At 65.3% G+C, this 57382-nt stretch carries 47 protein-coding genes and 4 pseudogenes (2 of these 51 cut by a window edge); 16 read left to right on the top strand and 35 right to left on the bottom strand.

The window, feature by feature from the left end; all coding sequences use genetic code 11:
* Positions 1 to 398: the beginning of an exonuclease SbcCD subunit D gene (locus AB3X89_RS14005; RefSeq protein WP_368583811.1), read on the bottom strand. It extends 805 nt beyond the left edge of the window; only the first 398 of its 1203 coding nucleotides appear in the window; its start codon is at positions 396 to 398; its stop codon lies off the left edge, out of view.
* Positions 399 to 607: 209 nt separating this feature from the next.
* Between AB3X89_RS14005 and AB3X89_RS14000 the strand changes: the two genes are divergently transcribed.
* Together AB3X89_RS14000 and AB3X89_RS13995 are read left to right on the top strand one after the other, a co-directional pair.
* On the top strand, positions 608 to 1888 hold the full coding sequence (locus AB3X89_RS14000; RefSeq protein WP_368583810.1) for a DUF445 domain-containing protein: 1281 nt from the start codon (positions 608 to 610) through the stop codon (positions 1886 to 1888).
* Positions 1889 to 2031: 143 nt separating this feature from the next.
* Positions 2032 to 4008 (top strand): AI-2E family transporter, encoded by a 1977-nt coding sequence (locus AB3X89_RS13995; RefSeq protein ID WP_368583809.1) that lies wholly within the window; start codon positions 2032 to 2034, stop codon positions 4006 to 4008.
* 12 nt (positions 4009 to 4020) lie between these two features.
* Here AB3X89_RS13995 and AB3X89_RS13990 read toward each other — a convergent pair whose 3' ends face one another.
* Genes AB3X89_RS13990 through AB3X89_RS13975 form a run of 4 tightly spaced genes read right to left on the bottom strand, consistent with a single transcriptional unit; the run spans position 4021 to position 8280 of the window.
* A complete protein-coding gene (locus AB3X89_RS13990) occupies positions 4021 to 4773 on the bottom strand; it encodes an aspartate/glutamate racemase family protein (RefSeq protein ID WP_368583808.1) in 753 nt (250 codons plus the stop codon).
* A gap of 13 nt (positions 4774 to 4786) precedes the next feature.
* On the bottom strand, positions 4787 to 6202 hold the full coding sequence (gene hydA / locus AB3X89_RS13985; protein ID WP_368583807.1) for a dihydropyrimidinase: 1416 nt from the start codon (positions 6200 to 6202) through the stop codon (positions 4787 to 4789).
* A 10-nt stretch (positions 6203 to 6212) separates the two neighbouring features.
* The gene (locus AB3X89_RS13980) at positions 6213 to 6941 is read right to left on the bottom strand and encodes an aspartate/glutamate racemase family protein (protein ID WP_368583806.1); all 729 of its coding nucleotides are present in this window, start codon (positions 6939 to 6941) and stop codon (positions 6213 to 6215) included.
* A gap of 43 nt (positions 6942 to 6984) precedes the next feature.
* Entirely contained in the window at positions 6985 to 8280 is a 1296-nt protein-coding gene (locus AB3X89_RS13975) for an MFS transporter (protein WP_368583805.1), read from the bottom strand.
* A 290-nt stretch (positions 8281 to 8570) separates the two neighbouring features.
* Between AB3X89_RS13975 and AB3X89_RS13970 the strand changes: the two genes are divergently transcribed.
* On the top strand, positions 8571 to 9212 hold the full coding sequence (locus tag AB3X89_RS13970) for a GntR family transcriptional regulator (protein WP_368583819.1): 642 nt from the start codon (positions 8571 to 8573) through the stop codon (positions 9210 to 9212).
* A gap of 85 nt (positions 9213 to 9297) precedes the next feature.
* Here the strand turns inward: AB3X89_RS13970 and AB3X89_RS13965 are convergent.
* Positions 9298 to 9655: pseudogene (locus AB3X89_RS13965) on the bottom strand (SDR family NAD(P)-dependent oxidoreductase); the annotation flags it as partial.
* 21 nt (positions 9656 to 9676) lie between these two features.
* Complete coding sequence (locus AB3X89_RS13960) at positions 9677 to 10429, bottom strand: SDR family oxidoreductase (RefSeq protein WP_368583804.1); 753 nt, start codon at positions 10427 to 10429, stop codon at positions 9677 to 9679.
* A 190-nt stretch (positions 10430 to 10619) separates the two neighbouring features.
* Here AB3X89_RS13960 and AB3X89_RS13955 point away from each other — a divergent pair, with 190 nt between their 5' ends.
* The 3 genes from AB3X89_RS13955 to AB3X89_RS13945 all read left to right on the top strand — a co-directional run bounded on the left by AB3X89_RS13955 (position 10620) and on the right by AB3X89_RS13945 (position 14215).
* Positions 10620 to 12146: a PLP-dependent aminotransferase family protein gene (locus tag AB3X89_RS13955; RefSeq protein WP_368583803.1), complete on the top strand. Its 1527-nt coding sequence runs from the start codon at positions 10620 to 10622 to the stop codon at positions 12144 to 12146.
* A gap of 125 nt (positions 12147 to 12271) precedes the next feature.
* Complete coding sequence (locus AB3X89_RS13950; protein ID WP_368583802.1) at positions 12272 to 14008, top strand: FAD-dependent oxidoreductase; 1737 nt, start codon at positions 12272 to 12274, stop codon at positions 14006 to 14008.
* 21 nt (positions 14009 to 14029) lie between these two features.
* Entirely contained in the window at positions 14030 to 14215 is a 186-nt protein-coding gene (locus AB3X89_RS13945) for a hypothetical protein (protein ID WP_368583801.1), read from the top strand.
* Positions 14216 to 14259: 44 nt separating this feature from the next.
* Here AB3X89_RS13945 and AB3X89_RS13940 read toward each other — a convergent pair whose 3' ends face one another.
* From AB3X89_RS13940 to AB3X89_RS13920, 5 genes are all read right to left on the bottom strand, one after another.
* A complete protein-coding gene (locus AB3X89_RS13940) occupies positions 14260 to 14559 on the bottom strand; it encodes a hypothetical protein (protein ID WP_368583800.1) in 300 nt (99 codons plus the stop codon).
* The gene (locus AB3X89_RS13935) at positions 14541 to 14822 is read right to left on the bottom strand and encodes a hypothetical protein (protein ID WP_368583799.1); all 282 of its coding nucleotides are present in this window, start codon (positions 14820 to 14822) and stop codon (positions 14541 to 14543) included. The genes AB3X89_RS13940 and AB3X89_RS13935 overlap by 19 nt, the downstream gene beginning before the upstream one ends.
* A 200-nt stretch (positions 14823 to 15022) precedes the next feature.
* Complete coding sequence (locus AB3X89_RS13930) at positions 15023 to 16006, bottom strand: 2-dehydropantoate 2-reductase (RefSeq protein ID WP_368583798.1); 984 nt, start codon at positions 16004 to 16006, stop codon at positions 15023 to 15025.
* Between the two features lie 71 nt (positions 16007 to 16077).
* Positions 16078 to 16872, bottom strand: a complete 795-nt coding sequence (locus AB3X89_RS13925; RefSeq protein WP_368583797.1) for a class II aldolase/adducin family protein — start codon at positions 16870 to 16872, stop codon at positions 16078 to 16080.
* A gap of 96 nt (positions 16873 to 16968) precedes the next feature.
* A complete protein-coding gene (locus AB3X89_RS13920) occupies positions 16969 to 18168 on the bottom strand; it encodes an aromatic amino acid transaminase (RefSeq protein WP_368583796.1) in 1200 nt (399 codons plus the stop codon).
* A 192-nt stretch (positions 18169 to 18360) separates the two neighbouring features.
* Here AB3X89_RS13920 and AB3X89_RS13915 point away from each other — a divergent pair, with 192 nt between their 5' ends.
* Positions 18361 to 19302, top strand: coding sequence for a LysR family transcriptional regulator (locus AB3X89_RS13915; protein WP_368583795.1), 942 nt, complete (start codon positions 18361 to 18363; stop codon positions 19300 to 19302).
* A 24-nt stretch (positions 19303 to 19326) separates the two neighbouring features.
* Here AB3X89_RS13915 and AB3X89_RS13910 read toward each other — a convergent pair whose 3' ends face one another.
* From AB3X89_RS13910 to AB3X89_RS13870, 9 genes and pseudogenes are all read right to left on the bottom strand, one after another.
* Entirely contained in the window at positions 19327 to 20151 is an 825-nt protein-coding gene (locus AB3X89_RS13910; RefSeq protein ID WP_368583794.1) for a helix-turn-helix transcriptional regulator, read from the bottom strand.
* A gap of 103 nt (positions 20152 to 20254) precedes the next feature.
* Positions 20255 to 21382, bottom strand: a complete 1128-nt coding sequence (locus AB3X89_RS13905) for a response regulator (RefSeq protein ID WP_368583793.1) — start codon at positions 21380 to 21382, stop codon at positions 20255 to 20257.
* A 9-nt stretch (positions 21383 to 21391) separates the two neighbouring features.
* Positions 21392 to 22009 (bottom strand): chemotaxis protein CheB, encoded by a 618-nt coding sequence (locus AB3X89_RS13900; RefSeq protein WP_368583792.1) that lies wholly within the window; start codon positions 22007 to 22009, stop codon positions 21392 to 21394.
* Between the two features lie 37 nt (positions 22010 to 22046).
* Positions 22047 to 22892: a protein-glutamate O-methyltransferase CheR gene (locus AB3X89_RS13895; RefSeq protein ID WP_368583791.1), complete on the bottom strand. Its 846-nt coding sequence runs from the start codon at positions 22890 to 22892 to the stop codon at positions 22047 to 22049.
* A 34-nt stretch (positions 22893 to 22926) separates the two neighbouring features.
* Complete coding sequence (locus tag AB3X89_RS13890; protein ID WP_368583790.1) at positions 22927 to 26484, bottom strand: response regulator; 3558 nt, start codon at positions 26482 to 26484, stop codon at positions 22927 to 22929.
* 321 nt (positions 26485 to 26805) lie between these two features.
* Positions 26806 to 28941: pseudogene (katE, locus tag AB3X89_RS13885) on the bottom strand (catalase HPII); the annotation flags it as partial.
* Positions 28942 to 29045: 104 nt separating this feature from the next.
* Positions 29046 to 29945, bottom strand: coding sequence for a MipA/OmpV family protein (locus AB3X89_RS13880; protein WP_368583789.1), 900 nt, complete (start codon positions 29943 to 29945; stop codon positions 29046 to 29048).
* Positions 29946 to 30252: 307 nt separating this feature from the next.
* A complete protein-coding gene (msrA, locus tag AB3X89_RS13875; RefSeq protein WP_368583788.1) occupies positions 30253 to 31011 on the bottom strand; it encodes a peptide-methionine (S)-S-oxide reductase MsrA in 759 nt (252 codons plus the stop codon).
* 154 nt (positions 31012 to 31165) lie between these two features.
* The gene (locus AB3X89_RS13870; protein ID WP_368583787.1) at positions 31166 to 31678 is read right to left on the bottom strand and encodes an Lrp/AsnC family transcriptional regulator; all 513 of its coding nucleotides are present in this window, start codon (positions 31676 to 31678) and stop codon (positions 31166 to 31168) included.
* Positions 31679 to 31811: 133 nt separating this feature from the next.
* On the opposite strand from AB3X89_RS13870, the gene AB3X89_RS13865 reads away from it, so the two are divergent.
* Positions 31812 to 32828, top strand: a complete 1017-nt coding sequence (locus AB3X89_RS13865; protein ID WP_368583786.1) for a 1-aminocyclopropane-1-carboxylate deaminase — start codon at positions 31812 to 31814, stop codon at positions 32826 to 32828.
* 15 nt (positions 32829 to 32843) lie between these two features.
* On the opposite strand, the gene AB3X89_RS13860 is transcribed toward AB3X89_RS13865, so the two are convergent.
* On the bottom strand, positions 32844 to 33755 hold the full coding sequence (locus tag AB3X89_RS13860) for a LysR family transcriptional regulator (protein ID WP_368583785.1): 912 nt from the start codon (positions 33753 to 33755) through the stop codon (positions 32844 to 32846).
* A 138-nt stretch (positions 33756 to 33893) separates the two neighbouring features.
* Between AB3X89_RS13860 and AB3X89_RS13855 the strand changes: the two genes are divergently transcribed.
* Together AB3X89_RS13855 and AB3X89_RS13850 are read left to right on the top strand one after the other, a co-directional pair.
* Positions 33894 to 34619 (top strand): pirin family protein, encoded by a 726-nt coding sequence (locus tag AB3X89_RS13855; protein WP_368583784.1) that lies wholly within the window; start codon positions 33894 to 33896, stop codon positions 34617 to 34619.
* Positions 34620 to 34715: 96 nt separating this feature from the next.
* A complete protein-coding gene (locus tag AB3X89_RS13850; RefSeq protein WP_176123767.1) occupies positions 34716 to 35129 on the top strand; it encodes a DoxX family protein in 414 nt (137 codons plus the stop codon).
* A gap of 110 nt (positions 35130 to 35239) precedes the next feature.
* Here AB3X89_RS13850 and ahpF read toward each other — a convergent pair whose 3' ends face one another.
* The 3 genes from ahpF to prpR form a co-directional block, all read right to left on the bottom strand.
* Complete coding sequence (gene ahpF / locus AB3X89_RS13845) at positions 35240 to 36832, bottom strand: alkyl hydroperoxide reductase subunit F (RefSeq protein WP_368583783.1); 1593 nt, start codon at positions 36830 to 36832, stop codon at positions 35240 to 35242.
* 173 nt (positions 36833 to 37005) lie between these two features.
* Positions 37006 to 37569 (bottom strand): alkyl hydroperoxide reductase subunit C, encoded by a 564-nt coding sequence (gene ahpC / locus AB3X89_RS13840; protein WP_368583782.1) that lies wholly within the window; start codon positions 37567 to 37569, stop codon positions 37006 to 37008.
* A gap of 148 nt (positions 37570 to 37717) precedes the next feature.
* Positions 37718 to 39739: a propionate catabolism operon regulatory protein PrpR gene (prpR, locus tag AB3X89_RS13835; protein ID WP_368583781.1), complete on the bottom strand. Its 2022-nt coding sequence runs from the start codon at positions 39737 to 39739 to the stop codon at positions 37718 to 37720.
* A gap of 199 nt (positions 39740 to 39938) precedes the next feature.
* Between prpR and AB3X89_RS13830 the strand changes: the two genes are divergently transcribed.
* The 3 genes from AB3X89_RS13830 to AB3X89_RS13820 all read left to right on the top strand — a co-directional run bounded on the left by AB3X89_RS13830 (position 39939) and on the right by AB3X89_RS13820 (position 42983).
* Positions 39939 to 40823, top strand: a complete 885-nt coding sequence (locus AB3X89_RS13830; protein WP_368583780.1) for an oxaloacetate decarboxylase — start codon at positions 39939 to 39941, stop codon at positions 40821 to 40823.
* Between the two features lie 244 nt (positions 40824 to 41067).
* Positions 41068 to 42507, top strand: coding sequence for an MFS transporter (locus AB3X89_RS13825; protein WP_368583779.1), 1440 nt, complete (start codon positions 41068 to 41070; stop codon positions 42505 to 42507).
* A 38-nt stretch (positions 42508 to 42545) separates the two neighbouring features.
* Positions 42546 to 42983, top strand: a complete 438-nt coding sequence (locus AB3X89_RS13820) for a GNAT family N-acetyltransferase (RefSeq protein WP_368583778.1) — start codon at positions 42546 to 42548, stop codon at positions 42981 to 42983.
* On the opposite strand, the gene AB3X89_RS13815 is transcribed toward AB3X89_RS13820, so the two are convergent.
* Both AB3X89_RS13815 and AB3X89_RS13810 read right to left on the bottom strand, forming a co-directional pair.
* Positions 42913 to 43851, bottom strand: coding sequence for a 2OG-Fe(II) oxygenase (locus AB3X89_RS13815; protein ID WP_368583777.1), 939 nt, complete (start codon positions 43849 to 43851; stop codon positions 42913 to 42915). The genes AB3X89_RS13820 and AB3X89_RS13815 overlap by 71 nt on opposite strands.
* Positions 43852 to 43941: 90 nt before the next feature.
* Positions 43942 to 44427 carry a nuclear transport factor 2 family protein gene (locus AB3X89_RS13810; protein ID WP_368583776.1) on the bottom strand — a complete coding sequence of 162 codons (486 nt, stop codon included), beginning with the start codon at positions 44425 to 44427 and terminating at the stop codon, positions 43942 to 43944.
* 356 nt (positions 44428 to 44783) lie between these two features.
* On the opposite strand from AB3X89_RS13810, the pseudogene AB3X89_RS13805 reads away from it, so the two are divergent.
* Positions 44784 to 45058, top strand: a pseudogene (locus AB3X89_RS13805) (DUF2325 domain-containing protein); the annotation flags it as partial.
* 33 nt (positions 45059 to 45091) lie between these two features.
* Here the strand turns inward: AB3X89_RS13805 and AB3X89_RS13800 are convergent.
* From AB3X89_RS13800 to AB3X89_RS13775, 6 genes and pseudogenes are all read right to left on the bottom strand, one after another.
* The gene (locus AB3X89_RS13800) at positions 45092 to 45511 is read right to left on the bottom strand and encodes a winged helix-turn-helix domain-containing protein (RefSeq protein ID WP_368583775.1); all 420 of its coding nucleotides are present in this window, start codon (positions 45509 to 45511) and stop codon (positions 45092 to 45094) included.
* 38 nt (positions 45512 to 45549) lie between these two features.
* Positions 45550 to 45810 (bottom strand): annotated as a pseudogene (locus AB3X89_RS13795) (nitrogen fixation protein NifQ); the annotation flags it as partial.
* 18 nt (positions 45811 to 45828) lie between these two features.
* Positions 45829 to 47268, bottom strand: coding sequence for a nicotinate phosphoribosyltransferase (locus AB3X89_RS13790; protein WP_368583774.1), 1440 nt, complete (start codon positions 47266 to 47268; stop codon positions 45829 to 45831).
* A gap of 166 nt (positions 47269 to 47434) precedes the next feature.
* The gene (locus tag AB3X89_RS13785) at positions 47435 to 48637 is read right to left on the bottom strand and encodes a CpaE family protein (RefSeq protein WP_368583773.1); all 1203 of its coding nucleotides are present in this window, start codon (positions 48635 to 48637) and stop codon (positions 47435 to 47437) included.
* A 183-nt stretch (positions 48638 to 48820) separates the two neighbouring features.
* Entirely contained in the window at positions 48821 to 49090 is a 270-nt protein-coding gene (locus AB3X89_RS13780) for a hypothetical protein (protein WP_368583772.1), read from the bottom strand.
* 272 nt (positions 49091 to 49362) lie between these two features.
* The gene (locus AB3X89_RS13775; RefSeq protein WP_368583771.1) at positions 49363 to 49758 is read right to left on the bottom strand and encodes a hypothetical protein; all 396 of its coding nucleotides are present in this window, start codon (positions 49756 to 49758) and stop codon (positions 49363 to 49365) included.
* Positions 49759 to 50417: 659 nt separating this feature from the next.
* On the opposite strand from AB3X89_RS13775, the gene AB3X89_RS13770 reads away from it, so the two are divergent.
* Positions 50418 to 51857 (top strand): sigma 54-interacting transcriptional regulator, encoded by a 1440-nt coding sequence (locus AB3X89_RS13770; RefSeq protein WP_368583770.1) that lies wholly within the window; start codon positions 50418 to 50420, stop codon positions 51855 to 51857.
* Between the two features lie 406 nt (positions 51858 to 52263).
* On the top strand, positions 52264 to 54900 hold the full coding sequence (locus AB3X89_RS13765) for a mechanosensitive ion channel domain-containing protein (protein WP_368583769.1): 2637 nt from the start codon (positions 52264 to 52266) through the stop codon (positions 54898 to 54900).
* A 51-nt stretch (positions 54901 to 54951) separates the two neighbouring features.
* Here AB3X89_RS13765 and AB3X89_RS13760 read toward each other — a convergent pair whose 3' ends face one another.
* Entirely contained in the window at positions 54952 to 57213 is a 2262-nt protein-coding gene (locus AB3X89_RS13760; protein ID WP_368583768.1) for an ATP-dependent DNA helicase, read from the bottom strand.
* Positions 57210 to 57382 carry the 3' end of a VRR-NUC domain-containing protein gene (locus AB3X89_RS13755; RefSeq protein ID WP_368583767.1) on the bottom strand. It continues 1597 nt past the right edge of the window, so only the last 173 of its 1770 coding nucleotides appear in the window; its start codon lies off the right edge, out of view; the stop codon is at positions 57210 to 57212. Before AB3X89_RS13755 ends, AB3X89_RS13760 begins: the two co-directional genes overlap by 4 nt.

Here is a 57382-nt window from a genome sequence, read left to right as displayed (position 1 = left end):
AGCGGCGCGCACAGCAGCGCGCAACGGCACGCATCGAGCAGCACGACGCCGGTTTCGAGCACGACGCGCACGTTCGGCGGCACGCAATTGAGCCGCTGCGCGCGGGTCCACACGCTTTCGACGAGCGCCGCGTCGTGATTGCCCGGCAGCATGATCCAGGTTCCGGAAAACGCTTGCAGTGCGCCGAACAAACGACGGATCACGGTGTCCGACACCGTCTGCAGGTCGAACACGTCGCCCGCGACGAGCACCGCGTCGACGTTGCGCGCGGCCGCTTCTTCGGCGATGCGGCGCACGGTGTCGAAGCGCGCTTGAGCGAGATGCGCGGCCTCGTCCGGTTCGAACTGACCGAACTGCGTACCGATCTGCCAATCCGCGGTGTGCAGAAACCTGATCACTGTGCCTCCATTGCGATTGCGTTGCGTCGTCTTGCGTGCGGCTCGACGACGAGCCCAACCGCGAATGTTACCTTGCCGAAGCCCCCGCGCGTATTGCATGCGCGTATCCAGGCTGGACGCGTGCGCGGGCCGTACCGCATCATTGCAACCAAACCGGCTGCCGCGCTACTTTTCAGCCGCCCGCCGCCCGACACGATCAACCGCGCCCGATGGACAAGACCACCGAACTGAAGAACGCCAAGCGCACGCCTTTACTGCTGCTGCTTGCGGCCGCCTGCGTTTTCGTCGTCACCGCGTTCCTGCCGCGCGGCCTGTGGGTCGACGGCATCAAGGCCGTCGCCGAGGCCGCGATGATCGGCGCGCTCGCCGACTGGTTCGCGGTCGCGGCGCTGTTTCGGCGCGTGCCGATTCCGGTCGTGTCCGCGCACACCGCGATCATCCCGCGCAACAAGCACAAGATCGCCGACAACCTCGCGCACTTCGTGCAGGACAAGTTTCTCGACGTGCCGTCGCTGGTCGGTCTGATCCGCCGGCACGATCCGGCGCAGACCATCACCACGTGGCTCAGCGAATCGGCCAACACCGCGCGTCTCGGCGACTACGTGGTGCGCCTCACCGGCGGCATCCTCGAGGTGGCCGACGACGCGCGCATCCAGAACTTCATCAAGGACGGCCTGCGCGACGTTCTCGCGAAGGTCGATCTGTCGCAATCGCTCGGCGCGATCCTCGACACGCTGACGCGCGACGGCCGTCATCAGGAACTGCTCGACACCGCGATCGATCAGGTGATCGCGGTGCTGCGCGAGGCGCCGGCGCGCGAGTTCATTGCCGCGCGCATCGTCGATTGGGTGAAAAGCGAGTATCCGACGATGGAGAAGTTTCTGCCGTCGGCGTGGATCGGCGACAAGGGCGCCGAAGCGATCGCGAGCGCCGCGAACCGTATGCTCGAACAGATCGCCGAGAACCCCGCGCACGAGTTGCGCGACAGGTTCGACCGGGTGGTGCAGAAGCTGATCGTGCGGCTGAAGACCGATCCGGTTTTCCTGCAACAGGGCGAAGCGCTGAAGCGCTATCTGGTCGAAGGGGAGGCTTTCAGCAGCTACGTGAAGGACATGTGGGGCGAACTGCGCGCGTGGCTCAAGCGCGACCTGCAAAGCACCGACTCGGCACTGCATGCGCGTGTCGCCGCGATGGGCGCGTGGGTCGGCCGCGAACTCGCGCGCGATCCAGCGCTGCGGCAATCGCTGAACGATCACCTCGAAGAAGCCGCGCGCGCGATGGCGCCCGACTTCGCGCAGTTCCTCACGCGCCATATCAGCGATACCGTGAAGAACTGGGACGCCCATGAGATGTCACGCCAGGTCGAGATGAATATCGGCAAGGATCTGCAGTACATCCGCATCAATGGGACGATCGTCGGAGGATTTATCGGCTTGCTGCTGTACGTGAGCTCGCAGTTGCTGGAGATGTTGCGGGTGCATGTAGGCTGACGATTCGCGCTCATCGAGCCACCCGACACGTAGCCGCGCGTGAGCCCTGCTCGCACCAAACCGCCTACAATTCGGGCATATGTCTTGCGGACGACCAGTGCTCCGCTCGGTCGTCAACGCGTCCCAACCGGAATTGTGTTTACATGAAAATATCGCTGCCGCCGCCGCATGGGCGCCCCAATCGCGTTTATCCGCCGGGCACGCCGGGCCTGCATGGCCTCGTGTCGCTGATCACCGGCGTGGTGGTGGTGTGCGCGCTGTACTTCGGCCGGGAGGTGCTGATTCCGATCACGTTGTCGGTGCTGCTGAGCTTCCTGCTCGCGCCGCTCGTGCAGATGCTGCGGCGTCTGCACATGGGCCAGTTGCCGTCCATCTTCATCGCGGTGCTGTTCGCTCTCGCGTCGCTGCTCGCGGTCGGTGCGCTGATCGGCGCGCAGCTGGTGCAGCTCGCGAACGCGCTGCCGCAGTACCAGGAAGCGATCGAGCAGAAGATCGAAACGGTGCAGGAAAAAACCGTGGGCCGCGCCGATTCGCTGATGAGCAGCGCCGCCAGCGCGCTGCAGCGCATGGCGCCGTCGCGTCCCGCGCCGCCGCGCCCGACCGGCCGCGCCGCGCGCAACGCGCCGCAGGTGCCGCAACAGGTTGAGGTGCACGAGCCCGCGCCGACGCCGGTGCAGCTCGCGCAGCGCGCGCTGACCCCGGCCATCGCGCCGATCGAGACGACCTTCATCGTGCTCGTCGTGACGATCTTCATCCTGTTGCAGCGCGAGGATTTGCGCGACCGTCTGATCAGCCTGTTCGGCTCTCGCGATCTGCACCGCACGACCACCGCGATCAACGACGCCGCCGGGCGCCTGTCACGCTATTTCGTCGCGCAGCTCGGCGTGAATCTGAGCGCGGGCGGCATCATCGCGATCGGGCTCGCGATCATCGGCGTACCGGGTGCGCTGCTGTTCGGCGTGATCGCCGCTTTGCTGCGCTTCGTGCCATACATCGGCATCTGGATCGCGGCGATCCTCGCGGTGTTTCTCGCGGCCGCGATCCAGCCGCAATGGACGATGGCGGTCCTCACGCTGATCCTGTTCATCGTCGTCGACGTGGTCGCCGGGCAGATCGCCGAGCCGCTGCTGTACGGTCATCGCTCGGGCCTGTCGCCGCTCGCGGTGGTGGTCGCGGCGATTTTCTGGAGCTGGCTGTGGGGGCCGATCGGCCTCGTGCTGTCGACGCCGCTCACGCTGTGCGTCGTCACGCTCGGGCGCTACGCGGACCGCTTGAACTTCCTGACCGTGCTGCTCGGCGATCAGCCCGCGCTGACGCCCGCGCAGAACTTCTATCAGCGCCTGCTCGCCGACGATCCGCACGAGGCGATCGTGCAGGCCGAACGGCTGCTGCGTGAGATGTCGCTGATCGACTACTACGACAAGGTCGCGCTCGAAGGCCTGCGGCTCGCGCGCAACGACGCGCAGCGCGGCGTGCTGATGCCCGAGCAGTTGCAGCGGATCAACGACGCGCTCGCCGATATCGTCGAGAACCTCGAAATCGCCGACGGACTGCGCGACACGCTGGCGCCGGCCGAACCGGCTGACACGGGCAATGCGCTGCTTGCCGGGGCGCCGCCGGACCTGGCGTCGCCGGGCGCGGGCGCCTCGGAGCGCTACGGCAGCGATCTGCGGTCGCGCTCGCCACAGTCGGACGAAGCGAGCAAGGTCGCAGTGTTGTGCGTGCCCGGCCGCGGCGCATTCGACGAAGTGACGACGGCCATCGCCGTGCAACTCTTGAACCGCCAGGGTTTCGCGCCGCTGATGGCGACGCACTCGGGCTATCGCAGCGCGCGCGCCGATGAGCCGAGCTTCAAGGACACCTCGATCATCTGCATCGTGTCGCTCGACGCGCCCGAGTCGCCGCCGTATCTGCGCAACATGCTGCGGCGCACGCGCGAATGGCGGCCGCGCGCGACGCTGGTGGTCGGCGTCGGCGACGCGCCGGACGACAGCGCCGAACTCGATGCGGGCGGCGAGCTGCATGCGTCGCCGACGTTCCGCGCGATGATCCAGGCATGTCACGCGGCGACGAGCGGGCAGCCCATGCGACAGCAATCGCAGGCGGCCAGCGCGGGCTGAGACCGCGCTGGATCAACGCGTCTGCTCGCTGCTCAGCAATCGTTCGAGCGGCTCGGGCAGACCCCGATTCGGCTTGACTGGCGGCTGGGCGAAACTGCCCTTCGTCGCCTTTTTCGGACCTAACCGGATAAGGCCCTCGAGCTGCGTAATCGCACTCGACACACCATCGACCACCGGCACCGGCAATTCGTCACGTATCTCACGTGCGAGACCCGCTAGCGGCGCGCCGGCGATGATGATGACGTCGGCGCCGTCATCGTCGACAACCTGGTTGCACAGCGCCTTCAGTCTCGCTGCGTGATCCTGCTGCACGCTGCCGATATCGTGCAACGGCTCGTCGAGCGCGCGGATGCTGGCGAGCCGGCTCGCCAGATGACTGCGCCCGACAGTCTCGCGGTACCACGCCTTGATTCGCGGCGAGATCGCGATGATCGAGAAGCGCTGCCCGAGCGCTGCCGCAGTCAGCAATGCCGACTCGGTCAGCCCGACTACCGGCACGTCGAGCAGTTCCTTGATGCCCTGCAGGCCCGGATCGCCGAACGCCGCGACCACCACACCATCGTAGGTGCCATGGCGTTCGGCCGCCACGCACGCGCTCGCGTACGCGCCGACCAGCGCTTCGAAGCGGGTCTCGATGTAGGCAACGCCGAACGGCGCGGTCGCAACCTCGATCTCGGTATCAGGTGAAGCACTGCGTTGCGCCTCCGTCCGGATCAGCGCCGATACACTTTCGGAGATATTCGGATTGATCACCAGGATCTTCATACTGCTCTCCACTTCAGAGGTCGACGTACTGGGGCTTGCCAGCGGCCAGAAAGCGGCCCCGGCCCGCTTCCGGCTCGAGATAGCGCCCGCTCTCGACCAGCAGTTCGCCGCGTGACAGACAGTGCTTCGGCCAACCCTGGACGGTGCGTCCCTCGTACGGCGTGTAGTCGACGTTGTGATGCAGCGCGTCGTTCGCAATGGTGATCTGCTTGAGCGGGTCCCAAAGCACGATGTCGGCGTCGGCGCCGACGGCGATCGTCCCCTTGCGCGGATAGAGGCCGTACAGCTTCGCGGGATTCAGCGACGTCAGTTCGACGAACTTGTGCAGCGACAGCTTCCCGCGGTTCACGCCATCGAACAGTAGCGCCAGGCGGGTTTCGATGCCGGGGATGCCGTTCGGGATGTGCTCGAACGACACTTCCTCGCCACCGGGCTTTTTGCCCTGCGGATCGTCGTATGAGAACGGCGCGTGGTCGGATGAGAAGACGCTGAATACGCCGCGCTTTAATGCGCTCCACACGGCCTTCTGGCTGGACGAGTCGCGTGGCGGCGGACTGCAAACGCACCTGGCGCCGTGATAGCCGTCCTCGTGGCCGAGATCTTCGGCCGTCAGGTAAAGGTATTGCGGGCAGGTCTCGGCATAGATGTTCAGGCCGCGCTGCTGCGCCCATTCGATCTGCTCGATCGCGTCCTGTCCCGACACATGCACGATCAGAATCGGCACGTCGACCAGTTCGGAGAACGCGATCGCCCGATGCGTCGCTTCCCGCTCGACCACCGCCGGGCGCGACAGCGCGTGATACTTCGGCGCGTGCTTGCCGGCTTCGGTGAGACGGTCGGTCAGCCACGCGATGCAATCCGAATTCTCGGCATGCACCATGACCAGCGCCTGGTTGCGGCGCGCCACATCCATCACCTCGAGGATCTCGCGGTCGCTGAGCTTGAGATCGTCGTAGGTCATATAGATCTTGAACGACGTGTAACCGGCGGCGATCAATTCCGGGAGTTCGCGTTCCAGCACCTCCGGTGTCGGATCGGAGACGATCAGGTGGAACGCGTAGTCGGTGACCGCGCGGCCTTCGGCGCGGCGATGGTAGTCGGCCACCGCGGCTTTCAGCGATTGCCCTTTTGCCTGCGCGGCGAACGGGATCACGGTCGTGGTCCCGCCGCACACGGCAGCACGGGTGCCGCTGTTGAAGTCGTCCGCCATCTTCAGCCCGTCCGGCATGGGTTGATCGAGATGGCAGTGCGCGTCGATGCCGCCGGGCAACGCCAGCAGGCCGGTGGCGTCGATCTCGCGCCTGCCGGCATCGAGATCGCGGCCCAGCGCGACGACGATGCCGTCCTTCACGCCAATATCGCAATTGAAGCGCTCGGACGCGGTTACCACGTCAGCGTTGCGGATTACCAGGTCGTACATGGTTGTCATGACGGTCCTCTCAAACGACTTCGGAGAACAGGCGGCCCCAGCTTGCAAGCCGGGTCGTATCGTAGCCAGCGAGCTTCAACGATTTCCACACCACGGTGGAGATCGTGTCGTAGAGCGGGACACCGTGGTGCCGCTCCACTTCCGAGGCCAGATGCGCAGCGTGCAGGTTGGTGCAGAAAGTGACGATCGCTTCCGGCCGGTGCTCGGCGACATCGCGGATCTGTGCACGCAGCGTCTCTTCGCTTACCTCGGAGAACTCGAAGTTCACCTTCAGGCCGAGGTGGTTTTCGGATGAGCAGTCGATGCCGCTGTCGCGGTAATTGGCGACGATCTTCTGCTGGACATCCTTCAGATACGGACTGACCAGGCCGAATTTCTTCACGCCGGTCTTGTCCAGAATCTCGTTCAGCGCCAGTACCGACGTGGTTGCGGGAATGCCGGTCGCTTCCTGGATTTCGCGGCACAGGCGGCGGTCGGTCTCGAAACCGAGCCAGCCGGACGAGGTGCCGTTCCATCCGATCACGTCGACCTTGGCGTCGGCCAGCAGCCGCGCGGCCTGAATGATGTTGGTGGTGTCGAACTGTCCGAGCGCCTGCCCGGATAGCGAGATTTCGGTGACCTTGAAGCGGGAAAAATGGGCACTGACACCGGGCAACTGGGCCACCATCGCGCTCGTGATCGGTTCGAGCGCGGTGTTGGACGACGGGGTAAGCATGCCGAGCATGACGCGTTTGCTCATGATGAAGTCAGCAATCAAGTGTTAAGGGTGAAGAAAGTCCGGCTTAGACGGGCAATTTGCGTTCGTAGTCGATCAGCGTCGAACAGACGAGGAGCCCTCCGCCTGCGGCGGCGAAAAACATCAGCGCCAGAAAATACGAACCGGTGGCCTGCACGATCAAGCCGACGATGATCGGAACCAGAACGCCGCCGATATTGCCGCCCAGGTTCATGAAACCGCCGAGAAAGCCGACCTTGTCGCGTGTCCCGAGGATGGACGGCAGGCACCAGTAAAGACCGCACCAGCGCAGGAAGAACAACGTGGAGGCCAGCAATACCACCACCGCCGCGGCATTCCCGACATAGGCGACCGAGAAGATCGACACGGTTGCCGCCACCGCGGCGATTCCGAACAGCGTGCGCATCACGCGGTTGGGCGAACCGCCCGCCGCCTTCCACTTGTCGGCGATCCAGCCGCCGATCAGTTCGCCGACGAAGCCGCTGAAGAAGATCGCGAAACTGGCTCCGCCCATCTGCTGGATGTTGAAGCCGTGAACCTTGTTCAGATAGTTCGGCATCCAGGTGAGCAGGCCGTAAAACAACGAGTTGAAGCACATCCAGCCAAAGAACATACCCCACACCGAGCGATACCGGAAAAAATCCAGGCTGCGGCCGCTGGCATGAACCGGCTCGCTGAGGTGCTCTTCCTGCAGCGCCGCTTCGAGATACTCGGCTTCGGCCTGATTCACGGCCGGATGCTCACGCGGGTTGTTGCGGATGTAGTACCAGGCAAACAGGCCGGCGAGCATGGTTCCGATACCGGCCACCACGAAGGAAGTGCGCCACGATCCGAATTCGCTGATCAGCCCGGAGATGATCACCGCGCCGAGTGCCGCTCCCAGCGGCGCGCCGCCGTCGAGCAGCGTCGCCCCGCGGCCGCGTTCGTGCCGCGTCATCCACATTGCGTTGAGCTTGCCGCCCGCCGGATAGATCGGTGCTTCGGCAGCGCCCAGCCCCAGCCGCGTGAAGATCAGCGCGGTCGCCGACGTGCAGACCGCGGCAATGCCCTGGAAGAAGCCCCAGAACAACGTTGCACAGGCGATCACGATGCGCGGTTTGAAACGGTCAGCCAGCATGCCCCCTGGAATCTGCATGAACGCGTAGGTCCAGAAGAACGAACTGAGGATCAGTCCCTGCACTGCCGGGGCGATATGAAACTCCTTGGCGATGAGGGGCATCGCGACGGACAGCGAGGCCCGGTCCACATAGTTGATCGAAATCAGCATCAGCATGATCAGGAAGATTTTCCAGCGTACGCCGGTCCTGACCTCGACCTGCACGGCCGCATTTACGGTTTGCATCTGTGTCTCCTCCGTTCGCCTGATCATGGCTTTGGGGTCTCATGTCTGTGTCCGGGATCGCTCCGGGACCAGTGCGCTGAATGCGCCAACGCAGTATATGATTCCTAATTATGGATTACAAGCGATGCATTTCTTTGATTTCAATACTTTTTTTATTTTCTGTAGATAGTCGGACGAAGCTGTAAGACAATTAAGCGAAGACCGAAGATGCAAAAACGGAAACAGGCGACATGGACATGAATTCACTACCGGCTGATACACGCAAGCGCGTCAGCCTGCGCGGCACGGGTATGTACGCGGCAATCGCCGAGCGGTTGCGCGAGATGATTCTCGAAGGTGAATTGGCGCCGGGCGAGCATATCGACGAGAAAGCGCTGTGCGAGCGGTTCGACATCTCGAGAACGCCGGTCCGCGAGGCGCTCAAAACGCTCGTGACCGAGGGGTATGTGACCCACCGGCAGCACATGGGCTTTCAGGTCGCACCGATCAACAAGGCCGAGATTGCCGCCATCTTCGAAGTGCTGCATGGACTGGAGGAAACGGCCGGACGGCTCGCTGCGCAGCGCATCGACGACAAGCAGATGAAGGTGCTGATGGAGCGCCATCGCACCATGGAGACGTACCACCGCGAAGGCAAGCGTACGGCCTACTACCGCGCGAACCAGAAAGTGCATCAGCACATCGTCGACGTCGCCGGCAATCCGGTGTTATCTGACATGTACGCATCGTTGATGAGTAAGATTCACCGCGCGAGAGGTGCGGCTAATGCCGATGTGCTGCGTTGGGCCGAGTCCCTCGGCGAACACAGTGAAATACTGGACGCGCTATCCAGACGCGATGGAGCATGCCTCGCCCGCTTACTGCGCGAGCATTCGGAACACACCGCCGCGGAAGTGATGAAAGTGCTCGAAACCGCAAAAGGGAACGAGTAATGAAGGTCTGTGAAACCCGCATTGGCTTGAACGCCGTGGGTGCAGACATTGGACGTGGGCACCGCCTCACGGTGCCCGCGCAAGGCTAGCGACCGGCGCTCTGACCGCCGTCGACGTGCAAATTTCTCCCGTGATGAACGGTGCGGAATCAAGGAAGAGAATCGCGTCGGCGATATCGCTCGTCTCGCCCATGCGTCCCAGCGGGGCTGATGGGTTTCCGGCGCGTGCATCGGTGACTTGATGATCCCCGGCGCGACGGCATTCACGCGAATCCCTTGGCTCGCGTACTCGATCGCCAGCGACTTCGTGACAGCGTTCAGACCGCCCTTCGTCAGGGCCGCGAGTGTCGAATGCACGCCACTGATCGCTGCGTCGACGGCGCTGGCCGTGACGCTCACCACGTGGCCGCTCGAATACCTTTCCATTTCGGCGATCGCGAGTTGCGGTTTCGCATAAACCTGACATCACCCCTTTTTGGATTGCGCCAGCCACTGGTCCAGACTCACGCGGCCAATCCGCGCATCGCCGAGCGGAACCAGCGACTGTTCCTCGACGCGGCCGCCGAAGTAGCGTGCATCCTGATCCGCCACAACCGCGCGCGGGTCGCCGACAGACTTCAAATAACGGCTGACGATCGCGGCAAACGGTTCACGGTCCGGGCCCGCGACATCCACGGTGCCGTTCAGTGGCGTGGCTAGAGCGACCTGCGCGAGGATCGCTGCGACGTCATCCGCGGCTATCGGCTGGAAGAGTCCGTCCCCAACGCGCACCGTCCCGCCTTCGGTGCCGGCATCGGCAATCGCGCCGATGAATTCCATGAACTGGGTCGCGCGCACGATCGTGTAGGGCACACCCGCTGCTTCAATTGCCTCTTCCTGCGCGACCTTGGCAACGAAATACGCGTTTTCCGGCGTGCGCTCGCAGCCGACGATCGAAAGCGCGACGTGATGGCGTACCCCTGCCGCCACTTCGGCTTTGCCGAGGTTGCGCGTCGAGGTGCGGAAAAAGTCGAGCACCGCCTGAGGCTCCCAGGAAGGCGCGTTCGCCACATCCACTACGACGTCCGCGCCCGCGAGCGCGTTGCTCAGCCCTTCGCCCGTTACCGCGTTCACACCGGTACGCGGCGACGCAGCAATTGCCTCGTGACCCGCCTCGCCGAGCAGCTTGACGACGCGCGAGCCGATCAGCCCGGAACCACCGATTACGACGATTTTCATGGGACATCCTCCAGATATGAGTCAGTTGGCACGGGCAGACGGCTGGCGGCTGTTTCATCGAGGGAAAGCGCTCGCCGCCGTCGCATCGTGTGAGGCTATTGTGGGAAGATCATGAACCATCGAATAGTGCCAAGAATTGTCGAATGGACCAGGACATCCTGATTCTGGTCCACTTGCTGGCCAGACAGTCATGACCGTGCCGCCTACCGCATTCACCGTCGATATCGATCGGCAACTCGAGTTACCGATCTACCAGCAGATCTGCGCGCGCTTCAGAACCGCGATCGCCACAGGGCATCTGCGTTCGGGCGATCGTGTGCCCGCGCTGCGCAGCCTCGCTACGCAACTGAACACGGCGCGCGGAACGGTTGAACTGGCCTATACGATCCTCGTCGACGAAGGTTATCTGCAGATGCGCGGTGCGGCTGGCACGTTCGTGTCGCCCTCTCTGCCAGCTACCGTGACGCGCACGCGTACGCAAAGCGCAAAAGATTCGAACGGCACGCCAAGCGCTAAAACGGCTACCGCGCCTCAGACGCCGGGCGAATCCCACGGCGCGCAACCGGCGCCGCGCCAGCTTGCCATTGCGGCCGCCATGAGCGGCGAGCCCCGGCCGTTGCAACCCGGCCTGCCCGCGCTCGACGCATTTCCGGTCAAGGTTTGGAATCGCCTCGTTTCGCATCGCGCACGCAGCGGCGAGCGCGCAATGCTCGCGTACCCGGACCCTGCCGGCTACCGGCCGCTGCGCGAGCACATCGCCACGTATCTTGGGCTGTCGCGCGGCGTGACCTGCCTGCCGGACCAGGTGTTCGTGACGGGCGGCTACCGTGCGACGCTCGAACTCGTATTGCGCAGTCTCGCCCGCCCGAACGACAGCGTGTGGTACGAAGATCCGGGCTATCTGCTCGCGCGCGGTTTTCTCGCCGAAACCGGCGTACAGCTCATCGCAGTGCCGGTGGACGATGAAGGCATCGACGTCGAACACGGCACACGGCTGGATGCGCAGGCGCGCTTCGCGCTCGTCACGCCGTCGCATCAGAGCCCGCTCGGGCACACGTTATCGCTCTCCCGGCGCATCGCGTTGCTGGACTGGGCAGAGCAAGCGTCCAGCTGGATCGTCGAAGACGACTACGACAGCGAGTTCCGCTATCTGGGCCGGCCGTTGCCGGCATTGAAGAGCCTCGACCGTCACGATCACGTGATCTATTGCGGCACCTTCAGCAAGGTGATGTTTCCCGGCCTGCGGCTCGCGTATGCGGTGGTGCCGGAGCGGGCCGTCGAGCGTGTCGGGCGGGTGGCACGCAGCATGAACGCCGGATCGCCAACCCTGTTGCAGGCCGCTTTGGCCGACTTTCTCGAACGGGGGCATTTTGCGCGACATCTGAAGCGCATGCGCGCGCTATACGCGGAGCGGCGCGTGCTGATCGTGCGCGCGCTGGAGCAGGCGTTCGGCGAAAGGCTGATCGTCGAATTGCCGCCAGGGGGAATCCAGTTCGCCGCACAGTTCGCCGAGGGCCCTGATGGCCCGGTCGACGACGTCGCGTTTGCGGCGCGCGCCCGCGAAGCCGGCTTGGCCGTACTGCCGCTTTCGATCTGGTACGCGAATGGCCGCACAGCTCGCACGCCGCGTGGCCTGGTGATGGGCTTCGCAAACATCGCCAATGCAGCCGAAGCGGGCCGCCTCGCGCGGACCTTGCGCGCGTGTCTGGACCGCTGACGACGGGCGAAGGTTCGGGTCTTTACCAGTCGTCACACGTCGCGCCGTCGTACCCAAAATGAGGACAGCCGCGCACGCACGCTGCCGCATACTGCACCGATAACGCAAGCAAACTGGAGACACGCATGACCCGCCCGTTCAAGCCCTATCCGTTCGCGCCGCGCCGTTATCCGGCCGCGCTGCCGCCGCTCGTCGACGGACGCGATCCACAAACGCGCGCCGTCGCGATCGTCGGTGGCGGCCCGGTCGGCATGACGCTCGCGCTTGCGCTCGCGCGCCAGGGCGTGCGCTCGGTGCTGATCGAGGCCGACGACAGCGTCTGCACCGGCAGCCGCGCGATCTGCATCTCGCGACGCAGCCTCGAAATCTTCAAGCGGCTCGGTGTCGTCGATGGGTTTCTGCAAAAGGGGCTGGCGTGGACCGGCGGGCGCAGCTTCTATCGCGACACCGAGGTGTTCCGCTTCGCGATGCATCAGGACGACGAGCAGTCGCTGCCGCCGATGATCAATATCGCGCAGTATCAGATCGAACAGCTGCTGCTCGACGAGATCGAACGGCACGGCGATCTGATCGACGTGCGTTGGCAAACGCGTGTGACGGGCCTCGTGCAACGGCCGCAAGGCGGCGCGACGTTGACGCTGCGCAGCGCCGAATCTGCCGATTCGAAAGGCACGAGCTGGCAGATGGACGCCGCGTGGGTCGTCGCCTGCGACGGCGGACGCAGCACGATCCGCGACCTGCTCGGGCTGAAGCTCACCGGCACGACCTACGAAGGCCGCTACGTGATCGTCGATATCGAACTCGACAGCACGCGCGCGACCGAACGTCTCGCTTATTTCGATCCGCCGTCGAATCCGGGCTCGACGGTGCTCGTGCACAAGCAGCCCGACAACGTGTGGCGCATCGACTATCAGTTGCGCGACGACGAAGACCCCGACGCCGCCGTGCTGCCCGAGAACGTGATGCCGCGCGTGCAAAACCTGCTCGACTCGATGGGCGAAACCGGCGCGTGGTCGCCAATCTGGATCACGATCTACAAGGCCAATGCGCTAACGCTCGAACGCTACCGGCACGGCAGCGTGCTGTTCGCGGGCGACGCCGCGCATCTGGTGCCGATCTTCGGCGTGCGCGGCGCGAACTCCGGCATCGACGACGCCGACAATCTCGGCTGGAAGCTCGGCTGCGTGATCAATGGGAACGCTTCGCCAGCGCTGCTCGATAGCTATAGCGACGAACGTGTGTACGCGGCGCGCGAGAATCTTAGCTACGGCATGAAAAGCACCGAATTCATGGCGCCGCCGACCTTCGCGTTCGATCTGCTGCGCACGGCCGTGCTCGGACTCGCCGAGCATCATGCGGCGGTGCGGCCGCTGATCAATCCGCGCCAGACGCATGCGATCGCGTACCGGCAATCGCCGCTGAACTTCGTGGGCGACAAGGCTGATGCATTCGATCGCGGTCCCGCGCCCGGCACCGTGCTGCCCGAGTGCAGGCTGCTCAAACAATCGCAGGATGGCGCACGGATCGGCATTCATCTAACCGACCTGCTCGGGCCGTGCTTCACCGCGCTGCGCTTCGACGCAGACCACGCGAACGACGCTGAGTCGTGGCAGCAACTGCAAAGCACGCTCGCCAGCCATGGCATTCCGTTCAACCTGATCGACATCGTCACCGCCGAAACGCGATCGACGAACGGTCCTCGAGCGATCGACCCGACCGGCCGCCTGCACGACATGCTCGGCGCACAGCCCGGCACTGTCTATTTGATCCGCCCCGACGGCCACGTGCTGGCGCGCTGGCGCAACGGCAGCCCAGCCGCCGTGCGGCACGCGCTCGATGCCACGCTGACGCTGCAGAACTAACGCGCAAGGACCCTCGACACCATGACCGATTCCGATCTCGACCTCGTCTATACGACGCTGTGCAACACGCTGACGCACGAAGGCGAAGCGCAGGCGTCGCTGTATCTGGCGCGCCTCGCGCTGTTGTGTCTGACCGAACTCGACGACCCGCGGCGGGCGTTGTCGTTGATCGAAGCGGCGAAACTGCCGGCCGCCGCCGCGGCCTAGCGTCGGAAAAAGAAACCGCCTCCCCGGAGGCGGTGGCGAGCCGACTATTTTTCCGCGAGCCGATGACTGCCGCCATGCGGCTCAATGCGATAGCGCTGGCGAATCTCCTTCAAATGATCGAGATCGCCGGGATGCTTGCCGTCGGGAAAATCGACTTCGGCGATGCTGTGGCCAGCGCTCGCCTTGAGCATCCCACGCTTTTGGCCGCCGCTGGCCAGCACGGCGATCGCTTTGATATTGCCTTGCTGATCATATTCGATATGGACCTTCATGGGGGACTCCTCGTCATGTTCGATGGAATTGAGCGAATGCACAGCGGCCAGGTTCAAATTGCGTCGGTCCATGCAATGAAGAGTCCGTAGGAAGCAAAGTCGGTTGCGCTCGTGTTATGCACCTCCAGCAGCACGACCCGATTGCCTTCGGCGTCGCAATCGTTGGAAAGGTTGCGGACTTCGATGTTCTTGTCCCACGGCAGTCCCGACAGGGGGATGGCTGCCGCCCACAGGATTTCGCCGTAGTTCATCGGACCCACCCACCAGAACGCGGAGTCGCCCGCATTCAGATCGACTCCGCTGCCGACCAATTGGCCATTCACATTGATACCCATCGCTGTCTCCCAGTTGCAAACGGCCACAGCGACGCGTAATTGCCCGTGTGCCCGTGGCGGTCGTTACACCGCTGACTAGAGGACGGCAACGTTGGATGTGTTTTGAACGAAGTCCGGTATTCCGCGAATGCAAAAAAAACCGCGCGATCGACGCGCGGCTTTTCTTCCTTCCCAGAACCGAAGGCGCTACGACGACAACCTCACTGCTTCGGATACAAGCCCAACGTACTCGCATGCAGCCGCGCGAGCCCGAGCAACGCATCCGTATAAGGCGTCGGCACGTGCGTCAGCTGCCCAAGCTCGCGCACCGCGCCGACCAGCGCGTCGAGTTCGACCGCCTTGCCGGCCTGCACGTCCTGCAGCATCGACGTCTTCATCGCGCCGAGCTTAAGCGTGACCGCGTGACGGTCATCGGGCGCCTGGTCGATCGGGATGCCGAAGCGCGCGCCGATTTCCTTCGCCTCCAGCATGATGTGCGTGACGAAGCCGCGCACGAGTTCGTCGCCGAGAATCCGGTCGGTCGTTGCGCCGGTGATCGCGCTGACCGGGTTCATCGTCATGTTGCCCCATAGCTTGAACCAGACGTCGCGCTGGATCTGCGCGGAGGCCGTGGCATGGAAGCCCGCCGCCTGCAACAGCGCGGCGAGCAGTTCGATACGCTCGCTCGGCTTGCCCGACGCCTCGCCGACGATCAGCCCATTGCCCTGGTGATGCCGGATCACGCCGGGTGCGTCGATCAGGCAACTGGCATGCACGACACAGCCGACCGTCTGCGCGGTCGGGATCGCGGCGGCGATCGCGCCGTCGGGGTCGATCGTCTTCAGGCGCTGGCCGGCGAGCTCGCCGCCGAGGCCGTCGCAGAACCACCACGGCACGCCGTTCATCGCCGTCAGCACGATCGTCTCGGGGCCGAGCAGCGGTTTAATATGCGCGGCCACCGCCGCCATCGCCGGGCCCTTGACCGCGATCACGACGAGCTCCTGCACGCCGAGGTCGGCCGGCTTGTCGCTCGCCTTCACCTGCTCGGCGTAGATCACGCCGCCTTCGATCAGCCGCAGACCGTGCTGGCGCACCGCGTCGAGCGTCGCGCCGCGCGCGACCACGCTGACCTGATGCCCCGCCTGCGCGAGCTTCACTCCCATCCAGCCGCCGATCGCGCCGGCGCCGTAGATCGCTACTTTCATCGCTTGAATCCTTGCCTGTTGCTGTGTTTATCGCAGCGTTGATTGTCGCGCTCTTTTGCGGGTGGCTTCAATCATTGCCGGTAGCTCGCATCGATCCGGTCGACCCGCCGCACCAGCGCATCGAACACGTCCTGCCCGGCGCCGTGGCGCGGGTCGAACTGCAGCGCGTCGCGCGAGCAGCGCATCGCGACCTCCTCCGGCACCGGCCGCGCGCGGCCCATCGAAAACGTCGCCATCTGGATTTCGCACGCGCGATTCAGCGTCCACAGAATCGCGAAGGTCTGCGGCAACGTCCGGCCCCACGATAGCAGACCGTGGTTGCGCAGGATCACTGCCTGTTTGTCGCCGATATGCGCGAGCAGCCGCGGGCCCTCTTCCGCGTGAATCGTGATGCCTTCGAAGTCGTGATACGCGATCCGGTCGTGCAACTGCGCGCTATAGAAGTTGGTTTGCTGCAGGCCCTCTTCGAGACAGGCCACCGCGACGCCCGCTGTCGTATGCGTATGCATCACGCAGTGCGCGTCGGGCAAGCCCTCGTGAATCGCCGCATGCACGACGAAGCCGGCCGGATTCACCGGATACGGCGAGCCGTCGAGCACCCGCCCCTGCGCATCGATCTTCACCAGATTGCTCGCGGTGACTTCGCTGTAGTGCAGCCCAAACGGGTTGATCAGGAAGTGGCGCTCGGCGCCGCTGACGGTTTCGGGCACGCGCAGCGTGATGTGGTTGTAGATCATCTCGGTCCAGCCGAGCAGATCGAAGATCCGGTAGCACGCGGCGAGCTGCACGCGCGCCTGCCATTCGTCCGGATGCATCGCGGCCGGTCTGGACGAGCTCGCCGGTTGCGCTTCGAGGGTCGTGGCCATCGTCAGTGTCTCCATGATTGTGGTTGTGACGGCGCGGCCATGCGCGCCGCCACCTGTTCACGCGTGCTGCAACGGCGGCTGAACCGCCGGACGGCTTCAGGCGCCCGACACCACCGCCGCGATCGACGACGCGACATAGTCCGCGTTACGCGCGTTCAGCCCGGCGACGCACATGCGGCCCGAGCGCAGCACGTACACCGCGTATTCGTTGCGCAGACGCTCGACCTGGCTTTCGGACAGGCCCGTGTACGTGAACATGCCGCGCTGCGCGACATAGCGCGCGCGCATCACTTCGTCGACGCGTCCGTCGAGCCCCGCGTGGATCACGTTGCGCATCGCCAGAATGCGCTCGCGCATCGTGCCGAGCTCGGCTTCCCACGACGCGCGCAGCGTCGCATCGGCGAGCACGTTGGCGACGAGGCGCGCGCCGTGCGTCGGCGGATTGCTGTAGTTCGCCCGCACCGCCGACATCAGCTGGCCCGCCACGCGCGCCGCTTCGTCGGCGCTCTTGCAGACCACGCTCAACGCGCCGACACGCTCGCCGTACAGCGAGAAATTCTTCGAGAACGAGTTCGCGACGATCAGCGGCACGTTCGCGTCGGCTAGCAGGCGCACCGGTGCGGCGTCTTCTTCGAGGCCGGCGCCGAAACCCTGGTAGGCCATGTCGACGAACGCGATCAGCTTGCGGCGCTGCAAAACCGGCGCCAGTTCCGCCCATTGCGCCGGGCTCAGATCCACGCCGGTCGGGTTATGGCAGCACGCGTGCAGCAGCACGACGCTCTTTTCCGGCAATGCGTCGATCGCGGCGAGCATCTCGGCGAAACGCAGGCCACCCGTTTGCGGGTCGTAGTACGGGTAGGTGTTGACCGTCAGGCCCGCGCCTTCGAATATCACGCGATGGTTTTCCCAGCTCGGGTCGCTGATCCACACCTGCGAGCCGGCGAAATAGCGCTTCAGGAAATCGGCGCCTACCTTCAGCGCGCCCGAGCCACCGAGCGTTTGCAGCGTCGCGATCCGGCCTTCGGCGCGCGCCGCGCTGTCGGTGCCGAACACCAGCGCCTGCGCGGTGTCGCGATAGAGCGGCAGACCCGCCATCGGCAGATACGAGCGCGGGCCGATCGCGTCGAGCAGCGCGGTTTCGGCGCGGCGCACCGCGTCGATCACCGGCAGCTTGCCGGCGTCGTCGAAGTAGATGCCGATGCTGAGGTTGACCTTGTTCGGCCGGGGGTCCAGCTGAAAGTCTTCGTTCAGGCTCAGAATCGGGTCGCCCGGATAGGCGGGAATATGGTCGAACATGACGGGTCCTTGAAGGCGGCCTGTGCAGGCCTGTTGTAGCGGTCGTCCGCGCGCCGCGCGATGACAGGGCAAACCTTAAGTCTAAGCGGGTTTGCCGGGCTAAGTCGACCCGCACGAGTGTCGGTCGCCGGCGCGCCGCGCACAATCAATCGTTTTTTCACGATTCGTAAGTTTTTCTTTAGAATCGATCGTATGCCTCTTACCCGCGTCACGATCCGCCAATTCGAAGCGTTCCTCGCCATCGTCGATCTGCACAGCATCGGCGCGGCGGCAGAGCGGCTCGGGCTGACTTCGTCGGCGGTCAGCCAATTGCTTGCCGAGCTCGAAACGGAGCTCGGCTTCCGGCTGTTCGATCGCACCACGCGGCGTGTCACGCTGTCCAGCGCGGGGCAGGACTTTCTGGCGTCGGCCGAATCGGTGCTGCGCCACGTGCGCGCGGCCGCCCAGTCCGCCGACGACATCCGCAATCGCGCGGCCGGCATCGTGCGGGTCGGCGCGCCGCTCGTGATCGCATCGACGGCGCTGCCCGCGGCGATCGCCGAGTACGCGCGCGACAAGCCGAAGGTGGTCGTGCGGGTCTGCGATACCGTGGTTGAGCAACTGGTGGAGCGGGTGGAGAGCGGCGATATCGATCTCGCGATCGGCCCCGACCGGCAAAGCGGGCCGCGCGTGCGCGCCGAGGCCGCGTTCGCGAGTCCGTGGGTCATGTGGTGCGCGGCCGCGCATCCGCTCGCCGCTCGCCGCCGCGTGCAGTGGCAGCATCTGCGCGACGTGCCGATCGTCGCGACCGGCCGCGACCATGAGCGCGCGGTCGATCAGATGCGCGCCAATCTGCCGGTCGAGGCGCGCATCATTCCGGTCGATGTCGTCGATAACGTGACTACCGCGTTCGGCCTCGCCGCGCAAGGGCTGGCGGTCACGCTCGCGCCGGCCTATGTGGCGCCGCTCGCGCGCACGTTCGGGCTCGTGATGAAGCGCATCGTCGATCCGGAAACGATTCGCGAGGTGTGCGTGTATCGCTCGACCGAACGGGCGCTGTCGCCATCGGCCGATGGTTTCGCGGATTTCGTGATGCCGTGGTTGAAACGCTGGGATCGGGAGACGCAGGCCGAGGCGCGGGGTAAGCGGAGTTGATGCGCGATGCGACGCGTCGCGCATCTAGGGCTGCATACACAGCGCGAACAGTTGCCGCTGATTCGAAATCCCCAGCCGCGCATACGCGCGCTTCTGATACGTGACGACGCTCGCCGGCTTCACACCCATCTTGCCGGCAATCTCGGCGGCGCTCGCGCCTTCGAGCGTGCCACGCAACGCGTCGAGCTCGCGCGGCGTCAGCGTCGGACATGCGCGCCGCACGCGCGCGAGCATCGCCGCGCCGGTGCCCTGCTGATGCTGCCCGTTCAGCGCGTAATGGCCCTTCGCCGCATGCGCGAACAGCGGCGCGACGCTTTCGATCCGCTCCAGATCGCCCGGCGTGAACACGCCGTACGCGCGGTCGCGATACAGGTTGATCGACAGCCATACGCTATCCGCGGGCTGAACCAACAACGACAGCCGGTCCGATACGTTCGGCTGCGCGTAGCAGGCCGCCCGATACGCTTCGTTTTCGATTTCGTCGCCGCGCTGTTGATGCAGCACCAGCCCATCCCGTGAAGCACTGCGCCGCCTGTCATGGGTCTGGCCGATGATCGCGCGATTGCCGTCGAGCGCATAAAAATGCGCGGCGTAGCGTTCGGCGACGTCGCGCAGAAAATGCCCGCCGCGATGATCGGCCGCCGACACCGTACGCGGCCGCGCATCGAACTCATACGCGAAGATCGTGCACTGCGAGACGGGCAGCGACAACGATTCCCCAACCGTCTGCAGAATGCTCGCGGCGAGCGCGTCGGCATCCGGGTGGGAGATCGCCATGACGAGGTCGGTGGCGCGCGCGGTGCTGATCTGACCGCTGCGCTGCGGTGATGCGAGGCGCCAGGAACGCATGATGGGGATTGGTGCTTGCGCTGCGTGGATTGGGTTGCGGCAAGCGTAGCACAGCCGGCGCGCGGCGCAGGTCCGCCGGCTTGATCCAGTCGTCAGCGACGCCTTATCGCCCGGTAAACGACCCCCGCTGCAACGCCACCGCCCTCGGCAATTCGATCGTAAAGGTCGTGCCGGCCTCGTGGCTGGATACGACGCTGACGTCGCCGCCATGCATCCGCGCGATCTCCTGCACGATATGCAGACCGAGCCCGAGCCCTTCGCGCGAGCGCGCGCCGTTGCCGTTCGACCCGAACGCCTTGAACAGATGCGGAAACACCTCGGCCGGAATCGTGCCGCGATTGGACACCTTCAGCCGCACGCAATCCTCGGCGTCGCCATCGACCTCGACGCCGATATCCCCCTCCGGCGCGCCATGATGCAGCGCATTGCTGACGAGATTCGACACCGCCTGCCACACGAGATCGGTATCCCACGCGCCGGCCGTATTGCCGGTGCAGGTGAACACGATCTGCTTGCCGCTGTCCTGCGACGCGAATTCGTCGATCACCGCGCGGCACAGCGTCGCCAGTTCGATCGAGCGCGGCTGCAACGGCAGACGTCCCCCTTGCAGGCGCGCGAGGTTCAGCAGCTGATCGACCATCCGCGCCATGCGCAGCGAGCTGTTCTTCACGCGCGCGGCGACGGTCGCTGCCTGCTCGTCGGCGGCCGTGCGCATCAGGTATTCCGCGGACGCGAGCACCGCGCCGAGCGGCGTGCGCAGATCGTGACTGAGCACCGCCATCAGCATTTCGTTCGCTTCGAGCATCTGGCGCGTCGTCACCAGTTGCGCGGCGAGCTGGCGCTTCTGCTGCTCCAGCTGCACGAACACGTCGACCTTCGACTGCAGGATGCGCGGATCGAACGGCTTGTACAGGAAGTCGACCGCGCCCGCCTCGTAGCCGCGGAACGTGCGCGACGCGTCCTGCGCGGTCGCGGTCAGAAAGATGATCGGAACGTGCGAGGTGCGCGGGCTGCCGCGCATCAGCGCGGCCAGCTCGAAGCCGTTCATGCCGGGCATGTTGACGTCGAGAATCGCCAGCGCGACTTCGTGCTTGAGCAGCAGATCGAGCGCGGCGGTGCCGGAGTCGGCGACCAGCACCGCGACGTCGGGCCGCGCGAGCAATGCTTCGAGCGCGGTGATGTTGTGGGCGATGTCGTCGACGATCAGGATGTTCACGGGTGAGTTCGTCATGGCATCGGATCAAAGGGAAGTCGGCAGCGCGGCAAGGCGCCTGGCCAGGGTTTCGGGATTGAAAATCGCATCGGCGGCGCCACGCGCGATCGCCGCGCGCGGCATTTCCGCCGCACCGGCGCTGGCGGGGTCCTGCACCCATGCGGTGCCGTCGAGCGCGCGCACGCGTTCGAGGCCGAGCGCGCCGTCGTCGTTGGCGCCGGACAGCAGGATCGCGAGCAGCCGCTCGCCGTACACCGCGGCGGCCGATTCGAACAGCACGTCGATCGACGGCCGCGAGAAGCGCACCGCCGCATCGGTCGACAGCGCGACCGTGCGGTCCACTTCGACGAGCATGTGGTAACCGGGCGGCGCGACGTGCACGCGGCCCGGCAGGATCAGCTCGCCGGCATCGGGTTCGAGCACCGGCAGCGCGCAGCGATGCGCGAGCGCCGGCACCAGATAGCTCGGCGAATCGGGCGGCAGATGCATGACGACCATCACGGCCGCCGCGAAGCGCGCGGGCAACGCGGCGAGCAGCACGTTGAGCACCTCGATGCCGCCCGCCGACCCGCCGATCACGACCAGCTCGTAACCGCGCGGCTCGCGCGCGCGCGCGGCGCCGCCGGCATCGGCGGTATGAGTCATGGCAGGTTCGACGTTCGAAGATGGCATCGCGACCTCGCTAACGCTTCTGATAAATGCGCTCGGCCGCGCGGAACTCGTCGAACGCCGGATAGTGACGCGAAAACCGCAGGCTTTCCTTGCTGCCCAGGCCGAGAAAACCGCGCCGCACCAGCGCGTTCTCGAACAGCCCCAACGCGCGATCCTGCAGGCCGCGATCAAAATAGATCAGCACGTTGCGGCACGACACCAGATGCGCTTCGAGGAACACTTCGTCGGTGGACAGGCTGTGATCGGCGAACACCACCCGCTCTTTCAGCGAGCCGGCAAAGCGCGCGCCGCCATACGCTGCATGATAGTAGTCCGACAGCGAACGCGTGCCGCCCGCCGCCAGATAGTTCTGCGTGAAGCCCTGGATGCGTTCGAGCGCATAGATGCCCGCCTCCGCGCGCGCGAGCGCGTCGGGGTTGATGTCGGTCGCATAGAACAGCGTGCGCTCGGTGAGGCCCTCCTCGTCGAACAGGATCTTCAGCGACCACAGCTCCTCGCCGGTGCTGCATCCCGCGACCCACACCTTGACCGACGGATAGGTGCGCAGACGCGGCAGCACATGTTGGCGCAGCGCGAGGAAATACGACGGATCGCGAAACATGTCGCTGACCTGCACGGTCAGGTACCGGAACAGCCGCGAAAACTCGTTGCCGTCGCGCATGATGCGGTCCTGCAACTGCGACAGCGTCTCCACGTTGAATTCATCGAGCGCCTGCGCGAGGCGGCGGCGCAGCGACGACATCGCGTAGTGGCGAAAGTCGTGCTGATACTTCAGATAGATCGCCTCGAGCAGCAGCTTCAGCTCGATGTCGAAATCGCTGAGACGCTGCGGTGCGTCAGATGCGGACGGTTTCATCGCGTTTCTCGTTTGCGTGCTTGCGCTCGCGCGCTCAGCGCTGCCGCAGCCACACGCGGCATAGCGCGACGAGCTTGTCGACGTCGATCGGTTTCGACACGTAGTCGTCGGCGCCGGCTTCGAGGCAGCGCGTGCGATCGTTCGCCATCGCCTTGGCGGTCAGCGCGATGATCGGCAGATGCGCGAAGCGCGGATTGCGGCGAATCTCGCCCATCGCGGTCAGGCCGTCCATCTCGGGCATCATGACGTCCATCAGCACCAGATGCACTTCCGGTCCGTTCTCCAGTTCGTCGAGCGCCTCGCGGCCATTGCGCGCGATCAGCAGCTTCGCGCCGAGCGGTTCGAGCACGTGCGACAGCGCAAAGATGTTGCGCACGTCGTCTTCGGCGAGCAGGATCGTGCGGCCCTCGAACGCATTGTCACGTTGCCGCACGGTGCGCAGCATACGCTGCTGCTCCGGCGCGAGCGACGACTCGACGCTGTGCAGGAACAGCGTGACTTCGTCGAGCAGACGCTCCGGCGATTTCGCGCCTTTAATGATGATCGACTTCGAATAGCGGCGCAGCCGGTGTTCCTCTTCGTCGGACAGCATGCGGCCGGTGTAGACGATCACCGGCAGCGATGCGTGTGCGGTGTTGGCGGCGAGGCGTTCGAGCAGATCGTAGCCGGTGCCGTCGGGCAGCGCGAGATCGGTGACGACGCAGTCGAACGCCAGCGCCCCCAATTGCTCGAACGCCTCGGCGAGTGTCGCGACCGCGACGATCTCGGTGTTCTCGCTTTGCAGCAGCGCGCGGATGCTTTCGCGCATCGGCGCGTCGTCCTCGATCACCAGCACGCGCTTCAGGCGCTGTTGCAGCCGCGCTTCGAGGCGGCGGATCGCGGCCTCCATCGTCGAGCGCGCGGTCGGCTTCAGCGTGTAGCCGATCGCGCCGAGGTGCAGAGCCTTATCGGCGTGATCGGTAGCCGACACGATATGAATCGGAATGTGGCGCGTCAGCGGATCGTTTTTCAGCCATTCGAGCACCGTGAGGCCCGAGCGGTCCGGCAGACCCACGTCGAGCAGCACCGCCGCCGGCCGCATGTCGCGCACCAGCGCGAGACCGCTGGCGGCGTCGCTCGCGTGCACGAAGTCGAAGTCGAGTTCGTGCACGAGATCGCGCAAAATCGCCGCGAACGGCGGATCGTCTTCGACCGCGACGATCAGACGGCCGGCGCGCGTGCGGTTGTCGCGATCGTCCGCGATCGGCGCGGCGGCGGCGGGCTCGGCCGCGCCGGGCAGCAACGCGTCGCGCAACGCGATCGGCGACGCCCGGTTTGCCAGGCCATTCGCCGGCGAGATCACCGCGGCGGGCGCGGCGTCGAGCGGCGTGTGCAGCAACGGCGCTTCCGCCGTCGCCTGCGCGCCAATGCCCGTGCCGGCGTTGATCGCGCTGCCCGCGGCCTCGCGCGCATCGAGCGGCAGCCACAGCGAAAACACGCTGCCCTTGCCCACTTCGCTCGCGACCGTGATGCGCCCGCCCAGCAGCCGCGAGAATTCACGCGAAATCGACAGCCCGAGGCCGCTGCCGCCGTATTGACGGCTCGTCGAACCATCGGCCTGCTGGAATGCCTCGAAGATCATGTCGAGCTTGTCGGCCGGAATGCCGATGCCCGAATCGCGCACGTCGAAGCGCAGCACGTTGTCCTCGACCTTGGCGACCTCGAGCGTGACCTCGCCGCGCTCGGTGAACTTCACCGCGTTCGACAGCAGGTTGCGCAGAATCTGCGTGAGCCGCTGACCGTCGGTGACGAACGTATCCGGCGTACCCGGCAATTTGTCGAAGGCGACCCGCAAGTGCTTGGTCGCCGCGATCGGCCGGAACATTTCGTCGAGCGATTGCAGCGTCGCGTCGATCGACACCGTTTCGGGTTCGACCGTCAGCTGCCCCGCCTCGACCTTCGACAGGTCGAGAATATCGTTGATCAGCACGAGCAGATCGCTGTTCGACGCGTGGATCGTCTCCGCGTAGCGCACCTGCTCGTCGGTCAGATTGCCGCTGCGATTTTGCTGCAGCAGCTTCGCGAGAATCAGCGAGCTGTTCAGCGGCGTGCGCAATTCGTGCGACATATTCGCGAGGAATTCGGACTTGTAGCGGCTCGACTGTTCGAGGCGCTCCGCGTTGGCCGCCAGATCGTTCTGCGCGCGCAGCAGATCCGATTTCTGGCGCTCCAGCCGCTGCGCGTATTCCTCGAGTTGCACGTTGGTCTGTTCGAGTTCGGACTGCTGCGCTTCGAGGCGCCGTTGCGAGTCCATCAGCGCGCGGCCGCGTTCCTCGAGACCTTCGTTGGAGACCCGCAACTCCTCCTGCTGGACCTGCAACTCCTCGTTCAGCTGCTGCGTCTCGGCGAGCGCATCCTGCAGGCGCTCGCGATACAGCGCCGCTTCGAGAAAATCGCCCATGCTGTGGCGGATCAGTTCCATGAACTCTTCGTCGCGCGGCCTCACTTCGCGCAGGAAGCCCATTTCGATGACGCCGTTGACCTGGCCGTCGTTGTCGATCGGCAGGATCAGCAGATTGCGCGGCGCGCCGCTGCCCGTCGCCGACATGACCCGCACATAATCGGCGGGCACGTCGCGCAAAACCAGTGTGCGATGCGAGCGCGCGGCCTGGCCGACCAGCGTTTCGCCTTCCTCGAAACTCGGTGCGGCGGTCTGTTCGCTGTCGCGGCTGTATCCATACGCGGCGATGCGGCGCAGCGTGCCGCTTTGCCGGTCGCGCACGTAGAGCGCGGCGACGACCGCATCGAGATATTGGGCGAGAAACTCGAGCATTGCGCGGCCAACGAGCGGCGCGCTGGTCTGACCGACCACCTTGTCCGCGAGCAGGCGCTGGCCCGAGCGCAACCAGACCTGCTGCTCGAGCAGCGTGGTCTGCTCGGCCTGCTGACGCAGCACGTTGTCGTAGGTCTCCGACAGGTCCAGCAGTTCACGACGCCCCCGCCATGCGAGCAGGCCGCTGACGACGAGGCTGAACAGCAGGAACAGGCCGACCAGCGTCCCCGTCACATTGCGCGTCGCTTCGGCGCGCTGCTGGCGCAGGCGCAATTCGACATCGAGAAAATCGCCGAATTCGCGGCGTATTTCGTCGAATTCGAGCTTGCCGCGCCCCGCTGCGATCGCGCTCTCATAGTCCAGGTTGCGGCGGCGCGCGTCGATGGTCTCTTCGGCGAAGCGCGTCCAACGCTGCTGCAACGCCTCGATCTGCTTGAGCCGCGCGATCTGCAGCGGGTTGTCGGCGAGCTGCTTTTGCAAGCTTTCGAGCTGCGCCTTGAATTTCGGGCCGCCGTTTTCATACGGCGTGAGGAAGCTCTCGTCACCGGTGATCAGAAAGCCGCGCATCGACGATTCGCGATCGACCGCGAGTCGCAGCATTTCGTTGGCGTCGCCGATCACGCGCTCGGAGTGCTCGGCCCAACTCATCGTCGACACGAGATAAACGATCAGGCCGACGAACAGCGCCATCGTGACGAGGCCGACGCCCAAAGGCAGCGCGATATTGCGGCGAAGGATGCGGCGGAAACGGAGTTGATCGACGGCCTGCGATGCGGTCATTTTTTCTGTAGGTGGCATGGCGAATCGGGTCGATGCGGAATATTTTGCGGGTCTGTGCACGGTGGTGAGTACCGCGAAACGACCGCCGTCATCATACAAGGACGACACTCATCCTGTATCGGAAGGCGGCAGGTCGAGCCTTGCTGGCAGGACGCGGTTCGCTCGCGCGATCGGTCGCGTGCGGCGCGCAATGCAAAAAGAAACCTGGCCGGCTCGCACCGGTCAGGTTCCTGCATCGAACGCACGTCATCGACACGCCGCATTGCGGCTACGCCCAGCGTCTTTAGCGGCTCACGCGGCAGCGCAACCTCCCCGGCCCGCTCAGGCCGGCACCAATTCCGCCTGCGCCGCGCGCGACCAGACGCGATGCTGCCCGGCAGCCTTGATGAACGCCTTCAACACATCGGCCGATTGCGAATCCTCACCGGTCGCGACGCCGTCCGACTGCGCGGGCAACTGCGCGGCCGTGAGCAGATCGCGGCCCGCGCCGAGCGCCGCGATCGCCTTCAGATGCTTGAACGCTTCGAGCACGAAGTGCCGCGCATCGCCCGACTGCGACAGCGCCTTCGCCCCCTTCTCGCCGCCGACGACGATCACCGCGTCGAACATCACCGACGGAAGCCCGGCGATCGTCGCGTCGGGTGTGAGGCCATCGATCCCGGCGAGCGTCGGCGCGATCAGCATCGGCGTCGCGCCTTCACTCTTGAGCGCCTGCTGCAGCTGTTTGATCGCAGCCCCATCTGAGCCGGGCGCAGCGAGCAGCGCGATCTTGCGGGTCTTGATGCCCGGCTTCACGCGATTGAGCAGACTCAACGCCGGCGACGCCTTCGGCCCCACCAGCTTCGCCGTGCCCTGCTTCGGCGCCGGCAGACCGAGTCCTTCGGCCACCTTCGCGGCGAGACCGGCGTCGAAGTTCGCGAGGATCTCGTTGACCTGGCGCGCGCGAATCTCGGGCTTCGTCACCTTACCGAGCTCGAACTGATAGGCCGCCGCGATATGGTCTTTTTCCGGCTGCGACATGCTGTTGTAGAACAGCGCGGCCTGCGAGAAATGATCGGCGAACGACTCGCTGCGCACGCGAATCTTCGTGCTCTCGACGCGTTCCTGATAGCTGTCGAAGCCGCCATCTTCGGCGGCCGGATTGGTTTCCTTCGGCCAGCCGTCGTTCAGCGAGTTCGGCTCGTACGACGCCTGGCCGACGTGGATCGCCTGCCGATGCATCGCATCGCGCTGATTGTTGACGGACGGACAGACCGGCCGGTTGATCGGAATCTCGTGAAAGTTCGGGCCGCCGAGACGGCTGATCTGCGTGTCCGTGTAGGAGAACAGACGTCCTTGCAGCAGCGGGTCGTTGGTGAAATCGATGCCCGGCACGATGTGCCCCGGATGGAACGCGGCCTGTTCGGTCTCCGCGAAGAAGTTGTCCGGATTGCGATTGAGCGTCATCTTGCCGATGATCTGCACCGGCACCAGCTCTTCAGGAATCAGCTTGGTCGGGTCGAGCAGATCGAAATCGAACTTGTGCTCGTCGGCTTCCTCGACGATCTGCACGCCCAGTTCGTACTCGGGATAATCGCCGCGCTCGATCGCTTCCCACAGGTCGCGCCGGTGAAAGTCCGGGTCCTTGCCCGCCAGCTTCTGCGCTTCGTCCCACAGCAGCGAATACGAGCCTAGTACCGGCCGCCAGTGGAACTTGACGAAGCGCGCCTTGCCCTCTGCATTGACGAAGCGGAACGTGTGGACGCCAAAGCCTTCCATCGTGCGCAAGCTGCGCGGGATCGCGCGGTCCGACATCGTCCACAGCACCATGTGCGCCGATTCGGGCACGAGCGAAACGAAGTCCCAGAACGTGTCGTGCGCGGAGCCGCCGGTCGGCATTTCGTTCGGTGCTTCCGGCTTCACCGCGTGCACGAAATCGGGAAACTTGATCGCGTCCTGGATGAAGAACACCGGCATGTTGTTGCCGACCAGATCGAAATTGCCTTCCTGCGTGTAGAACTTCGTCGCGAAGCCGCGCACGTCGCGCACCGTGTCGGCCGAGCCGCGCGGTCCTTGCACGGTCGAGAAACGCACATAGACCGGCGTTTCGGCGGCCGGGTCCTGCAGAAACGCGGCCTTGGTGTACTCGCGCATCGATTCGTAGACCTTGAAGACGCCATGCGCGGCCGAGCCGCGCGCGTGTACGATCCGCTCTGGAATGCGCTCGTGATCGAAATGCGTGATCTTCTCGCGCATGATGAAGTCTTCAAGCAGCGACGGACCGCGTGGCCCCGCGCGCAACGTGTTCTGGTTGTCGGCGATCTTGACGCCCTGATTGGTTCGCAGCGCCTCGCCTTGCGGCTTCACGCGATTGCGTTCGAGATCGTTCGATTTCGCGTCGTTCGACTGCGCCGCCCCGTTTGCGTGGGCCGCGGGCTTCTGGGTATTCGCTTTACCTGCCATGGGAATCGACTCCTTGTGTTCGGGCGCGCGGCGACGAAGGCGTCGCGGCGCGCGATTACGGAGTCAGCAAGGGCCATACCTACGAAGTCGCAGCGCAATGGCGGCGCGGCGGCGCAAGATCAGAACCGGTAGTTGATCGATACGTCGGCGACGCCCGTCGCGCGGCTGCGCGTGATCGGACTGTTGCCCGCGCTGCCGACGAGCTGCTCGAACGCGCCGTCGGCGGTCGCGAACCAGTGCTTGCTGAACAGCCAGATCGCGCTGACACCGAAACCCACCGACTTGAAGCCCGCGCTCGCGTGATACTGCGGATACTGCGAGTGAGCGGCCTGCTCCTGATTGACGCCGAACCAGCTGTTCATGTACTTGGAGTCCGCGAGCACCACGTTCGGGCCGGCGAACCAGAAGAACTGCCTGGTGCTGCCGGGCATCGGCATATATGCACCGAGATCGCCGATCCAGCCGTTCGATCCGCCGAAATAGCGGCGGATATCGGCGCGCAGCACGAGCGGAAAATCCTTCGAAATGACGTACTCGCCCGAGAGCTTCAGACCCACCGCCGGGTTGATGTTGCCGAGCCCGTTGAGTTCCTGCGGATCGTCCTGAGCGCGCCGGCCGAGGTCGTAGACCGCGGCGAGACTCATGCGCCAGTTCTCGCCCTGCGCGAAGTTCACGCCGAAGCCTTCGCCGCTCGACAGAAAGAGCAGATCCTTGTACCGCACGTCGATGCTCGGACCGGCCACCAGGTGATAGCGGTCCGATCCCTCGAAGCGCGGCTGGAACGACGTAGCCACGCCGAAGCGCAGTTGCCAGTCGGGAATGTTCGGCTGCCACATCTTCTGCAGCGGAACGCCCACCGAGTATTGCCATTCGCCGAGCGGCGACGGCGTCTGCGCGAAGACCACACCCGGCCCGCAGGCCATCGCACTCAAGGTCGCGGCGACGAAGAAGCTCGCCGCGATGCCGGTTTGTTTATGGCGGGGCGAGGCGCCCCGCTTCTTTCTGCGGCTGTTCACCACCGGAAGCCTCCGATCCGCTCGTCGCGATGAGGTTAGGTTTTCGCCCGGGGTCCAGCGCGGACCCAAAAAGCACGGACGACCGCCGCACCGCTACTTACGGCGTGTAATTTTTCCAATCGATGACGCGGGCGGCGCGAGGCGCACGAGGCGCGGCGAGCCCGCGTGACCCACGCGGTCGTGTGGCCACTGCGCATGATCCTTGCGCGCCGCGCTGACCCGGACAATGGCCCACGGAACATGGCTTCGCAAGATATGCGCCAAGTCTGTGGAAGATTGATGACGAGCGCGGCGCAACCGTTCGGCCGGGTCATTGCCCTGCTTGAACGAGCACCGGCTTGTCGCGATACAGGCTGGGGAACAGGCGCTTCAGGTTGGCGATTTTCGGCATGTCATTGAACACGATATAGGCCGAATCGGGATGCAAGGTCAGGTAGTTCTGGTGATACGACTCGGCCGGATAGAAGCCTTTGTACGGCTCCGTCTTCGTGACGATCGGCGCGGGGAACACGTGCGACTTGTCGAGCTGCGCGATGTAGCTTTGCGCGACGCGCCGCTGCGCATCGTTCAGCGGAAAGATCGCGGAGCGGTATTGCGTGCCGCTGTCGGGCCCCTGACGATTCAGCTCGGTCGGGTCCTGAACCACCGAGAAATACACCTGCAGCAACTGGCCGTAGGTGACCTTGCCGGGGTCGAAGGTGACCTGCACCGATTCGGCGTGCCCGGTGTCGCCGCCGCTGACGGTCTCGTACTGCGCGGTGTCGCGTGAGCCGCCCGAGTAGCCGGACACCGCCCTCGTCACACCACGCACGTGCTGGAACACGCCCTGGACGCCCCAGAAGCAGCCACCCGCGAGCACCGCGGTTTCCTCGTGCGCGGTGCTGGCCGGGAGCGGTTCGTCGAGCGCGGGCGGTGCGATCACGACGGCGTTCTCCGCCGGGAACGCGACGCGCTGCGCGAGCGGCGACGCAAAGGCGGCGGCGCCGAGCAGCAACGACAACGCGGCCGCACGTGAGCGTTTCGAGTTGCCGCCGAGCGATGTAAGGGATTGCGGTCTGTTGCCAGTCATGGTGGTCGCTCCGAAAAAGTGCCGACGCGCGCCCGCCTTGCCACCGTGCTGCCAGGCCGCACGCGGGTGCGCCGAAGCTTGGTCGCGCGGGCGCGGCGTTTATGACAGCATGCGCGCTTTTGCGGCCGGCTGCGCGGCGTGGTGACCGAGCGGATTACAGCGGAAATTTCGTGGTCGACAGGATTTCCTTCAGCACCATGAACGAGCGGATCTGCCGCACGCCGGGCAGATACAGCAACTGCTCCGCGTGCAGGCGATTGAAGCTGTCGCTGTCGCGCGTGCGGATCACCATGAAATAGTCGAACTCGCCGGTCACCACGTGGCACTCCATGCAGCCGGCCACCTTCTGCGCGGCCTTTTCGAATTCGGCGAACGACTCTGGCGTCGAGCGATCGAGCACCACGCCGATGATCACCAGCATGCCCGCGCCCGCCGCCTTGGGGTCGAGCAGCGCGACCACGCCTCGAATCAGCCCCGATTCCTTCAAGCGCTCGACGCGCCGCAAACACGCCGGCGCGCTCAGCTTCACCTTCGCCGCGAGCGCCACGTTCGAAATGGACGCGTCGGTCTGCAACTGCCGCAGGATCGCGCGATCGATGCGATCGAGCGCGTGTTGCCGATCGGAAGGTTTCGATCCAGCACGAACTTTTGTTGCGCTAGTGGCCATCTTTGCGAAGTTTTGTGAGGAAGCGGAGATTCCCTGATTTTTAAAAATAGGTCCGGCCGATTTTTTTCGCAAGCTCATTTCCGACGGTTTTTTCTAACATGAACGCTCGGAAATCACCCACCACGGAGCCCCGATGAACCTGCAACGATTCCCCCGCTATTCGCTCACCTTCGGGCCGACGCCGATCCAGCCGCTCAACCGTCTGAGCAAGCATCTCGGCGGCAAGGTCAAGCTCTATGCCAAGCGCGAAGACTGCAATAGCGGCCTCGCGTTCGGCGGCAACAAGACCCGCAAGCTCGAATATCTGATCCCCGACGCACTCGCGCAGGGCTGCGACACGCTGGTATCGATCGGCGGCATCCAGTCGAACCAGACGCGCCAGGTCGCGGCGGTTGCCGCGCATCTGGGTCTGAAGTGCGTGCTCGTGCAGGAGAACTGGGTCAACTACTCGGATGCGGTCTACGACCGTGTCGGCAACATCCAGATGTCGCGCATGATGGGCGCCGACGTGCGGCTCGTGCCGGACGGCTTCGACATCGGCTTTCGCAAGAGCTGGGAAGACGCGCTCGACAGCGTGCGCGCCGCCGGCGGCAAGCCGTACGCGATTCCCGCCGGCTGCTCGGATCATCCGCTGGGCGGGCTCGGCTTCGTCGGCTTCGCCGAAGAGGTGCGCCAACAGGAAGCCGAATTGGGTTTCAAATTCGACTACATCGTCGTGTGCTCGGTGACGGGCAGCACCCAGGCGGGCATGGTGGTCGGTTTCGCCGCCGACGGCCGCGCCGAGCGGGTAATTGGCATCGACGCCTCGGCGAAACCGGCGCAGACGCGCGAGCAGATCACGCGCATCGCGAAGCGGACCGCCGAGAGCGTCGAACTGGGCCGCGACATCACCGCGAAGGACATCGTGCTCGACGAGCGCTACGGCGGCCCGGAATACGGTCTGCCCAACGACGGCACGCTCGAGGCGATCCGCTTGTGCGCGCGGCTCGAAGGCATGCTGACCGATCCGGTGTACGAGGGGAAGTCGATGCACGGCATGATCGACAAGGTCCGTAACGGCGAATTTCCGGCCGGCTCGCGCGTGCTGTATGCGCACCTGGGCGGCGTGCCGGCGTTGAGCGCGTACAGCTTCATCTTCCGCGACGGTTGATGGGGTTTAGAAGATTTAGCCGACGGGCGTCCGCGGTTCGGCCGCGAGCTTTTTCCTCAGATGCGTGCGCAGAAACTCGACGAATGTCCGGATCGTGACCGAGCTTTGCCGATGCTGCGGATACACCGCATAGACGCCCGTCGCCGACGGCAGGAACGCTTCTAGCACGGGCACGAGCTGTCCGCTGGCGAGCGCATCGGCGATGATGAAATCGGGCAGCCGGACGATTCCCAGTCCCGCGACGGCCGAATCGCGAATCAGCTCGCCGTTATTGGCCCGCAACGGCCCGCGCACCTCGACGCTCTTCGCCGCGCCGTCGACGCGAAACTCCCAGCTGACCGCGCCGCCATGGCCGTACAGCAGGCAATCGTGATTCGCGAGGTCGGCCGGCACGGCCGGGCTGCCGCGCCGCCGCAGATAACCGGGGCTGCAGCACGCGATCATCCTCACGTCGATCAGCTTCTGCGCGATCAGCGACGAATCCGCCAGCGTGCCGATGCGGATCGCCATGTCGAAGCCCTCGCCGACCACATCGACAGCGCGGTCGCTCAGTTCCATATCGAAGCGCACGTCGCGATGCTCGCGCAGAAACGCGGCGACGAGCGGCGACAGATGCGTCATGCCGAACGACATCGGCGCGCTCACGCGTAGCAGCCCGCGCGGCCCGGCACGGCGCAGCGACATCGCCTGCTCGGCGTCCTCGACCTCGCCGAGGATGCGCTTGGCCCGCTCGTAGAACTCCTGGCCCAGATCGGTCACCGCCAGCTTGCGCGTATTGCGAATCAGCAGTTGCACGCCGAGCGCCTCTTCGAGCGCCATCACACGGCGGCTCACGAACTGTTTCGACAGCGACAGCCGGTTTGCCGCGGCGGTGAAATTGTGGGCGTCGACGGTCGCGACGAAGATCCGCATGTCATCGAGTTGCATCGTATTGTCCACTCCAATGCGACAGTGTTTCCGATTTTACCCTGATTATAACGATCCGGATTGACCTACACTGTCATTCATCGATCGCAGCCAAACACCTGGCCCGGATCACACGACAAAACTCAAGGAGAAAACAGCATGCTCGAAATCAGACACGCCAACCAACGTGGCCGCGCGGAACACGGCTGGCTCAGCTCGCGCCATACGTTTTCGTTCGCGCACTATCACGATCCGAAGCAGAACGGTTTCTCGGACCTGCTCGTGATCAACGACGACCGTGTGGCGCCGGCGCAAGGCTTCGGCAAGCATCCGCATCGCGACATGGAGATCTTTTCGTACGTGCTCGAAGGCGCGCTCGAACACAAGGACACGATGGGCACGGGCTCGGTGATCGTGCCGGGCGACATCCAGTTGATGAGCGCAGGCACCGGCGTGGCGCACAGCGAATACAACCATTCGAAGAGCGAGCCGGTGCACTTCCTGCAGATCTGGATCGCACCGGCGCAGCAAGGCACGCAGCCGCGCTATCAGCAACAGCATTTCGGCGCGGCCGACAAGCGCGGCGTGCTGCGGCTGGTGCTGTCGCCGGACGGTGCGGACGGTTCGCTGCAGTTGCAACAGGACGCACGTGTGTATGCGGGTCTTTTCAACGGCGACGAAACCGCGCGGCTCGAACTCGCGAAGGACCGTTATGCGTATGTTCATGTGGCGCGCGGCAGCGTCACGGTGAATGGCGTCGAGCTTGGCGAGGGTGATGGCGCACGGGTGCGTGGCGAAGAAGCGCTGACGTTCACGCAGGGCCGCGACGCGGAAGTGCTCGTGTTCGACCTGCGCAACATCGAGACCTCGGCGTTGTGGGCATAAGCGCTCCGCTTGCGCCGCTAATGACTCAATCTTGATCTGGCTCGTTGGACGACAATGTCCAGCGAGCTTCAACTCTCTACCCTAACGGGAAAAATCATGCGCTATACGCTGTTTGAAAACCAGAAAGACGCTGTGGTTCTCGTCGCCCGAATCCTGCTGATGGTGCTGTTCGTGATGTTCGGCTGGTCGAAGCTGACCGGCTTTTCCGGCACCGTCGCCTATATGACGTCGACCGGCGCGCCTGTGCCGGAGTTGTCCGCCGTTATCGCGGTGGTGATGGAGCTGGTCGTGGGCGTCGCGCTGCTAGTGGGTTTCTTCACGCGACCGCTGGCGCTGCTGCTTGCGCTGTATACGCTCGGCACCGCGATCATCGGCCACCACTACTGGAATATGACGGGCGCGATGCAATACGACAACATGATCCATTTCTACAAGAACATCGGCATCATCGGCGGCTTGCTGTTGTTGTGCGTGACCGGCCCCGGCAAGTATTCGTTCGACCGGCGTTGATACCGATTGCCGCGCTTTAACGAAAAAGGCCCGCATGCCGCGGGCCTTTTTTCGTGCGCAAACTGAAACGGCGGCCCGCGGGCCGCCGTTTGCGTCTCTGATCTACCGGATCAAACTGCTGCTTCGGCTTCCGCTTCGCTGACCGCCGCGACTTCTTCGCTGTGGCGGATCAGGTGATCGAACGCGGACAGCGATGCCTTCGCGCCTTCGCCTACCGCGATCACGATCTGCTTGAACGGCACCGTAGTCACGTCGCCGGCGGCGAACACGCCCGGCACCGACGTCGCGCCGCGCGCATCGACGACGATCTCGCCGTGCTTCGACAGTTCGACCGTGCCCTTCAGCCATTCGGTGTTCGGCACGAGACCGATTTGCACGAACACGCCTTCGAGTTCGACCTTCTTCACGTCGCCCGAAGCGAGGTCCTTATAGACCAGACCGTCGACCTTCTTGCCGTCGCCGGTGATTTCCGTGGTCTGCGCCTGGGTGACGATCTTCACGTTCGGCAGGCTGCGCAGCTTGCGTTGCAGCACTTCGTCGGCACGCAGCGTCGCGCCGAATTCGAGCAGCGTCACTTCGCGCACGAGACCCGCGAGGTCGATCGCCGCTTCGACACCCGAGTTGCCGCCGCCGATCACCGCGACGCGCTTGCCCTTGAACAGCGGGCCATCGCAGTGCGGGCAGTAGGCGACGCCATGATTGCGGTACTCGCGCTCGCCCGGCACGTTGATTTCGCGCCAGCGTGCGCCGGTTGCGAGGATGATCGTCTTCGCCTTCAGCACCGCGCCGTTCGCGAGACGCACTTCGTTGATGCGCCCCGGAATCAGCGCTTCGGCACGCTGCACGTCCATGATGTCGACGTCATAGGCCTTCACGTGCTGTTCGAGCGCGGTCGCGAACTTCGGGCCTTCGGTTTCGGTCACCGACACGAAGTTTTCGATCGCCAGCGTATCGAGCACCTGGCCGCCGAAACGCTCCGCCACGACGCCAGTCGCGATGCCCTTGCGCGCCGAGTAGATCGCCGCCGCAGCGCCCGCAGGGCCGCCGCCGACGATCAGCGTATCGAAGACCGGCTTCTTTGCCAGTTCCTTCGCGGCGCGCGCACCGGCGTTGGTGTCGAGCTTCGCGAGGATTTCCTTCACGCCGCTGCGGCCCTGGCCGAAGGTTTCGCCGTTCAGGAACATCGTCGGTACCGCCATGACCTGGCGCGCTTCGACTTCGTTCTGGAACAGCGCGCCGTCGATCGCGACGTGACGGATGCGCGGATTGATCAGCGCCATCACGTTCAGCGCCTGCACGACTTCCGGGCAGTTCTGGCACGACAGCGAGAAATACGTTTCGAATTGATAGTCGCCGTCGAGGCTGCGGATCTGTTCGATCACCGCATCGTCGAGTTTGACTGGATGGCCGCCGACCTGCAGCAGTGCGAGGACGAGCGACGTGAATTCATGACCCATCGGAATGCCGGCGAAACGAATGCCCGCTTCCTTGCCCGCTTCGCCGATCGAAAACGACGGCTTGCGCTCATCGTCACCGCGACGCTCGATCACCGTCACGCGCTCCGACAGAGTCGCGATGTCGTTCAGCAGGGCCAGCAGCTCCTGCGACTTCGCGCTGTCGTCGACCGATGCGACGAGCTCGATAGGCCTGCTAACTTTTTCGAGGTACGACTTCAGTTGAGTCTTGAGATTGGCGTCAAGCATGGCGTTGCGATTCCGTGACGAGGGGTGTTGGTGTCCCGGCGCCGCACACATCCGGATAGGACATGCTGGGCCCGGGGAACGCGCGAAACGCCGTAGCATGCGATTCGCGCGGTGATGCGCCGGGAAGATCCCGGCAGATGCAGACTGCGAGTGCAGCGTGAGCTGCGCGGACCTTAGATCTTGCCGACCAGGTCGAGCGACGGGGTCAGCGTTTCTGCGCCCGGCGTCCACTTGGCGGGGCACACTTCACCCGGGTGAGCCGCGATGTATTGCGCAGCCTGAACCTTGCGCAGCAGTTCGCCAGCGTCACGGCCGATGCCGTTGTCGTGGATTTCGCACAGCTTGATCTCGCCTTCCGGGTTGATCACGAACGTGCCGCGCAGCGCGAGGCCTTCTTCTTCGATCAGCACGTCGAAGTTGCGCGAGATAGCGAGCGTCGGGTCAGCCAGCATCGGGTACTTGATCTTCTGGATCGTGTCCGACGTGTCGTGCCAGGCCTTGTGCGTGAAGTGCGTATCGGTCGACACGCTGTAGATTTCAACGCCAATCTTCTTGAACTCTTCGTAACGATCGGCCAGGTCGCCCAGTTCGGTCGGGCACACGAACGTGAAGTCTGCCGGGTAGAACACGAAAACCGACCACTTGCCCTTCAGGTCTTCTTCAGTGACGGTCTTGAAATCGCCGTTGTGGTAAGCCTGTGCTTTGAACGGTTTGACTTGACTGTTGATGATCGGCATTTGCTGAATCCTCTTTGGAGGGTGGTTGGAAAGTAGAGCCAGTATGTCAGACTACACTTAATAGGTAAAGTGGATTGTATTAATGATTTCGATAGCCCGGCCCTATTAATTTTGGCGGTTCAGACTATCGGTCGAATGGCCGGGCGATTCAGCCCTTCAGAAGCCGCCACAGCGTGGTTCGGCCGATGCCGAGCGCGCGGCTGGCGGCGGCACGATTGCCGCCGGATTGTTCCAAGGCACGCAGCGCATCCTCGCGGGTGGGGCTGGCGCGGGGCGCCGTGCTGCCAGGGCTAGCGTCCTGAGACGCTTCCGTGATTCGCTCGTCCCCGGCCGGCCTGATCCGGCTGAACTCGGGAAATACCGCCAACCAGTCTGGCAAGGCGTCGGCGGTCGAGTTCGCGGACAACTCGCTGGTCACCTCGCCGATATAAATTGCCGCGCGCGCCAGCAGATTTTCCAGTTCGCGGACGTTGCCGGGCCACGCGTAATTCGCGAAAAGCGGGTCGAGAAACGCGAGCACCCGCTCGAGCGCCGCCGCCGACAAGCCGTATTGCAGCGCGCTGCGCTCCAGCAGATGCCGCGCCAGCGGCGCGATGTCGGCGCGGCGTTCGCGCAGCGGCGGCAATTTTATCTGAAGCAGATTTAATCTGAAATACAGATCCGCGCGAAACGGGCCCTGCTCGACGAGCGCGTGCAGATCGCGGTGCGTCGCGGCGATCACACGCACGTCGACCGGGGTCGCGCGGCCCGCGCCGAGCTTCATCACCTCGCGTTCCTGCAGCACGCGTAATAGCCGGCTTTGCAGCGCGGCCGGCATTTCGCCGATTTCATCGAGAAAGATAGTGCCGGTGTGCGCGATTTCAAATAGTCCCGGCTTGCCGCCGCGCCGCGCGCCCGTGAACGCCCCTTCCTCGTGCCCGAACAGCTCGCTTTCGATCAGCCCCTCGGGCAGCGCCGCGCAGTTGAACGCGACGAACGGATTGCCGCGCCGCCGGCTCACGTTATGGATCCCCTGCGCGACCAGTTCCTTGCCGGTGCCGCTTTCGCCGCTCAGCAGCACGGTCGCGTCGTGCGCGGCGCCGGCGCGCGCGAGCCGGCGCACGCGCTCGAGCGCCAACGACTCGCCGATCAGATCGTCGAGCCGATGCCGCGCGACCAGATGCCGTGGCCGCTGGCTGGTGCGCAGCGAACGGTCGATCCGCTGCGCAACCAGCGCGTCCTGCGCGGTCACGACAAAACCGGCCCGCGCGCCCTGCTCGACGATCGGCACACAGTTGACGATCAGCGCGCGCCCCCCGATCTGCTCGATGCGTTCGTCGACCGGCTCATCGGCGACCCGCGTCTCACGCAACAGCGGCGCGAGCGCGCGTCCGACCCGCGCGGGGGTGTCCTCGTCGTCCTTCGGCGCCTCCTGCGCCGGGCCTAAACCGAGCAGGTCGAGCATCGCCGGGTTGACGGCTTCGAGCTGGCCGGCTTCGTCGAACGCGGCGACGCCGTCGCGCAGGTGCGCGACGATCGTATTCAGGCGCACCCGCTTCGATTCCTTCTGCCGGCTCACGCGCGCCAGTTCGACCGAGCGCTCGAACGCTTCCTCGACCGCGGCGAGCGAGTACAGGAACACGCTTTCCATGCCGGCCTGCTGCGCCAGATCGCAGGCCATGCCCGCGCCGACCACCACGCGGCAGCCCTGCGCGGCGAGTTCATCGACCGCGTGCCGCACTTCGTCGATCGACCGGTACGCGCGCTGCCGCAAATCGACGTTCAGCAGCGGGCTCAGGTCGGCAAGTTCCTGCGCGATCGCTTCATGCAGCACCAGCCCGATGCGCGCCTGCGGCCACGTGGCGGTGGCGCGCGTGATCGCGCTCAACACGTCGAAGCCATTCACCTTGACCATCACGACCGGCACGCTGAGGTTTTCGCGCAGATACGCGCCGTTCGAGCCGGCGGACAGTACGACATCGACGGAACCTGCGTCCACGTATGCCTGCAACGCGGCGACGGCAGCGCCATAGCCCTCCCGCACCGTGAAGAATTTCGCGCGGCCGGCATAGCGCGGCGCTACCGCCTCGCAAAGCGATTGCAGTCGGCTGATACTGACGAGTGCGACGCCGGGGCGCCCGGCATCGACGGCGGGACTCGGGTTCGCGACGAATGGGCTAAACGTGGACACCGTGTTCTCCTTGATTGAAACGTTCCGCGAAACGTTTCATGAAACGTTCCACCGATTTTGCCACGAACCTCCGAGCCGAGCCCGCAGCGCGCAAACCCTTGTTCCATCGGCACAACGCGCGGAACATCGGCCAATGGCACGTTTCCTGCAGAATGTCACCCGCGTTCCACTACCGATTTCCCTTCTGGAGACCCGCATCATGACCACCACTTCCGCCACCCGCCGCGCCGCGTTCCGCGCCAAGGTCAATCAGCGTCAGGGCCTCCTCGTGCCCGGCGCGTTCAACGCGATGAGCGCGCGCGTGATCGAGGACGCCGGCTTCGAGGCGGTCTACATCACCGGCGCGGGCGTCACCAACATGTCGCTCGGTCTGCCCGATCTCGGCTTCATCGGCCTTGCCGAAGTCGCCGAGCACACCGCGCGCATCCGCGACGCGGTCGCGCTGCCGCTGATCGTCGATGCCGACACCGGCTTCGGCAACGCGCTGAACGTGCGCCAGACCGTGCGCGTGCTCGAGCGCAGCGGCGCCGACGTGATCCAGTTCGAAGACCAGGTGATGCCGAAGAAATGCGGCCACTTCTCGGGTAAGGAAGTCGTCGCGACGAGCGAGATGGTTGGCAAGATCCGCGCGGCCGTCGACGCGCGCGAGGACGCGAACCTGCAGATCATGGCGCGCACCGATGCGGCCGCGGTCCACGGCATCGAGGACGCGATCGAACGCGGTCATCGCTTCATCGAGGCGGGCGCCGACATCCTGTTCATCGAGGCAACCGAATCGCTCGCCGACATCGAGCGTCTGCCGGGGTTATTCGACGTGCCGCAGCTGATCAACATCGTGATCGGCGGCAAGACGCCGGTGCAGTCGCGCGACGCGCTCGCGAAGCTCGGCTACGGCATCGTGCTGTACGCGAACGCGGCGCTGCAGGGTGCGGTGCTCGGCATGCAGCGCGCGCTCGGCACGCTGCAAAGCAATGGCCGCCTCGACGAGGACGCGACGATCGTCGCGCCGTTCAGCGAGCGCCAGCGGCTCGTCAACAAGCCGCTGTATGACCGGCTGGACAAGGAGTACTCGGCGAAGGACTGACGCAACGGCGGCGGCGCGGTGGCGCGCTGCACGCCTGCGTGAAAGGGGACCCTTTCTTGCGTTAGGATTCAGGGCTGGAAAGCGTGGCTGAAAATCAGCCAAGCTGATGTTCCCGCCAGCCCGAAGCATAAAAACGCACACGAAAGGTCATCTCAAGCACCATGAAGTCACACGCTTCGCGCGCCGCGCGCCGGCCCGTCAATGGTCTTTGCGCGCGCCTCGGCGCGCCGCGGGAGCTCGCGCGATGAGCAGCAGCGGCACCCGCACCGCGCACGTCGGCTGGCTGCCTTACATCGTCGCGGCCACCTTCTTCATGGAGTACCTCGACACCACGGTGATCGCCACCGCGCTGCCGCAGATGGCGCGTTCGTTCGGCGTCGGCCCGAACAGCCTGAGCCTCGGCATGACCGCCTACATGCTCGCGCTCGCGATCTTCATCCCCGCGAGCGGCTGGGTCGCCGACCGCTGCGGCGCGCGCACCGTGTTCGTCAGCGCGATCGGCGTGTTCACGGTCGCGTCGGTGTTGTGCGGGCTGTCGCAGAACGTGCCCGAGTTCACGGCCGCGCGGCTGCTGCAAGGCATCGGCGGCGCGATGATGGTGCCGGTCGGCCGTCTGATCGTGGTCCGCAGCACCGAGAAAGCCCGCATGATGCAGGCGATCTCGACGATCACCTGGCCGGCCATCGCGGCGCCGGTGGTCGGCCCGCCGATCGGCGGCTTCATCACGACCTACGCGTCGTGGCGCTGGATCTTCCTGCTGAACGTGCCATTCGGCCTCGCAGCGATCGCCGTCGCGCTCGCCATCGTGCCGAATCTGCGCGGCACCGAACGCAAGCCGCTCGACGTCGTCGGCCTGCTGCTGAGCGGCGTCGCGCTGACCGCGATCCTGTACGGCGCGGAGCTCGCGAGCCAGCCGGCCACCAATGCGTGGCTCGCGATCGCGGTCGTGGCGGGCGGTCTGCTGGTCGGCGCGATCGCGTTCCTGCACGCGAAGCGTCATCCGCATCCGCTCGTCGACGTGTCGACGCTGAAGGTGCCGACGTTCTCGGTGACGGTCATCACCGGTTCGTTCACGCGCATCGGCATCGGCGCGGTGCCCTATCTGATGCCGCTGCTGTTCCAGGTCGGCTTCGGGCTGTCGGCGTTCCGCTCGGGTCTGCTGCTGCTCGCGAGCGCGGTCGGCAACCTCGGCATGAAGGCGCTGACCACGCGCATCCTGCAGCGCTACGGCTTCCGGACGGTGGCGATCGTCGACGTCGTCGTGGCGGGCATTTTCATCACCTTGTGCGGACTGCTGACGCCGGACGTACCGCTGGTGTTGGTGCTGATCGTGGTGTTCGTGTACGGCGTCACGCGCTCGATGCAGTTCTCGACGCTGGCGACGCTCGCCTACGCCGATATCCAGCAGACGCAGATGAGTGCGGCGAGCACGCTATGGAGCGCGGCCATGCAAATGACGATCGGTCTGGGCATCGCGTTCGGTGCGGTGTCGCTGCGCGTCGCGGCGCTGTTCAACGGCGAGACGACCGGCCACGTGTTCACGCTCGACGATTTCCGCCTCGCGTTCCTGTTCGCCGGCGTGCTGACGCTGCTGTCGGTGCTCGGTTATATGGGGCTCGCGCGCAATGCCGGCCAGAGCATTGGCGGGGGTTCGCGCGGTGGCGAGACTACCGCGAAGGGCTAAGGGCACACGCTGCCGCTACGCGAAACAGGAGACACCCCATGCAAGCCAGCGAACTGAAGATATCCAGCCGCATCGCCGATCTCGACCTCGACATGGTCTACGCGTTCCTGTCGCAGGAAACGCCGTGGGCCAAGGGCATGCCGCGCGCGACCTTCGAGCGGGCCGTCGCCGGTTCGCTGTGCTTCGGCGGATTTGTCGACGGCGAGCAGATCGCGTTCGCACGTCTGATCACCGACGAGGCGACCTTCGCTTACCTGTGCGACGTGTTCGTGCTGCCGGCGCATCGCGGCCACGGCTATGCGTCGGCGTTGATGAAACATATCTTTGCGAGCCCGTCGCTCGCCAGTCTGCGCAGAGTCGTGCTGGTCACGACCGACGCGCATCACGTCTATGCGCCGCATGGGTTCACGTCGCTCGCGAACCCCGAGCGGTATATGGAGCTGCATCGGCCGGATGTTTATAAAGCGGCCGAATAGGCGCCGCGTCAGCATACGCGCGCTCGCGCATCCACTTCGTCATGATCCATTTGTCGCCGGCCAGCACCGGCGCGCCGCCGTGCAGCGTCGACGGGTCGAGCTGGCGCTCACCATTCATGTAGCGGAAATACACCGCGCCGCCCGCCCGCGCCGCGACCGACAGGCCTGCTGAGGGGAACACCGTCTCTCCGCCGTCGGCGACGTCGTTCAGATAGATAATCAGTGTCGCGACGCGTTGGCCGCCCTGCGCGGTGTGCACCGCGCTGCCGGGCTGATCGGGCGCGAAGAAGTCGAAATGCGGGCTGTACTCGCCGCTCGTGCCGTAATGAAGCACCTGCAGGCCTTCGCCGTTTTCGATGGGCCAGTTCGTCAGGCTCGCGATGCGTCGTTCGATTCGCGCGATCAACCGGTCCTCGCCGCGCCGATACCAGACGCCTTCGCTGGTCCGGCTGCGGATCACGTCTTCGTGGCCGGAGAGTGGATTGACCGTCGTCGAGCGTTTCAACCGATGCCGCGAGCGTTCGATCAGATCCGCGCATTCCACGGCCGACAGCACGTCGGCGAACACGACCAGCTGCGGGCGCTCGCAGCGGAGTAACACGCGTACCTCGCGGTCAGCGGCGCGGATCAGGTTGCCGCGTGCAACCGGCGCAGCGTCGTAGCGATAAGGATTGGTGGCGGGATCGGCGACTGTGGCGGGCGCCGCGGGGCGGCACGCGCGCCGGTCGAACGCATGGTGGACCGCGACGCGGGCCTCGCCGTCGGCAAAGCCGGCTTGCACCATCGCGTCGATCATCGAGCCCGGCGTGCAGCCGCGCGCGACATTGCTGCTCAGCCATTCTTGCCAGGCGGCATCGACGACTCGCATAGCGTTTCCTGTGCGGCGGCCCGGCAAGGAGTGCGGGCGCGCGCGTGCTTCGATCATAGCAAGCGCGATGCGCGCGCCGCACGCACGCGGCTAGCCGCGCTCGCGATTCAACTGCCCGCGATAGTGCAGCAGCCCCCGGCGCGCCTGCTGCCTGAGCATCCGCTGCACGAACGGCGACCAGCCGAGCAGCGTGCCGCGCATGCCCATCGCCTGGCGCATCCACAGCCACAGATCGAAGCGGTCGCGATGCTCGACGATGAGCCCGTCGCGGAACACGAAACGCGCTTCGATCCGGTTGACGACGTCGCGCCCGGTTTGGACGAAACGGTAGCGCGCCACCCACTGCGCGCGGCCGGTACGGTCGTCGGCCTCGATGTCGCTGAAGGTCAGCGTGAAGTCCTGCGCGTGCTTGACGAGCATGCGCCACATGTCGCGCACTTCGTCGCCGACCAGTTCGCCGAAGGCGGGGTCGCTGAAGACGGCGTCGTCGGCATAACAGGCGACCATGGTCTCGGCGTCGCGTTGCTGGAAGGCGGTGTAGAAGCGTTCGATCAGCTCGGTGTTCGGATGGCTCATTGATGTCGTGTGGTGTATTGCGGGAGCGCATCACGTGTCATGCGCGCGCAGAGGCGCGCCGCGCTCCGAAAAGACAGCCCGCGCGCGGTAGGCGGCGGACCTGGCGCACACGATATAGGAAAACGGCGCGAATGGGGGACCGGCGCGAGCCGACGACGGCTTTCCCCTTCCGATACCGCCGCCTGGAAACGCGCCACCTCCGCCCGCCCGGCGAGCCCCCACACCACCGCCGCCACCGACGCCGCGACGAGCGCCGCCACTCCCAGCGCCGCCGCAAAACCCGCGGCGAAGAACCCACACGTAGCGCGCGCCGCCGGCCGCGAGCGCGGTCAGCAGATTGCCGAGCGCGATCAGCAGTATCCGTGGGTGGCCGGCCCGGCTCCGATGCCGCGCTCAAGGGTCGCGCACGACGGCGGTGTCGAGGATCGCAAGGGGCTGCTGGTCGCCGCGCTACCGGGCGCGGATATCGTCGTGTTTCCAGTCGATTGCATCGATCACGGTTCGATGAATACGCTGAAGCGGATCTGCGAGCGTCGCGAGTTTCGTCGAGTTGATCGCGCGGCTGCATCCCGAGCACGTCGCGCAGCTTCGCCATCCGCCGCCTTCGGTGTTCTGTTTGCGGCACGGCTGAGCGCACCGATAGCGCCGACGCGATCGTGGGCCTTCACGAGCGGATCAGTTTCGCCAGTTCGGCGATCTGCTTCGCGCAGCTTCGCCGCGCCTCTTCCTCGACGTCACGATACAGCCGGATGATGGTTTCGCCGACCGGCGTCAGCGTGCAGCCGCCGCCGCTCTGACCGCCCTGCTCCGATTGCGTGGCCGGCGACTTCGGCGAGCGATTCAGCTTGTCGATCAACAGCCACGCGCGCCGATACGACATATCGAGACTCCGCGCCGCCGCCGAGATCGATCCATAGTCGCGCACCGCCTCGAGCAGATCGACCTTGCCTGGCCCGAGTGCAACCGCATCGCCGCTACGGATGCGCATCCTGAAGCGCACTTCGGGACGCGCCCTGGTGGACTTCGTCGCCGGAGCGGCTCTGCTTTTAGCGGGTTTTGCGGTGTCGGCCGTGCGCGCAAGCATACAGGAACGGTTTCGCGCCGCCCCCTCAGTGGCGCGCTTCAAGGCTGCCTTGGAAAGCAGTACCCGTAGTCCTCGCAGCCCGGGCAACCCGGCGCGGGTCCCGGCTCCAGACCCAACGGGATCGCGCATTGCGATGCGAGGAATTTCTTCCAGCGCAGGTCATCGATGTTGCGCTCGACCAGCGTCGGCAAGTAGCGCGTGAGCATCCACGTCACGTCATCGCGGCCTGCGAGACCAAGGTCGCGCCATAGATGATGCGGACGCAAACACGCATGGGCGATGCAGTCGTTCATCAACGGATCGTCAGGCATGGCTGATCAAACTTCGTCCGCATACGCGCGGCCTCGAATCTCGGCCAACGACGTATCGACCAGCAAGCGGCCCGTATCGAACACCGTCTCGAGCACTTCGTCCCACTCGCCCGCCACCGTGCGCTCGTCCCACACGATCGGCAACGTGACCGTCCGGTACTCGCCGCTGGCGCGATGGCGCAGCAAAGTGAGCCGGCCTTTCTTCGAGCGCTTGGCGTGATCGGTGACCGGGTCCTTCGACACATCGTGCCACGTGTCGCCGAGCCGGATCGCGGAGCACTTCATCGCGAAGCGCTGCGTATCGCGGTTGATCTTCTGCAACAGCGCGCCGCCCATGCCGAACACGATGTTGTCGGCGGCGAAGCCGGCCTCGTCCATCGCGGCGAGAATCGCGGGGATCGAATCGGGGTTCACCTCGTCACCCTGGATCACGCGTACGTGGTCGAGCACGCGCCGCCCTTTGCTGTTCGTCTGCGAGCCGAACGACGCCTCCAGCGAGCGCAGCGTGTACAGCACGATCGTGCACGGATCGCCGGAGTCCGGGCGAATCACCAGCGTGCCGCCGGAATCGACCACGGCCTGCTTCAGCTCGCCGCCCCATGCGTTCAGCGCGGCGAACAGGTCGTAAGAGTCGGACACCACCGAAACGATCGCGCCCGGCTTGCCGAAGCGGTCGATCATGTTGCGATACGCGTCGACTTCGCGCTCGCGGCCCCACGCCGTGATCGTGCTGTGCTCGGCCGCGGGCACCGAGAACGCGGCCATGCTGTCGTGGTAGTAGTGATTCGCCGCAACCACCCCGAGCACCGTATCCGAGCCCATGAAGCTGACGAGGTGCGCCGCGCCGCCGATCGCCGCCGACTCCCCGCTCGACACGCCGCGCGCACCGAAATCGTGCAGCTTGAACGGCAGCTGCGAAAGATCGTCGCTGCTTTTCAGCAGAGCTGCGCGGATCGTCTGGCGCAGATGCCAGCTTTGCGTCGCGACCGTGATCGGATACCACACGCGCATCAGCATCGTCTCCAGATACGACCCGAGCCAGAATACGTGGGGATCGTCGCATTCGACGGTGACCAGCACGTTGTGCGTCGGCACGACCGAGCCTTCGGGCACCGCGCGAATCCGCACCGGCAGATGGCCGCCGTATTGCTGCACGACGTAGCGCCAGCCCGCTTCGTTGAACGGCTCGCCGTGCACGCTGAAGAACGCGCGCGCCTGGTCGATCATCGCGCCGGTGACGGGCCGGCACAGGTATTCCTTCAGCAGCATCTGCAAGCCGAAAAACAGCGTGCGCTCGTAACGTCCGCCGCGCGATTCGATATACGAGAACATTGCCGTCGCATCGGGCGGATATTGCAGAAAGTGCGATGCCTTGTACGAATCCGTATTCAGAATCGGATTGGACAGGATCGACGCGAGGTCGCTGAAACCCTGCGCGTTTTGCATGGACGGTGCTGCGCTCACGTGATTTTCTCGCTGGAATGACCGGACGGCGCGAGCCTGCTCGCGGCTTTCGAAACTCTGACGCCGCCGCTCTACCTGTTCAAAAAGGCCGGGGGAGGACCCTGTATCTCACCTTACTACGGTATGCGCGATAGCGCTCGTCGTCGGACTAGATGCCCGGCTTCAATTGCGGCGGCAGATTCGGCCACGTCGCGAGCAGCCGGCCGAGCATGCTTTTGCGGCGCTCGGCACCGGCCGGCCACAGCATGTTCGCGAGCAGGACGATGCCTTGAGCAAGCCCGCTGTCGCGCGCGCACGCGACGAGCGGCACACCGAGGCTCAGCGCGTCGTCGACGTGCTGATCGTCGCGCGGCAGTTGATGCGCGACCCTCGCGCCGAGCGTGCGTTCGAGCATCGGCAGATTGATCTGCGCGTCCTTGTCGTATTGATTGACGACGACTCGCACCTTGCTGGCCGGATGCCCCAGTTCGCGAAAGATATCGAGCATGCGGCGCGCGCCATGCAGGTACAGCGGGTTCTGCCGCACCACCATGCAGATCGCGTCGCTATGCGCGAGCGCGCGGATCGTCAACGGATTCAGGCTCGGGCCGACGTCGATCAGCACCGCGTCGTAGCGCGGGCGCACCAGCGTCAGAATCCGCTCGAGTTGGCCGGGCAGCAGTTCGGCGGCCTTCAGCGGATCGCCGGCGCCGGCGAGCAGGTCGAGGTTCGGGCGCACGTGCATCGCGCACGCGTCGAACAGCGCCGCGTCGAGTTGCTCATTGCGCGAGCACAGGTCGGCGAGCGTCATCGGCGGCGGGCGATTTGCCATCAGCAGGCTCGCGTCGGCGAATTGCTGGCTCAGGTCGATCAGCAGCACGCGCCGCTCACGCTGCGCGGCGAGCGCGCACGCGAGGTTGACCGCGATCAGCGTGGTGCCGCTGCCGCCCTTGCTCGACGCCAGCGTGACCACGCGCGCGCGACGCCGCTGAGGCGCGCGACGCCGCGCTTCGATCTGCGCGAGCGCATCGGCGACGGCCTGCGCGTCGAGCGGCCACGACAGCACCTGCCGCACGCCGATGCGCAGCGCCGCGCCGATCAGCGCGCTGGACGGCGCCGGCGTCACCAGCATGCAATGGAGCGTCGGCGCGCAGGCAAGCGCTTCCTCGACGCCGCCAAGTCCGCGGACGTTCAGATGGGCGTCGTCGACGATCAGCAGGTCGGCTGTGCGGAGCATGCGCGCGTGGATCGGCAGTTGCCGGGCCGAACCGTACGCGGTGTGCAGCCGATAACGCACGCCGCTCTGTTCGAGCCGCGCGACGATGCGCTGCGCGTTTTCAATGCTCGCGGCAATCAGGAAGATGTCGATCATGGCAGCTCTGCGGCGCTTGGCGCGTCATGCGCGGTTTTTATTCAAGTCGTCTGTTCACGATTGACGACGCAGGCTTCGGCGCGAACTCCTTACCGCGGCGCTCCTCCGTGAAAACCATGAGCCGGCAAACGGGGTTATCGAATTCCCGTACGGCCGTCGCGAGCCGGTATCGAGCAGCAGGCGTCAAACCTCGTTTTCATCGTCGTCGCGCCGACGCGCCGCGCTGCGTTCAGCGCGCACCGGCCTCTCGTACAGCGCGTCGCGCAGCGCGCCACGGCGGATCTCCGCCTGCGCGCGGCGCTCGAGCGCCTCGGCGACGACGAGCGTCAGCAGATCGACGGACGCCCCCGCCGCCTGCGCGAAAAAGCGCGCGCGCGACGCCGCGACGTACCGCCGGTAAGTGCGCCCCGTTCCCTCCGAAGCGGCCGGCCTGCGAATCAGTTGTGGTTTCATGACAGCCCCCGATGTCGATCGGATTTGCGCCAGGTGACGCCGCTTCGTTGCAGCGCCCCGGCCGTCGGGCCAGGTCGCCGTGCCCGTGCCAACTCACGGACACGGCCCCTGGTTCACCTCGTACATTCGTCTCTCTGTGGAGACGATGGCCTCTCTCCCCGCTTCATCGCGCCGGCCGGTCCTGATCCGGCGCTGCCCCTTCCCTTTGCGGCGCGTCGCTCGCGAACGTTGCCAGCGCGTTGCCTGTCGTTATCGCCATCCTTTTCGCGTCGTCAGGACAAAAAGTCGAAAAGGAAAAACGGCGAAGTCGATGCCCTTTTTGTGGTCCGGTTTTGAATGGCCGTCACACCGGTCCGCCACTCAACCGTTTTTCTCACGTATTTAATAAGGCCCCGCCGCGCTCCCGCAGACACTTGATGGCTTCCCCGACCATGCCTGCGAGTGAGCTTTTTACCGCCGGTCTTTTTTAATCCGGTTTTCCCCGTACCGTCGACCTGGCTGCAAACATTTTTCTGTGCAGACCTTATTGCAACGCTTATGCCAACCCGCTTAACAATCGGTAAGGCGCCCGTCAAAGCTTCACGCTGCGGGGAAATCGGTTTGCTTTCGACGCGCCGCGAGCCCGCCCGATTTTTTTTGCGCAGCGCGCATTGATTCGTTTCTGACACGCCAATTCGCCGCGCGCTGGCCGCAAAGCGCGCCCCCCGCTGTGTCTCGCCAGCCTGCAGGGTGGCCGCGGGGCCGGCCACACGTGGCTTCGCCGTCCCGCAAGGCCGGAGAAGCGTCCTGCCGGGCACGGCAAAGCGCAGTCGACTCGTGCTGTCCAATCTGTCGCAACTGTGAAACACGACTGCTTACGCCTCGTCAGTTATAGCCACTCCTTAATACCACGGCAATTGCTATGCAATGTGCGATTCCTCGCATATCCGGCCTTGACCGTTTATTCATTAGTGATCCGTGTTAATCGGAAAACCAACACGCATTGCTTATCCATGTTTCTTTATCTGGCGCTTTCAGGCGCTTTCGCTTATCGTTAGGCCATGCGCCAATCAGAGCGCTTGTATCAGGTCAACGAGGCAAGCCACGGTTCAAGTGGTTTTCACGATTCGGGGATAAAGTCGCCGGGCAGTTTCAGCAATGAACGACAAGGTCGCCGCCATTGCATGAATCGGTCCGCCATGCAGCGCGTTCCGGTTCGCGCCGCGCTTGCAGTGTCCCTTGTTCGTGATCGCTGCTGCCGTGAATGCGTCGCAGCCGGAGTGCAGTAACTGGCCGCCTGAATCTCACAACGCCGCACAGCAGTCCTGAGGATCGAACGGGGGGAATCATGACTACGACTTGCACGCCGGCCGAGATGGAACGCACGGTTCTGTACGTGGCGAACGCGCCCGACCAGAAACTCGTCGAGTTTCTGGCCGCGTCGGGATGGCAAGCCGTGCACGCAAAAAGCACGGCTGTGGCCGAACGCATGATCGAACGCGGCAACATCAAGGTCGGTCTGGTTCAGCTGCCCGAAGATTGCACGTCCCAGCAGCTATCCGCGTTCGCGCTGTGCATGCGCCGCGTCGAGACCAACTGGGTCGCGCAGATCGTGCCGGGCCAGGCCGACAACGAACTGGTCAGCCGTTTCATCCTCGATTACTGCTTCGACTTCGTCACGCAGCCGTGGCTCAACGAGCGGCTCGTGTTCGCGCTCGGCCATGCGCATGGGCTGTCGAACCTGCGTCAGCCGCGCGTCGCGCCCGAGCCGTCGGTCGGCCGTCACGGCATGGTCGGTCAATGCGAGCCGATGCAGCAGCTCTACCGGCGCATCGACAAGTGCGGCGTGACCGACGCACCCGTGTTCATCGCAGGCGAATCCGGCACCGGCAAGGAGCTGACCGCTCGCGCTATTCATGATCGCTCGCCGCGCGCGGGCCGCACGTTCGTCGCGATCAATTGCGCGGCGATTCCGCCGAGCCTGTTGCAGGCCGAACTGTTCGGCCACGAGCGCGGCGCATTTACCGGCGCGCTGCAACGCAAGATCGGCCGCATCGAGAGCGCGCATGAAGGCACGCTGTTTCTCGACGAAATCGGCGACATGCCGCACGAATGCCAGGCGGTGCTGCTGCGCTTCCTGCAGGAAGGCACGATCGAGCGGCTTGGCGGCAACGGTCCGATCAGCGTCGACGTGCGCGTGATCTCGGCCACCCACGTCGACCTCGAGCGCGCCGTCGAAGATGGCCGTTTCCGCTCCGACCTCTATCACCGGCTGTGTGTGCTGCGCCTCATCGAACCGCCGCTGCGCGAGCGCGGCGGCGACATCAAGCTGCTCGCCAATTACGCGCTCAGCATGTACAAGCAGGACGGTGCGCGCAAGCTGCGCGGGCTGTCGAGCGACGCGATCGTCGCCATGTCGAACTATCCTTGGCCCGGCAACGTGCGCGAGCTGATCAACTGCGTGCGCCGCGCGGTCGTGATGAGCGACGGCCGCTTCATCACGGCGAGCGACCTCGGCCTGCCCGAGGCCGACAACGGCCCCGCGGTCACGCTCGCGGAAATCCGCAGCAAGGCCGAAAAGGATGCGATCGAGAACGCGCTGCTGCGACACGGCTACAAGCTGTCCGATGCGGCCGCCGAACTCGGCATTTCGCGCGCGACGCTGTACCGGCTGATGCACGCGAACCGGCTGCATCAGGAGCCAGCCGGGCGCGGCGCGAGCAGCGGTCCCGATGCCGGCGACGAAACCGAGCGCCAGTCCTCGTCGGTGGCATGTGCGCGGATTTAAGCGTTTTTTGTAGTGAACGCTTAGCAGCGCATGCTGACGGCGATTGATCAATGAAAACTCACAAGCGCTCTGCTTACAGCTAGCGCAATCATCCAGCGCGTCCTCGCGCCACCGCCAGCATTGCCACCCGGCAAGCGGCCCCTCGCCCCTTGCGCCGCCCCGCCCACGGGGCCTTCCGGGCAGGCTTTCTGCTGACTTCGCCAAGCCTGCCGGCCATCATCGGCTATGCTATCGGCTCAACGCCCCATCCGGCGAGCGCCGCCCTCGCGGCCCTTTCGCCCGTCCGGCGGGCCTCCGCCGTAGGAACTTCGGCGCCCGAGCCCGTGTCCGTCCGGGGTCGCCCCGCTGAAACCGCCCTACGTTCCGGCACAATCGTCCGCCCTGGCTTCATCCCGCTCTACACCCCATGCAAAAATTTCTCCGTATCTGTTTTTTCATTTTTCTGGTCGCCGGCGCGGCGCCCGTGTTTGCCGCCGCGCCTGAGCCCGCCCATCCCACGTCCGCTTCCGCCGCCGTCACGCTGACACCTCAGCAGGCCCGCGACGCGCTCTCCGTCCTGAACGACCCCAAGCGCCGCGCGCAGGTCGCCGATACGCTGCAGGCGATCGCCGCGGCTGGCGCATTGAGCGCGCCGCCCGCTTCCGCGCCGGCAGCGGCGTCGGCACCGGCCGCCGCCAGCGGCGCAGCGTCGCTCGTGCCAGCCGCGTTCAAAAGCAATGGCCTCGCGTCGCAGATCGCGCGTCAGGGCGCGCATTACGCGAGCTATCTCGCGACCTCGCTGCGCGGCTCGGTCGCCGCGCTGCTCGATGTCGCGTCGGTGCGCGCGTGGTGGAACTGGCAGTTCGCCAACCCGCACGCGCGCGTGGTGCTGTTCAAGGTGCTGTCGTCGCTGCTCGCCGCGCTGATTCCCGCACTGTTGCTCGAATGGCTGACGCGCCGGCTGCTGCGGCGCATCTACCGGGCGATCGCCGCGCGCCGCGAAGCCGCGCAGCAGGATGACAACGACAGCGCGCCGCCGTCCACGCGTGCCGCCGGCGCCGCGCCGGCCGGTCATACGCCGACGAACACGCCGCCGCTGCCCGCGATGTCGTCGGTGCCGCCGGTGCTCGAGGCAGAGGCGCAAGCGGTCGCCACGGGCCCCGCCGCGCCGTACGCGACGCCATCCGAGAAAGGCCGCGCGATCGAAGCCGAAGGCAAGCGCAACGCGACGCACCACTGGACGCTGCTGCAACGTCTGCCGCGCGCGTTGCTCATTACGCTGGTTCGCCTGATCCCGCTGGTGGTATTCGTCGCCGCCGCAAGCGCGGTGATTTCGATCATCACCGACAACGGCACGCCGCAGGACCGCGCGCTCGATTCGCTGATCGACGTCTATGTGGTGTGCCGCTGCGTCGTGATCGTCGGCGCGTTCTTTCTGCAGCCGAGCGCGCCGCGTCTGCGGCTGCTGCGCATGGGCGATGCGTGGGCCGCGTTCATCCTCGGCTGGATCGTGCGGATCGTCAGCGTGGTGGGCGCCGGCGTCGCGCTAGCCGAAGTCGCGCAGGCGCTCGGCATGAACGACGCCGCGCATCTCGCGCTGCTGAAAGTGGTCGCGCTGGTCGGTCACGTGATGATCTCGATCCTCGTGCTGCGCTGTGCAAAGCCGGTCGCCAGCCGGATCCGCGATCGCTTCACCGCGCACGAGTCGTTGCAGATGTTGGGCAACGCGCTCGCGGACGCGTGGGCCTGGGTTGCCGTGGTCATCGTGATGGGCCTGTGGTTCGTGTGGGCCTTCGACGTACGGAACGGCTATCACGCGCTCGTGAATATCGGCGGCATGACGCTCGCGATACTGATCGGCGCGCGGCTCGTGTCGATCGTGATCTTCGGTGCGCTCGCGCGCATCTTCCACGTGCAGGACGAAGCGTCGCGCTCGCTCGTGCATCAGCACGCGTACCGTTACTATCCGGCGCTGCGGCGCGTGATCAGTTGGGTCATCGGCGTCGTCACCGCATTCGTGCTCTTGCAGGCGTGGGGCGTCGACGTCGTCGATCTGTTCCGCAGCGGCACGATCGGCCACCGCCTCGCCTCGGCGCTCGCGACGATTGCCGTGGCCGCGATCATCGCGCTGGTGGTGTGGGAGGTGGTCAACGTGTCGGCCGAACGCCGCCTCGACAACTGGACGAGCAGCGGCGATCTGGTGCGCGCCGCGCGCCTGCGCACGCTGATGCCGATGCTGCGTAGCGCGCTGTTCTGCGTGATCGCGCTCGTCGTCGTGCTGACGGGGCTGAGCGAACTCGGTGTAAACATCGGGCCGCTGCTCGCGGGCGCGAGCATCTTCGGCGTCGCGCTCGGCTTCGGCTCGCAGAAGCTGGTGCAGGATTTCATCACCGGCATCTTCCTGCTGATGGAAAACGCGATGCAGGTCGGCGACTGGGTCACGCTTGCGGGCGTGTCGGGCACCGTCGAATATCTGTCGATTCGCACCGTGCGCCTGCGCGGCAGCGACGGCTCGCTGTTTACGGTGCCGTTCAGTTCGGTGTCGACCGTGAACAACACGAATCGCGGCATCGGCAACGCGGCGGTGCGCGTGAATATCGTGTTCGGCCAGGACGTCGAGCGCGCGATCGACACGCTGAAGGAAATCGGCGCATCGCTGCGCGCGGATGACAAGTTCAAGGACGGCATCCTCGCGGACTTCTCGTTCTGGGGTGTCGATGCGGTCGACGGTTCGGCGATCACGCTGGCCGGCCAGATGCAATGCCGCGATACGTCGCGCTGGGGCGTGCAACGCGAGTTCAACCGGCGCATCCTCGAACGCTTCAGCGAGCTCGGCATCGAGATCGCGAATCCGCAGCGTCATCTGCTCACGTGGGACCCGGCGAGCAAGGCCAAGGTCGATGCGGGCGTGCCGCGCATCCACCACGTTGGACAGCCTGATGGCGGCGACCACACTCCGCACAAGGGCGACGCGCCGCTCGACGATCAGATCCCAGTCGATCCGAGCCCGGCCGGTGGACCCGGTACACCCGCCAATCCGGGCTCGACCTCGCCGCACGCATGACGTGACGCGTCGCGCCTCGAGCGCGTAACGGTTCGCTAGCGCGGCGCAGCGCTAGCGAACCTGCCACCAGCGCGGCAGCAGGCGCCGCACTTCCGGCCTGCGAAAGCGGTCGTCGATCAGATGCACGACGCCGCGATCCTGTTCGGTGCGGATCACGCGCCCCGCCGCCTGCACGACTTTCTGCAATCCCGGGTACAGGTACGTGTAGTCGTAGCCATTGCCGAAGCGCGCATCGAGCGCGCGGCGCATCTGCTCGTTGACGTCGTTGACCTGCGGCAGACCGAGCGTCGCGACGAACGCGCCGATCAGTTGCTGTCCGGTCAGATCGACACCTTCCGAAAACGCGCCGCCGAGCACCGCGAAGCCGATTCCCTGATTCATCGTCCTGAAGCGCGCGAGAAACGCATCGCGCGCGGCTTCGTCCATGCCGGGCTCCTGCGTCCACACCGGCAAACCGGGATGCCGCTCGCGCAGCAGCGCGACTACGCGTTGCAGATAATCGAAACTGCTCAGGAACCCGAGATAGTTGCCGGGCTGCGTGTCGTACTGCTTCGCGATCAGCTCGACGATCGGCGCGAGCGAGCGCTCGCGGTCACGCCAGCGCGTCGATACATGAGCGGCCACGTGCACCTGCAACTGCTCCGCGCGAAACGGACCTTCGACGTCGAGCCATTGCGTGTCGTCGGCGAGCCCAAGCGTGTCCCGATAGAAATGCTGCGGATTCAGCGTGCCGGAGAACAGCACCGTGGTACGTGCGGCCGCATAGCGCGGCGCGAGAAACGGCGCGGGAATCACGTTGCGCACGCATAGCGTCGCACTGGTTTTGTCGCGCGGCGCGTAACGGTCGGCGCTCAATGTCACGTCGAACATCGAGTGCTCGCCGAACTGCTCGGCGAGCGCGACGAAGTGCATCGCATCGAAGAAAAAGCGCAGCGCGTGTTCGTCGATCGACAACGGCGCGTCGGCGAGCTGATCGGTCACTACGCCAATCAGATTCTGCGCGGCGGACAGCAATTTGCCGGGTATCTCCGCATACAGCTGGTAGCTCGCCGTCTGCGCGCGCTTGAGCGCATTCCACTCGCGCTGCAAGCGTTCGAGCGGCTTCTTCAGCGCTGCCGGCGCGCTGTTGCGCGCGAGCCGGAACGCGCCTTGATCGAGCGACGCGGTATACATGCGCCGCGCGCGTTCGAGCAGGTTATGCGCTTCATCGACCAGCACGCCGACGCGCCACTGGTTGATCTGCGTGAGCGCATGCAGCATCGCGCTCGCGTCGTAGTAGTAGTTGTAGTCGCCGACGATCACATCGGCCCAGCGCGCGAGCTCCTGCGCCAGATAATACGGACAGACGTCGTGCGCGAGCGCGGCCTCGCGCACCGCCGCGCGATCGAGCCGCGGCGTCGCCAGCGCGGCGGCGCGCGCCGCATCGAGACGATCGTAAAAGCCGCGCGCGAGCGGACATGACTCGCCGTTGCAGGCTTTGTCCGGATGCTCGCAGGCTTTGTCGCGCGCGACGAGTTCGAGCGTTCTGAGCGGCAGCGGCGCGCTCTGGTGCAGCGAGTCGATCGCATCGAGCGCAAGCGCACGGCCCGGCGTCTTCGCGGTCAGAAAGAACACGCGATCGAGCCGGTCTTCGCCGCAGGCTTTCAGCAACGGAAAAATCGTCGCCAGCGTTTTGCCGATGCCGGTCGGCGCCTGCGCCATCAACGGCTTGCCGTCGCGCGCCGCACGATACACGGCCACCGCGAGCTCGCGCTGCCCACGGCGAAACTGCCCATACGGAAACTGCACCTTGACGAGCGCCGCATTGCGCGCAGCACGGTGCGCGTCTTCCTGCACGGCCCAATCGAGAAATCGTTCGCACTGGTCGACGAAGAAAATTTCGAGTTCGCGCGCGCTGTGCTGCTGTGTCAGCACGGTTTCCTTCTGACTGCCGATATCGAAGTACACCAGCGCGACCGTCAGCTCGCCGAGCCCGCGCGCCCGGCACAGCAGATGCCCATAGACGAGCGCCTGCGCCCAGTGCAGCACCCGATGATTGGCGGGCATGCGCGCGAGATCGCCGCGATAGGTCTTCACTTCTTCGAGCCGGTTCGCGATTGGATCGTAGCCGTCCGCGCGGCCGCGCACGGTCAGACTGCGATGCGTGCCCGTCAGCGTGAGCTCGGTTTCGTAGCCGCTCGCGCGACGGCCGGCGACCATCTGATGACCGGCAATGCCTTCGAGCGAAGTCGGCGCGGGCGTGAAGCGCAGATCGAGATCGCCGCGCCGCGCGGTGAATTCGCACATCGCGCGGACAGCCACCACGTAGGTCATACGACGCGCTCCGCCGCGGCTCGCGTCGCGACGTCCGCTTCGCCCTGTGCCTCTTGCCCGGCCCAGCGCACGTCGACGACGCGCACCGGCATGCCGTGTTGCGCGCAGTACGCGAGCCAGCGGATCTGGTTGTCCTGCAGACGATCGCCGGGGCCTTTCACCTCGATCA

Source organism: Paraburkholderia sp. BR14320 (assembly GCF_040948665.1).
Lineage (GTDB): Bacteria > Pseudomonadota > Gammaproteobacteria > Burkholderiales > Burkholderiaceae > Paraburkholderia > Paraburkholderia youngii.
The sequence above is the reverse complement of the archived record's forward strand: the minus strand, read 5'-3'. Positions and strand labels throughout refer to the sequence as shown.

What these genes read in the sequence shown, in the direction of transcription:
- AB3X89_RS14000 (WP_368583810.1), top strand. Translation starts at nt 608, where the DNA reads ATGGACAAGACCACCGAACTGAAGAACGCCAAGCGCACGCCTTTACTG.
- AB3X89_RS13995 (WP_368583809.1), top strand. Translation starts at nt 2,032, where the DNA reads ATGAAAATATCGCTGCCGCCGCCGCATGGGCGCCCCAATCGCGTTTAT.
- AB3X89_RS13990 (WP_368583808.1), bottom strand. Translation starts at nt 4,773, where the DNA reads ATGAAGATCCTGGTGATCAATCCGAATATCTCCGAAAGTGTATCGGCG.
- hydA (WP_368583807.1), bottom strand. Translation starts at nt 6,202, where the DNA reads ATGACAACCATGTACGACCTGGTAATCCGCAACGCTGACGTGGTAACC.
- AB3X89_RS13980 (WP_368583806.1), bottom strand. Translation starts at nt 6,941, where the DNA reads ATGAGCAAACGCGTCATGCTCGGCATGCTTACCCCGTCGTCCAACACC.
- AB3X89_RS13975 (WP_368583805.1), bottom strand. Translation starts at nt 8,280, where the DNA reads ATGCAAACCGTAAATGCGGCCGTGCAGGTCGAGGTCAGGACCGGCGTA.
- AB3X89_RS13970 (WP_368583819.1), top strand. Translation starts at nt 8,571, where the DNA reads ATGTACGCGGCAATCGCCGAGCGGTTGCGCGAGATGATTCTCGAAGGT.
- AB3X89_RS13960 (WP_368583804.1), bottom strand. Translation starts at nt 10,429, where the DNA reads ATGAAAATCGTCGTAATCGGTGGTTCCGGGCTGATCGGCTCGCGCGTC.
- AB3X89_RS13955 (WP_368583803.1), top strand. Translation starts at nt 10,620, where the DNA reads ATGACCGTGCCGCCTACCGCATTCACCGTCGATATCGATCGGCAACTC.
- AB3X89_RS13950 (WP_368583802.1), top strand. Translation starts at nt 12,272, where the DNA reads ATGACCCGCCCGTTCAAGCCCTATCCGTTCGCGCCGCGCCGTTATCCG.
- AB3X89_RS13945 (WP_368583801.1), top strand. Translation starts at nt 14,030, where the DNA reads ATGACCGATTCCGATCTCGACCTCGTCTATACGACGCTGTGCAACACG.
- AB3X89_RS13940 (WP_368583800.1), bottom strand. Translation starts at nt 14,559, where the DNA reads ATGGACCGACGCAATTTGAACCTGGCCGCTGTGCATTCGCTCAATTCC.
- AB3X89_RS13935 (WP_368583799.1), bottom strand. Translation starts at nt 14,822, where the DNA reads ATGGGTATCAATGTGAATGGCCAATTGGTCGGCAGCGGAGTCGATCTG.
- AB3X89_RS13930 (WP_368583798.1), bottom strand. Translation starts at nt 16,006, where the DNA reads ATGAAAGTAGCGATCTACGGCGCCGGCGCGATCGGCGGCTGGATGGGA.
- AB3X89_RS13925 (WP_368583797.1), bottom strand. Translation starts at nt 16,872, where the DNA reads ATGGCCACGACCCTCGAAGCGCAACCGGCGAGCTCGTCCAGACCGGCC.
- AB3X89_RS13920 (WP_368583796.1), bottom strand. Translation starts at nt 18,168, where the DNA reads ATGTTCGACCATATTCCCGCCTATCCGGGCGACCCGATTCTGAGCCTG.
- AB3X89_RS13915 (WP_368583795.1), top strand. Translation starts at nt 18,361, where the DNA reads ATGCCTCTTACCCGCGTCACGATCCGCCAATTCGAAGCGTTCCTCGCC.
- AB3X89_RS13910 (WP_368583794.1), bottom strand. Translation starts at nt 20,151, where the DNA reads ATGCGTTCCTGGCGCCTCGCATCACCGCAGCGCAGCGGTCAGATCAGC.
- AB3X89_RS13905 (WP_368583793.1), bottom strand. Translation starts at nt 21,382, where the DNA reads ATGACGAACTCACCCGTGAACATCCTGATCGTCGACGACATCGCCCAC.
- AB3X89_RS13900 (WP_368583792.1), bottom strand. Translation starts at nt 22,009, where the DNA reads ATGACTCATACCGCCGATGCCGGCGGCGCCGCGCGCGCGCGCGAGCCG.
- AB3X89_RS13895 (WP_368583791.1), bottom strand. Translation starts at nt 22,892, where the DNA reads ATGAAACCGTCCGCATCTGACGCACCGCAGCGTCTCAGCGATTTCGAC.
- AB3X89_RS13890 (WP_368583790.1), bottom strand. Translation starts at nt 26,484, where the DNA reads ATGACCGCATCGCAGGCCGTCGATCAACTCCGTTTCCGCCGCATCCTT.
- msrA (WP_368583788.1), bottom strand. Translation starts at nt 31,011, where the DNA reads ATGACTGGCAACAGACCGCAATCCCTTACATCGCTCGGCGGCAACTCG.
- AB3X89_RS13870 (WP_368583787.1), bottom strand. Translation starts at nt 31,678, where the DNA reads ATGGCCACTAGCGCAACAAAAGTTCGTGCTGGATCGAAACCTTCCGAT.
- AB3X89_RS13865 (WP_368583786.1), top strand. Translation starts at nt 31,812, where the DNA reads ATGAACCTGCAACGATTCCCCCGCTATTCGCTCACCTTCGGGCCGACG.
- AB3X89_RS13860 (WP_368583785.1), bottom strand. Translation starts at nt 33,755, where the DNA reads ATGCAACTCGATGACATGCGGATCTTCGTCGCGACCGTCGACGCCCAC.
- AB3X89_RS13855 (WP_368583784.1), top strand. Translation starts at nt 33,894, where the DNA reads ATGCTCGAAATCAGACACGCCAACCAACGTGGCCGCGCGGAACACGGC.
- AB3X89_RS13850 (WP_176123767.1), top strand. Translation starts at nt 34,716, where the DNA reads ATGCGCTATACGCTGTTTGAAAACCAGAAAGACGCTGTGGTTCTCGTC.
- ahpF (WP_368583783.1), bottom strand. Translation starts at nt 36,832, where the DNA reads ATGCTTGACGCCAATCTCAAGACTCAACTGAAGTCGTACCTCGAAAAA.
- ahpC (WP_368583782.1), bottom strand. Translation starts at nt 37,569, where the DNA reads ATGCCGATCATCAACAGTCAAGTCAAACCGTTCAAAGCACAGGCTTAC.
- AB3X89_RS13830 (WP_368583780.1), top strand. Translation starts at nt 39,939, where the DNA reads ATGACCACCACTTCCGCCACCCGCCGCGCCGCGTTCCGCGCCAAGGTC.
- AB3X89_RS13825 (WP_368583779.1), top strand. Translation starts at nt 41,068, where the DNA reads ATGAGCAGCAGCGGCACCCGCACCGCGCACGTCGGCTGGCTGCCTTAC.
- AB3X89_RS13820 (WP_368583778.1), top strand. Translation starts at nt 42,546, where the DNA reads ATGCAAGCCAGCGAACTGAAGATATCCAGCCGCATCGCCGATCTCGAC.
- AB3X89_RS13815 (WP_368583777.1), bottom strand. Translation starts at nt 43,851, where the DNA reads ATGCGAGTCGTCGATGCCGCCTGGCAAGAATGGCTGAGCAGCAATGTC.
- AB3X89_RS13810 (WP_368583776.1), bottom strand. Translation starts at nt 44,427, where the DNA reads ATGAGCCATCCGAACACCGAGCTGATCGAACGCTTCTACACCGCCTTC.
- AB3X89_RS13800 (WP_368583775.1), bottom strand. Translation starts at nt 45,511, where the DNA reads ATGCTTGCGCGCACGGCCGACACCGCAAAACCCGCTAAAAGCAGAGCC.
- AB3X89_RS13790 (WP_368583774.1), bottom strand. Translation starts at nt 47,268, where the DNA reads ATGCAAAACGCGCAGGGTTTCAGCGACCTCGCGTCGATCCTGTCCAAT.
- AB3X89_RS13785 (WP_368583773.1), bottom strand. Translation starts at nt 48,637, where the DNA reads ATGATCGACATCTTCCTGATTGCCGCGAGCATTGAAAACGCGCAGCGC.
- AB3X89_RS13780 (WP_368583772.1), bottom strand. Translation starts at nt 49,090, where the DNA reads ATGAAACCACAACTGATTCGCAGGCCGGCCGCTTCGGAGGGAACGGGG.
- AB3X89_RS13770 (WP_368583770.1), top strand. Translation starts at nt 50,418, where the DNA reads ATGACTACGACTTGCACGCCGGCCGAGATGGAACGCACGGTTCTGTAC.
- AB3X89_RS13765 (WP_368583769.1), top strand. Translation starts at nt 52,264, where the DNA reads ATGCAAAAATTTCTCCGTATCTGTTTTTTCATTTTTCTGGTCGCCGGC.
- AB3X89_RS13760 (WP_368583768.1), bottom strand. Translation starts at nt 57,213, where the DNA reads ATGACCTACGTGGTGGCTGTCCGCGCGATGTGCGAATTCACCGCGCGG.